At 70.6% G+C, this 54,234-nt stretch carries 54 protein-coding genes (1 of these 54 only partly in view); 25 read left to right on the plus strand and 29 right to left on the minus strand.

The window, feature by feature from the left end; all coding sequences use genetic code 11:
- Positions 1-473: 473 nt before the first annotated feature.
- Positions 474-941: a hypothetical protein gene (locus ABS772_RS02815; protein ID WP_096484048.1), complete on the plus strand. Its 468-nt coding sequence runs from the start codon at positions 474-476 to the stop codon at positions 939-941.
- Between the two features lie 112 nt (positions 942-1,053).
- Positions 1,054-1,728: a ribonuclease T2 gene (locus ABS772_RS02820; protein ID WP_350392015.1), complete on the plus strand. Its 675-nt coding sequence runs from the start codon at positions 1,054-1,056 to the stop codon at positions 1,726-1,728.
- A 10-nt stretch (positions 1,729-1,738) separates the two neighbouring features.
- Here ABS772_RS02820 and ABS772_RS02825 read toward each other — a convergent pair whose 3' ends face one another.
- Positions 1,739-2,920, minus strand: coding sequence for a glycosyltransferase family 61 protein (locus ABS772_RS02825; protein ID WP_350392016.1), 1,182 nt, complete (start codon positions 2,918-2,920; stop codon positions 1,739-1,741).
- An 83-nt stretch (positions 2,921-3,003) separates the two neighbouring features.
- Between ABS772_RS02825 and ABS772_RS02830 the strand changes: the two genes are divergently transcribed.
- A complete protein-coding gene (locus ABS772_RS02830) occupies positions 3,004-3,852 on the plus strand; it encodes a 23S rRNA (adenine(2030)-N(6))-methyltransferase RlmJ (RefSeq protein ID WP_350392017.1) in 849 nt (282 codons plus the stop codon).
- Positions 3,853-4,059: 207 nt separating this feature from the next.
- Here the strand turns inward: ABS772_RS02830 and ABS772_RS02835 are convergent, their stop codons facing one another.
- The 3 genes from ABS772_RS02835 to ABS772_RS02845 form a co-directional block, all read right to left on the minus strand.
- Complete coding sequence (locus ABS772_RS02835; RefSeq protein WP_238255941.1) at positions 4,060-4,329, minus strand: DUF6894 family protein; 270 nt, start codon at positions 4,327-4,329, stop codon at positions 4,060-4,062.
- Positions 4,330-4,373: 44 nt separating this feature from the next.
- Entirely contained in the window at positions 4,374-4,613 is a 240-nt protein-coding gene (locus tag ABS772_RS02840; RefSeq protein ID WP_350392020.1) for a hypothetical protein, read from the minus strand.
- A 104-nt stretch (positions 4,614-4,717) separates the two neighbouring features.
- Positions 4,718-6,151, minus strand: a complete 1,434-nt coding sequence (locus ABS772_RS02845; RefSeq protein WP_350392022.1) for an FAD-linked oxidase C-terminal domain-containing protein — start codon at positions 6,149-6,151, stop codon at positions 4,718-4,720.
- A gap of 386 nt (positions 6,152-6,537) precedes the next feature.
- Between ABS772_RS02845 and ABS772_RS02850 the strand changes: the two genes are divergently transcribed.
- Positions 6,538-6,900, plus strand: coding sequence for a c-type cytochrome (locus ABS772_RS02850; protein ID WP_238258184.1), 363 nt, complete (start codon positions 6,538-6,540; stop codon positions 6,898-6,900).
- Positions 6,901-6,994: 94 nt separating this feature from the next.
- Here the strand turns inward: ABS772_RS02850 and ABS772_RS02855 are convergent, their stop codons facing one another.
- The gene (locus tag ABS772_RS02855) at positions 6,995-7,480 is read right to left on the minus strand and encodes a MarR family winged helix-turn-helix transcriptional regulator (protein WP_238258182.1); all 486 of its coding nucleotides are present in this window, start codon (positions 7,478-7,480) and stop codon (positions 6,995-6,997) included.
- Between the two features lie 576 nt (positions 7,481-8,056).
- On the opposite strand from ABS772_RS02855, the gene ABS772_RS02860 reads away from it, so the two are divergent.
- On the plus strand, positions 8,057-8,668 hold the full coding sequence (locus tag ABS772_RS02860; protein ID WP_350392024.1) for an RNA polymerase sigma factor: 612 nt from the start codon (positions 8,057-8,059) through the stop codon (positions 8,666-8,668).
- Between the two features lie 475 nt (positions 8,669-9,143).
- Positions 9,144-10,700 carry a vWA domain-containing protein gene (locus ABS772_RS02865; protein WP_407942956.1) on the plus strand — a complete coding sequence of 519 codons (1,557 nt, stop codon included), beginning with the start codon at positions 9,144-9,146 and terminating at the stop codon, positions 10,698-10,700.
- 58 nt (positions 10,701-10,758) lie between these two features.
- Here ABS772_RS02865 and ABS772_RS02870 read toward each other — a convergent pair whose 3' ends face one another.
- Genes ABS772_RS02870 through ABS772_RS02880 form a run of 3 tightly spaced genes read right to left on the minus strand, consistent with a single transcriptional unit; the run spans position 10,759 to position 14,387 of the window.
- Positions 10,759-11,367 carry a DUF1254 domain-containing protein gene (locus ABS772_RS02870; RefSeq protein WP_238254946.1) on the minus strand — a complete coding sequence of 203 codons (609 nt, stop codon included), beginning with the start codon at positions 11,365-11,367 and terminating at the stop codon, positions 10,759-10,761.
- Positions 11,364-12,083: a DUF1214 domain-containing protein gene (locus tag ABS772_RS02875; protein ID WP_350392026.1), complete on the minus strand. Its 720-nt coding sequence runs from the start codon at positions 12,081-12,083 to the stop codon at positions 11,364-11,366. Before ABS772_RS02875 ends, ABS772_RS02870 begins: the two co-directional genes overlap by 4 nt.
- Positions 12,084-12,092: 9 nt before the next feature.
- Entirely contained in the window at positions 12,093-14,387 is a 2,295-nt protein-coding gene (locus tag ABS772_RS02880) for a transglycosylase domain-containing protein (RefSeq protein WP_238254944.1), read from the minus strand.
- Positions 14,388-14,710: 323 nt separating this feature from the next.
- On the opposite strand from ABS772_RS02880, the gene ABS772_RS02885 reads away from it, so the two are divergent.
- The gene (locus tag ABS772_RS02885) at positions 14,711-15,175 is read left to right on the plus strand and encodes a YcgN family cysteine cluster protein (protein ID WP_238254943.1); all 465 of its coding nucleotides are present in this window, start codon (positions 14,711-14,713) and stop codon (positions 15,173-15,175) included.
- A 10-nt stretch (positions 15,176-15,185) separates the two neighbouring features.
- On the opposite strand, the gene ABS772_RS02890 is transcribed toward ABS772_RS02885, so the two are convergent.
- Entirely contained in the window at positions 15,186-15,839 is a 654-nt protein-coding gene (locus ABS772_RS02890; RefSeq protein ID WP_407942952.1) for a GNAT family N-acetyltransferase, read from the minus strand.
- A gap of 306 nt (positions 15,840-16,145) precedes the next feature.
- On the opposite strand from ABS772_RS02890, the gene ABS772_RS02895 reads away from it, so the two are divergent.
- From ABS772_RS02895 to zapE, 4 genes are all read left to right on the plus strand, one after another.
- The gene (locus ABS772_RS02895) at positions 16,146-16,697 is read left to right on the plus strand and encodes a TadE/TadG family type IV pilus assembly protein (protein WP_350392033.1); all 552 of its coding nucleotides are present in this window, start codon (positions 16,146-16,148) and stop codon (positions 16,695-16,697) included.
- Positions 16,697-17,533, plus strand: coding sequence for a TadE/TadG family type IV pilus assembly protein (locus ABS772_RS02900; RefSeq protein WP_350392035.1), 837 nt, complete (start codon positions 16,697-16,699; stop codon positions 17,531-17,533). Before ABS772_RS02895 ends, ABS772_RS02900 begins: the two co-directional genes overlap by 1 nt.
- Positions 17,518-18,951, plus strand: coding sequence for a TadE/TadG family type IV pilus assembly protein (locus ABS772_RS02905; RefSeq protein WP_350392037.1), 1,434 nt, complete (start codon positions 17,518-17,520; stop codon positions 18,949-18,951). Before ABS772_RS02900 ends, ABS772_RS02905 begins: the two co-directional genes overlap by 16 nt.
- A 206-nt stretch (positions 18,952-19,157) precedes the next feature.
- Positions 19,158-20,384 (plus strand): cell division protein ZapE, encoded by a 1,227-nt coding sequence (zapE, locus tag ABS772_RS02910; protein WP_350392039.1) that lies wholly within the window; start codon positions 19,158-19,160, stop codon positions 20,382-20,384.
- 10 nt (positions 20,385-20,394) lie between these two features.
- On the opposite strand, the gene ABS772_RS02915 is transcribed toward zapE, so the two are convergent.
- From ABS772_RS02915 to ABS772_RS02930, 4 genes are read right to left on the minus strand one after another with little or no spacing between them, the layout of a single operon-like run.
- Positions 20,395-20,973: a DNA-3-methyladenine glycosylase gene (locus ABS772_RS02915; protein WP_350392041.1), complete on the minus strand. Its 579-nt coding sequence runs from the start codon at positions 20,971-20,973 to the stop codon at positions 20,395-20,397.
- Positions 20,974-20,996: 23 nt separating this feature from the next.
- Positions 20,997-21,653 (minus strand): ribonuclease HI, encoded by a 657-nt coding sequence (rnhA, locus tag ABS772_RS02920; RefSeq protein WP_350392141.1) that lies wholly within the window; start codon positions 21,651-21,653, stop codon positions 20,997-20,999.
- 48 nt (positions 21,654-21,701) lie between these two features.
- The gene (locus tag ABS772_RS02925; RefSeq protein ID WP_407942953.1) at positions 21,702-22,544 is read right to left on the minus strand and encodes a hypothetical protein; all 843 of its coding nucleotides are present in this window, start codon (positions 22,542-22,544) and stop codon (positions 21,702-21,704) included.
- Positions 22,541-22,765, minus strand: a complete 225-nt coding sequence (locus ABS772_RS02930) for a hypothetical protein (protein WP_350392043.1) — start codon at positions 22,763-22,765, stop codon at positions 22,541-22,543. Before ABS772_RS02930 ends, ABS772_RS02925 begins: the two co-directional genes overlap by 4 nt.
- Positions 22,766-23,229: 464 nt before the next feature.
- Here ABS772_RS02930 and ABS772_RS02935 point away from each other — a divergent pair, with 464 nt between their 5' ends.
- Positions 23,230-23,538, plus strand: a complete 309-nt coding sequence (locus ABS772_RS02935; RefSeq protein ID WP_238257560.1) for a hypothetical protein — start codon at positions 23,230-23,232, stop codon at positions 23,536-23,538.
- 107 nt (positions 23,539-23,645) lie between these two features.
- Positions 23,646-24,608: a glutathione synthase gene (gene gshB, locus ABS772_RS02940; protein ID WP_238257558.1), complete on the plus strand. Its 963-nt coding sequence runs from the start codon at positions 23,646-23,648 to the stop codon at positions 24,606-24,608.
- A 55-nt stretch (positions 24,609-24,663) separates the two neighbouring features.
- Here the strand turns inward: gshB and ABS772_RS02945 are convergent, their stop codons facing one another.
- The 5 genes from ABS772_RS02945 to ABS772_RS02965 all read right to left on the minus strand — a co-directional run bounded on the left by ABS772_RS02945 (position 24,664) and on the right by ABS772_RS02965 (position 29,155).
- Positions 24,664-24,819 (minus strand): hypothetical protein, encoded by a 156-nt coding sequence (locus ABS772_RS02945; RefSeq protein ID WP_350392046.1) that lies wholly within the window; start codon positions 24,817-24,819, stop codon positions 24,664-24,666.
- Between the two features lie 610 nt (positions 24,820-25,429).
- The gene (locus ABS772_RS02950) at positions 25,430-27,007 is read right to left on the minus strand and encodes a cation:proton antiporter (RefSeq protein ID WP_350392048.1); all 1,578 of its coding nucleotides are present in this window, start codon (positions 27,005-27,007) and stop codon (positions 25,430-25,432) included.
- A gap of 202 nt (positions 27,008-27,209) precedes the next feature.
- Entirely contained in the window at positions 27,210-27,962 is a 753-nt protein-coding gene (locus ABS772_RS02955; protein ID WP_350392050.1) for an N-acetylmuramoyl-L-alanine amidase, read from the minus strand.
- Positions 27,959-28,684, minus strand: a complete 726-nt coding sequence (locus ABS772_RS02960) for a TerB family tellurite resistance protein (protein WP_238257550.1) — start codon at positions 28,682-28,684, stop codon at positions 27,959-27,961. The genes ABS772_RS02955 and ABS772_RS02960 overlap by 4 nt, the downstream gene beginning before the upstream one ends.
- Positions 28,685-28,885: 201 nt before the next feature.
- A complete protein-coding gene (locus ABS772_RS02965) occupies positions 28,886-29,155 on the minus strand; it encodes a hypothetical protein (protein WP_012252649.1) in 270 nt (89 codons plus the stop codon).
- Positions 29,156-29,385: 230 nt separating this feature from the next.
- On the opposite strand from ABS772_RS02965, the gene ABS772_RS02970 reads away from it, so the two are divergent.
- The 3 genes from ABS772_RS02970 (at position 29,386) to dusA (ending at position 31,596) form a co-directional block, all read left to right on the plus strand.
- Positions 29,386-29,979: an urease accessory protein UreE gene (locus ABS772_RS02970; RefSeq protein WP_350392053.1), complete on the plus strand. Its 594-nt coding sequence runs from the start codon at positions 29,386-29,388 to the stop codon at positions 29,977-29,979.
- Between the two features lie 118 nt (positions 29,980-30,097).
- Positions 30,098-30,250 (plus strand): hypothetical protein, encoded by a 153-nt coding sequence (locus ABS772_RS02975; protein ID WP_350392055.1) that lies wholly within the window; start codon positions 30,098-30,100, stop codon positions 30,248-30,250.
- 323 nt (positions 30,251-30,573) lie between these two features.
- Positions 30,574-31,596, plus strand: coding sequence for a tRNA dihydrouridine(20/20a) synthase DusA (gene dusA, locus ABS772_RS02980; protein ID WP_350392056.1), 1,023 nt, complete (start codon positions 30,574-30,576; stop codon positions 31,594-31,596).
- Between the two features lie 36 nt (positions 31,597-31,632).
- Here dusA and ABS772_RS02985 read toward each other — a convergent pair whose 3' ends face one another.
- The 3 genes from ABS772_RS02985 to ABS772_RS02995 all read right to left on the minus strand — a co-directional run bounded on the left by ABS772_RS02985 (position 31,633) and on the right by ABS772_RS02995 (position 34,799).
- Positions 31,633-33,552 (minus strand): putative bifunctional diguanylate cyclase/phosphodiesterase, encoded by a 1,920-nt coding sequence (locus ABS772_RS02985; RefSeq protein WP_350392058.1) that lies wholly within the window; start codon positions 33,550-33,552, stop codon positions 31,633-31,635.
- Between the two features lie 268 nt (positions 33,553-33,820).
- Positions 33,821-34,273: a response regulator gene (locus tag ABS772_RS02990; RefSeq protein WP_238254606.1), complete on the minus strand. Its 453-nt coding sequence runs from the start codon at positions 34,271-34,273 to the stop codon at positions 33,821-33,823.
- Between the two features lie 58 nt (positions 34,274-34,331).
- Positions 34,332-34,799: a BLUF domain-containing protein gene (locus ABS772_RS02995; RefSeq protein WP_238254605.1), complete on the minus strand. Its 468-nt coding sequence runs from the start codon at positions 34,797-34,799 to the stop codon at positions 34,332-34,334.
- 227 nt (positions 34,800-35,026) lie between these two features.
- On the opposite strand from ABS772_RS02995, the gene ABS772_RS03000 reads away from it, so the two are divergent.
- From ABS772_RS03000 to ABS772_RS03010, 3 genes are read left to right on the plus strand one after another with little or no spacing between them, the layout of a single operon-like run.
- On the plus strand, positions 35,027-36,412 hold the full coding sequence (locus ABS772_RS03000; protein ID WP_350392061.1) for a flagellar hook protein FlgE: 1,386 nt from the start codon (positions 35,027-35,029) through the stop codon (positions 36,410-36,412).
- 26 nt (positions 36,413-36,438) lie between these two features.
- On the plus strand, positions 36,439-38,331 hold the full coding sequence (gene flgK / locus ABS772_RS03005) for a flagellar hook-associated protein FlgK (protein ID WP_350392063.1): 1,893 nt from the start codon (positions 36,439-36,441) through the stop codon (positions 38,329-38,331).
- 14 nt (positions 38,332-38,345) lie between these two features.
- A complete protein-coding gene (locus tag ABS772_RS03010) occupies positions 38,346-40,139 on the plus strand; it encodes a hypothetical protein (RefSeq protein WP_350392065.1) in 1,794 nt (597 codons plus the stop codon).
- A gap of 102 nt (positions 40,140-40,241) precedes the next feature.
- Here ABS772_RS03010 and ABS772_RS03015 read toward each other — a convergent pair whose 3' ends face one another.
- From ABS772_RS03015 to ABS772_RS03035, 5 genes are all read right to left on the minus strand, one after another.
- Positions 40,242-41,447, minus strand: a complete 1,206-nt coding sequence (locus ABS772_RS03015; RefSeq protein WP_350392067.1) for a DUF4167 domain-containing protein — start codon at positions 41,445-41,447, stop codon at positions 40,242-40,244.
- A gap of 546 nt (positions 41,448-41,993) precedes the next feature.
- Positions 41,994-42,884, minus strand: a complete 891-nt coding sequence (gene prmC / locus ABS772_RS03020) for a peptide chain release factor N(5)-glutamine methyltransferase (protein WP_350392145.1) — start codon at positions 42,882-42,884, stop codon at positions 41,994-41,996.
- Between the two features lie 109 nt (positions 42,885-42,993).
- Entirely contained in the window at positions 42,994-44,079 is a 1,086-nt protein-coding gene (prfA, locus tag ABS772_RS03025) for a peptide chain release factor 1 (RefSeq protein WP_350392069.1), read from the minus strand.
- 74 nt (positions 44,080-44,153) lie between these two features.
- Positions 44,154-46,415, minus strand: coding sequence for a phosphoenolpyruvate--protein phosphotransferase (gene ptsP / locus ABS772_RS03030; protein ID WP_238257011.1), 2,262 nt, complete (start codon positions 46,413-46,415; stop codon positions 44,154-44,156).
- Positions 46,416-46,486: 71 nt separating this feature from the next.
- Positions 46,487-47,722 carry an aspartate kinase gene (locus ABS772_RS03035; RefSeq protein WP_350392071.1) on the minus strand — a complete coding sequence of 412 codons (1,236 nt, stop codon included), beginning with the start codon at positions 47,720-47,722 and terminating at the stop codon, positions 46,487-46,489.
- A 174-nt stretch (positions 47,723-47,896) separates the two neighbouring features.
- Between ABS772_RS03035 and ubiG the strand changes: the two genes are divergently transcribed.
- The 3 genes from ubiG to ABS772_RS03050 all read left to right on the plus strand — a co-directional run bounded on the left by ubiG (position 47,897) and on the right by ABS772_RS03050 (position 50,462).
- Complete coding sequence (gene ubiG, locus ABS772_RS03040; RefSeq protein ID WP_350392073.1) at positions 47,897-48,643, plus strand: bifunctional 2-polyprenyl-6-hydroxyphenol methylase/3-demethylubiquinol 3-O-methyltransferase UbiG; 747 nt, start codon at positions 47,897-47,899, stop codon at positions 48,641-48,643.
- A gap of 58 nt (positions 48,644-48,701) precedes the next feature.
- Positions 48,702-49,274, plus strand: coding sequence for a YbhB/YbcL family Raf kinase inhibitor-like protein (locus ABS772_RS03045; protein WP_350392075.1), 573 nt, complete (start codon positions 48,702-48,704; stop codon positions 49,272-49,274).
- 207 nt (positions 49,275-49,481) lie between these two features.
- Positions 49,482-50,462: an NADPH:quinone oxidoreductase family protein gene (locus ABS772_RS03050; RefSeq protein ID WP_350392077.1), complete on the plus strand. Its 981-nt coding sequence runs from the start codon at positions 49,482-49,484 to the stop codon at positions 50,460-50,462.
- A gap of 86 nt (positions 50,463-50,548) precedes the next feature.
- On the opposite strand, the gene ruvC is transcribed toward ABS772_RS03050, so the two are convergent.
- Positions 50,549-51,118 (minus strand): crossover junction endodeoxyribonuclease RuvC, encoded by a 570-nt coding sequence (ruvC, locus tag ABS772_RS03055; RefSeq protein ID WP_238256077.1) that lies wholly within the window; start codon positions 51,116-51,118, stop codon positions 50,549-50,551.
- A gap of 241 nt (positions 51,119-51,359) precedes the next feature.
- Positions 51,360-51,989, minus strand: a complete 630-nt coding sequence (locus tag ABS772_RS03060) for a YceI family protein (RefSeq protein ID WP_350392079.1) — start codon at positions 51,987-51,989, stop codon at positions 51,360-51,362.
- Positions 51,990-52,076: 87 nt separating this feature from the next.
- Between ABS772_RS03060 and ruvA the strand changes: the two genes are divergently transcribed.
- Positions 52,077-52,703: a Holliday junction branch migration protein RuvA gene (ruvA, locus tag ABS772_RS03065; RefSeq protein WP_238256079.1), complete on the plus strand. Its 627-nt coding sequence runs from the start codon at positions 52,077-52,079 to the stop codon at positions 52,701-52,703.
- A gap of 67 nt (positions 52,704-52,770) precedes the next feature.
- On the opposite strand, the gene ABS772_RS03070 is transcribed toward ruvA, so the two are convergent.
- Positions 52,771-53,067: a DUF3572 domain-containing protein gene (locus ABS772_RS03070; protein WP_283206873.1), complete on the minus strand. Its 297-nt coding sequence runs from the start codon at positions 53,065-53,067 to the stop codon at positions 52,771-52,773.
- Positions 53,068-53,145: 78 nt separating this feature from the next.
- On the opposite strand from ABS772_RS03070, the gene ABS772_RS03075 reads away from it, so the two are divergent.
- The gene (locus ABS772_RS03075; protein WP_003599942.1) at positions 53,146-53,526 is read left to right on the plus strand and encodes a response regulator; all 381 of its coding nucleotides are present in this window, start codon (positions 53,146-53,148) and stop codon (positions 53,524-53,526) included.
- A 55-nt stretch (positions 53,527-53,581) separates the two neighbouring features.
- Positions 53,582-54,234, plus strand: partial view of a PleD family two-component system response regulator gene (locus ABS772_RS03080; protein WP_350392082.1) — the 5' portion only. 721 nt of this gene lie beyond the right edge of the window; only the first 653 of its 1,374 coding nucleotides appear in the window; the start codon lies at positions 53,582-53,584; the stop codon falls past the right edge of the window.

Genomic DNA, 54,234 nt, shown 5'->3' on the forward strand with positions numbered 1-54,234 from the left:
CCCCCCCCGCCCCGCCCCCCCCCCCCCCCCCCCCGCCCCCCCCCCCCCCCCCCCGCCCCCCCCCCCCCCCCCCCCCCCCCCCCCCCCCCCCCCCCCCCCCCCCCGCCCCCCCCCCCCCCCCCCCCCCCCGCCCCCCCCCCCCCCCCCGCCCCCCCCGCCCCCCGCGCCCCCCCCCCCCCCCCCCCCCCCCCCGGGCCGCGCTCCCCGGTCCCGGCGCACGACGCCGCCTACGCGCCGCTGTCGCTGGCCGCGCCCCACGCCTCCGATCCCGCTCCGGACGAGCCGATCTACTGAGCCCTCCGGGGTGTGCCCGGCGCACCCCAGGCCCGGCCAAAAGCGGCGCCCACGCCCGGTCCAAGCTTGACTTGGAGCGAGCGCGGCGCATCGTCTCTCGCCATCCGGTGCCCGCCGCGCCAGGCCCTGCTCGGGCCGAGGTCGCGCCGCGGCACCCTCAACAGGCGGATCAGAGCGGCATGCGCCCGAACCTTCCCCTCGCCGTCCTGGCGCTCGGCCTCTTCACGGCCTCCTCCGTGCTGCCGGCGCTGGCCCGCTCCGGCCGCGAGGAGATCTCGCCGGCCGAGGAGCAGACCTTCCCCTACGACGCCGACATTCCCGGCTGCCAGGACACCGACGTCCTCGAGAAGGTCTCGACCCAGTTCGCCGAGAAGGAGGCGAAGTTCTGGAACTCGTCGCTGACGATCGTCTCCTACGAGCGGATCGAGCGCACCGCCTGGCGACCCTACGGCGTCGACTTCATCCCGCGCCGCTACTGCTCGGCGCTAGCCACGACCTCGGACGGGGTGCGGCGCAAGGTCGACTACTCCGTGCGCGAGAGCCTCGGCATCATCGGCTCGACCTGGGGCGTCGATTTCTGCGTCCACGGCCTCGACCGCAACAACGCCTACGCCTACGCCACCGCCTGCCGGATGGCCCGGCCCTGATCGGGCGCGGGGAAACGCGTGGCGCATTCCCGGCACAAGCTTGCCCGGCACAAGCTTGACTTGCAGGCCGGGCGCGGCATCGTCCGGTGGTGTCCCGACCCGAGTCTCCGCGATGCCCCGTCTCCGCCGTCTCGCTGCCCTGGCCCTCGGCCTGACTCTGGCCTCCGGCGCGCAGGCGCAGGATTTCGGAGGGTTCCGACGCGGCGGCGAGCCGGGCAGCTTCGACTTCTACGTCCTGTCGCTGTCCTGGTCGCCGACCTATTGCGACGGCGAGGGCGCACGCCGGGACCGCAACGGGCAATGCGCTCCGGGCCGCGGTCTCGGCTTCGTGGTGCACGGGCTCTGGCCGCAATACGAGCGCGGCTATCCCTCGAACTGCTCGGCGGTGGAGCGCCCGCTCACCCGCAACGCGGTGGAGGCCGCGGGCGAGGTTATCCCGAGCGAGGGGCTCGCCCGCCACGAGTGGCGCACCCACGGCACCTGCTCCGGCCTCGATCCGGTCGCCTATTTCAAGGCGGTGAAGGCAGCCCGCGAGGCGGTGACGATCCCCGACGCCTTCGTGAAGCCGCAGGGCGACCTGCGGGCCGCGCCGATCGAGATCGCGCGTCAGTTCGTGATGGCCAACAAGGGCCTGCGCCCGGACATGATGTCGGTGACCTGCCGCCGCGGGCAGTTGCAGGAGGTGCGGATCTGCTTCGCGAAGGATCTGCGCGGCTTCAACCCCTGCCCCGAGGTGGCGCGCCAGAACTGCCGGGCCGGCGAGGTGTCGGTCGACGCGGCGCGGTGAGGTGAGCGGGTCAGGCTCCGGCCCGGCCCGTCCAGCGTGACATCGTCCGCTCGAGGCGTCCCCGCAGGCGGAGGAGCCGCAGCCGTGCGGCCTGGCGACGCGTCCCCATCAGCCGGTCGAAGGCGAGCCCGAGGGTGAGGTCGGCGAGTTCGCAGGCCGAGGCGTTCAGATATTGATAGTGCTGCCCGCGGCCGGCCGCGAGGAGCAGGAACCAGGGCCGGAGCGTGCCGCCGCCGTCGAGGTCGAGGTTCAGTTCCAGCACCCGCAGGCGGGGCGAGCCGAAGACGATGTTGCTCAGGCCCGCGCCGTGGGCCGCCACCACGTGCGTCGCCCCGGCGAACAGCCGGATCTGACCGGCCATGTCGAGGGCTTCCAGGCGGACCTTCTCGAAGCCGTGCCGGGCGAGAAGGCGGTCGAGGCTGCGGACGGCATGTGGATCGAGGAGGCGCGTGTCGCGCACGCGCTCGATGAAGATGCGCCGCGGACCGCCCCGGCCCGGCGCGGGGGGCACGCTCCGGGCGAGGGTGTCGAAATAAGCGAGGGCCCCGTCGATCAGGTGGAGGGCGGCGGCCTGCCGGTGGTTCGGCCAGATGAGGTGGAGGTTGCGCGGGCGATAGAGACCGTCCGCGACGGGGCGGACGCGCGCGCCATCCGGGTCCAGGGCGAGACACTGGTCGAGCATCGCCGGCCGGCCATCCGCCGCCGGGGCCGCCCGGCGGGCCGGGATGACGACCACCGCCTCCGGCAGGTGCCGGCGGGCGAAGGGAAGCTTCGGCAGCGCCAGCGTGAGCAGGTGGTAGTGGTTGTCCCAGCCGCAATCGACGACCGTGACCCAGTCCTCCTCGATGTCGATCGCCTGCCGCAGCCGCTCCGCCGGGACGGTCGCGTCGCCGCGGGCGAACATCGCGGTCTCGGCCACCGGCCGCCCCTCGGCGGTGAGCGCGATCCCGTCGACGCCGGGGCCGAACCAGACGGTGCCGCGGGGGAGCGTGATCACGTCGAGCCTGGGCGGCAGGGTTGTGCCGCGATGCGGAACCTGCTTCAGGAGGGCGGTCGGGTCCTGGCCGTCGAAGGAGGGCCGGAGGACCCGCTCCGGGTCCGGCACCGGCCCGACGGCGATGGTCCGGCGGTCGGTCAGTTCGGTGACGCAGACGGGCGGCGCGGGACTCACCGGACCCGACCGGTCGCCCATCGTCCGACCCCTCGATACACGGAAGCTGCCACCATGGTCCGATCACGCCGAGACAACGATCGGACAGCGTCCCCGGCCGTCCGGTGAACTACCGCCACGCCTTCCACGCCGGCAATTTCGCGGACGTGCTCAAGCACCTCGTGCTCGTGCGCGTGCTAGCACACCTCGCCGCCAAGCCGAAGCCGTTCCGGGCCATCGACACCCATGCCGGCCTCGGCGTCTACGATCTCGAAGCGGAAGAGGCCGGGCGCACCGGGGAATGGCACGACGGCTTCGGCCGGCTCGACGCGCCGTTCGCGCCGGAGGTCGAGGCCCTGCTCGCCCCCTACCGGGCGGCGGTCGCCGCGGTGCGGGCGCGTCACGGCGCGACCACCTATCCCGGTTCGCCCGCCATCATCCGCGAATCCCTGCGCGCGGGCGACAAGGGCGTGTTCGTCGAGCTGCATCCGGCCGACGCGCAGACGCTGGCGCACCGCTACGCCAGCGATACCCGCACCAAGGTGATGCATCTCGACGGCTGGACGGCGCTCAACGCCCTGATCCCGCCGCCGGAGCGCCGCGGCCTCGTGCTGATCGATCCGCCCTACGAGGAGCGCGGCGAGATCGACCGGCTCGGCGCGAGCCTGCTGAAAGCCGCGCGGAAATGGCCAACCGGGATCTATCTCGGCTGGTACCCGATCAAGGACGTGTCCGGAGTCGACCGCATGGCGGCCGCGCTCGATGCGGGGCTGGAGCGGCCGGCGCTGCGCCTCGACCTGATGATCGAGCGGCCCGACGATCCCGCACGCCTCACCGGCACCGGCCTGGTCGTCATCAACCCGCCCTGGACGCTGGCGGCGGAGGCGGAGCTGTTCCTGCCGGCTCTGGCCGAGCGCCTGGCGCGCAACGGCTACGGCGCCTTCCGCTGCGAGCCGCTCGGGCGGGAGGAATGATACGGCTGCCGGTTCGTCGCTTCGGTCAGGGCACGGCCTGTCCCCTCCCCCTTGTGGGGAGGGGTTCGGGGTGGGGGTGGTGCAGGAGGCACCGCCGCGCTCGATCCGGCACCACCCCCACCTCCTGCCTCCTCCCCACAAGGGGGAGGAGAGGGTGCGATGCTCGAGGTGATCAACCGGAAACGGTGCGACAGGCCGCCCACCCGCTCAATGCAGCGTCCCCTCCCCCGGCTCGGATGGACCGTCGGACTCGGCGATCGCCTCGGCGAAGGGAAATTCCAGGACCACGTCCCCGGCCTCGTCGGTGACGACGAGGATCGCCGCGACGAGGCGGGGGTCGCTGCCCTCGTCTCCCAGACTGTCCCGGATCGTCGCCCGCGCCACCCGCCACGCCTGATCGGCATCGCGCAACTCCACCCCCTCCTCGTCGGTGAGCGTGTCGGCGGCGATGCGGGTGTGGAAGAAGTAGCGCGGCACGGGATATGCGGGGCTTACCTGGGTTGGACTGACTTGGGTCGAGCCTACTTGGGCTGGGACTGGCCCTGCTGCGGATCCTGCTGTCCGCCGGCCTTGTCCTTCTTGTTGGCCTCGTGGTGGCCGACGGCGCAGCCCGCGGCGGCGCCGGCCTTGCCGTGGCCGGCCATGCTGCCCGCCGCACCGCCGACGACGGCGCCCTTGAGGCAGCCCTTGGCCTCGGCCGGACCGGCGAGGGCCGCAACGCCGAGGGCGAGGACGGCCGCAGTCAGAATCGGATGCTTCATCGCGTGAGCCTCTCGTTGACGCATCGCCGCGGTCACTGTCGCTCCGCGCGATGCGATCGGGTGAGACGCCAACCGTGCGATGACGGCATCCGTTCCGCGGAGGCTCAGGCGGCCACCCGGCCCTCGAGCGGGAACACCTTGGCCGGGTTCATCAGCCAGGCCGGATCGAACACGTTGCGCACCCGCATCTGCTGTTCGAGATCCGCTTGCGCGTACTGGAAGCGCATCAGCTCGCGCTTCTCGATGCCGACGCCGTGTTCGCCGGTGAGGCAGCCGCCGACCTCGACGCAGAGCTTGAGGATCGCGTCGCCCGCGGCCTCCGCCTTCTGCAGCTCGCCGGGCTTGTTGATGTCGAACAGGATCAGCGGGTGCAGGTTGCCGTCGCCGGCATGGAACACGTTGGCGACGCGAAGCCCCTGTTCGGCGCAGATCGCCTCGATGCGCTCCAGCACGTGGCCGAGCTGGCCGGTGGGGATCGTGCCGTCCATGCAGATATAGTCGGAGATGCGGCCCGTGGCGCCGAAGGCGGACTTGCGGCCCTTCCAGATCGCGGCGGACTCGGCCTCCGACTTCGAGACGCGGATGCTGGTGGGGTTGAAGCGCGCGGCGATGGCCTCGATGCGGGCCAGCATGTCCTCGCATTCCTCGTCCGACCCCTCGACCTCGATGATCAGCATCGCCGCGGCGTCGCGCGGGTAGCCGGCCTTGGCGAAGTCGTCGGTGATGAGGATCGCCTCGCGGTCCATGTACTCGATGGCGACGGGGATGATGCCGGCGGCGATGATCGCCGCGGTGCAGGCGCCCGCATCCTCGACCGAGGAGAAGCCGACCAAGGCCGGGCGCGCGCCCTCCGCCGCCCGCAGGATGCGCACGGTGGCCTCGGTGACGATGCCGAGCTGCCCTTCCGAGCCGCAGATCAGGCCGAGCAGGTCGTAGCCGGGGGCATCGAGGTGCGCGCCGCCGATCTCGACCACGGTGCCGTCGTTGGTGACCAGCGTCACGCCCATCAGGTTGTTGGTCGTCACCCCGTATTTCAGGCAATGCGCCCCGCCGGAATTCATGGCGATGTTGCCGGCGATGGTGCAGGCGAGCTGGCTCGACGGATCGGGGGCGTAGAAGAAGCCCTCATGCGCCACGGCGCCCGAGATCGCGAGGTTGGTGATGCCGGCCTCGACCCGGGCCGTGCGGTTGGCGAAGTCGAGATCGAGGATGCGCGTCATCTTGCCCACCCCGAGGATGATCGCGTCCTCCTGGGCGATGGCGCCGCCCGCGAGCGACGTGCCGGCGCCGCGCGCCACCACGGGCACGCCGTTGGCGTGGCAGAAGGCCATCACCGCCGAGACCTCCTGCGTCGTGGAGGGCAGCACCACGGCGAGCGGCATCTTGCGGTAGGCGGTGAGGCCGTCGGTCTCGAACGCGCGGCGCTCGTCCTCCGTCGTCACCAGGGCCTCCGGCGCCACCAGCGCGGAAAGGCCCTCGATGATCGCCTCACGGCGGGCGACGACATCCGCGTTCGGCGCGGGGAAGGCGATCGACATGGCCGGCATCTCCTCCAGAAACTGGTTCTTGCGTCGTCGTTCGGACGCCCGCTCACGAGCCGCGCTCGAGCCGCGTTGTCGGGCCGGTCGCGGCAGAGGGTGCGCCCGCCGTCCGCCCATCCACAGGCGCCGATCGCGGCCTTCAGCCCCGCTTCAGCCGCCGCGTCTCAGGTTCGTCCGGACGACGTCGAGCGCGCATCCTAGCGGAAAGATTCCCGAGACGCACGGCGGTTCCCGCCGACCTATGCAGCCACCGAAAGGAGCATGAGCGCGTTCGTGAAGCGACCTCGGCTGGACGCGTGCCCGGCTTAGTCTATATCTGTTCTAAGGCAAAAAGCTCTGCCATAAGCAAAGCGGCTCCGGCCGTTCCAAGGAGGAAAAAAACGATGCGTCATCTCATCCTCGGCGCCGCCTTCGCGCTGCTCCTGCCCGTCGCCGCCCACGCCGAGGGCGATGCCGCCGCCGGCGAAAAGGCGTTCGCCCCCTGCAAGGCCTGCCACAACTTCGAGAAGAACGGCGTCGGCCCGACGCTCAAGGGCGTCGTCGGCGCGAAGGCCGGCGAGGGCGCGGATGGCTACGCCTTCTCCGATGCGATGAAGAAGTCCGGCATCACCTGGGACGAGGCCAACCTGAAGACCTGGCTCGCCGACCCGAAGAAGATGATCCCCGGCACCAAGATGGTCTTCCCCGGCATCAAGGATCCGAAGAAGGTCGACGACATCATCGCCTACCTCAAGACCAAGTCCTGAGCCGGTGCGGCTCCTTCGAGCCGCGTCCACGACAAACGGAAAGCCGCCCCTCGGGGCGGCTTTCTCGTTTTCGGCGTCCGATCACGGAGGCCCGTCAGGCGGGCACACTCGCCGCGCTCATCTCGGTGGTGCCGGCGCGGGCGTGAAGCTCGTCGCGCATCAGGGCGAGGCTGTCGAGCAGCGCGCGCCGCTCGTCGAGGGTCATCCCGGTCATGCCGCCCACCGTGTGGGGCAGGCAGTCCATCTTGCCCTTGAGACCCCGCCCCTTCTCGGTGAGGAAGATGCTGACCTGCCGCTCGTCCGGCCGGTCGCGGGCGCGCCGGACATGGCCCGAGGCCTCCAGGCGCTTGAGGAGCGGCGTGAGGGTGCCGGAATCGAGGAACAGCCGGCTGCCGATCTCCTTGACCGAAAGGCCCTCCTCCTCCCACAGCACCAGCAGCACGAGATATTGCGGGTAGGTCAACTCGTGGTGGGCCAGCAGGCTGCGATAGGCGCGACCGAAGGCGTGCGCCGCCGCGTAGACGGCGAAGCAGAGCTGGTTGTCCAAGGATTGCGGGTCATCGCGGCCCGTTTGACTCATGACACTCTTCCTCGGTGCGCGCTCGGCGCACTGGCGCTTCGAAGCCGCGGACGGGTCCGACACCGGCAGATATGGGGACGGCGAGCCGCCCTCGCGAATCGTTGGACCGCCCCGCGATCCGCCGACGCCTTCGGACAAGACCCCTGCACGGAAGGCAGCAGCCTCTCTCGGCTCTGTCATCTCCCGCGACAAACATCGTGGCCGACGGCAGCCGCGCGGTGAAATCCCTGCGACAGACCTAAGACCCGGACCCTAAAGAAAAATCGTCGTGGGTACAATCGAACCACGCGCATGGCTTTTGCAATCCTCCGCATGAAAGGCGCGCCCGCGGAGGCGAACCGAAAAAATTTTCCGCGGCTCCTCAAAGGATGGGACGCCGAGGCGCGTCAAAGAGGCGATCGGCACCGCGTGCTCGCGCAGACATCGGCGGCCCCGTTGCCTGTGACATGACTCGGCTCGGCTCGCGGGCGCTCGACGTGCCGCCGCTCCTGGCCGAGCTTGTTTTCGAGGGCCTCACGGCATGCGGCGTGCGACGGGAATGTGGCGTGGATCGTGGCCCCACGGGAACGACCGCCGATGAGGATACGGCCATCCGCGCGGTCCCCCGGCGACGCGGTCGCGTCGGGCGAGGCGACGCTCGAGCCCTCGGACACCCATCTGGTCGCCCTGGCGCAGGCCGGCGAGCGGGCTGCCTTCGAGCTCCTGCTGCGTCGGCATTATGACGCGATGCACCGCATCGCGTGGCGGATGACGGGGTCGCGCACGGACGCCGAGGATATCGTGCAGGAGGTCTGCTGCACACTCGCGGACCGCCTCGCCGGGTTCCGCGGCGAGTGCCGCGTCACCACGTGGCTGACCGGCATCGTCGTCAACGCCTGCCGCGACCAGTATCGCCGGGGGGCGACCCTGGCGCGGCTGAAAGCGGGTCTCGCCGTCCTGATGCGTGCGGCCGCGCCGGAAGAGACGGACCCCTATCGCCGGATCTGGCTCGAAAGTGCGCTCGGCCGGCTCGACCCGCGCCTGCGCGAGACGCTGGTTCTGGTGGCGGGCGAGGGGCTGACCCATGCCGAGGCCGGGCGCGCCCTCGGCATCGCGGAAGCGACGGTGTCCTGGCGCATCCACGAGGCGCGGCGCCGTCTCGCGGGGGAATTCGAGCGGAGCTTCGAGGGAGAGCGGCGCCATGGCTGAGCCCGAAACCGACCCGATCTTCGAGGGTGGATTGCCGCGCCTGCCCGCCGCCCCGCCGCCCGAGGCGGCCGCGCGCGAGCGGGCGCTGGCGGCGGCATTCGCGCGCTTCGACGACAGCCGCCAAGGATCGGCCGAGCCCGCGCGTCCAAGGAGGCATCGCAGCCTTCCGAGGATGTTCGCCATGCCCCGCCTCCGCACCGCCCTCGCCGCGACCGCCGTCATCGCGGTGGCGAGCCCCTTCGCGTGGCAACTCGCCCGCGAACGGCGTGAGGACGTCGGCACCGCGCCGCAGGCATCGCTCGCCTTGCCGGAAGCCCCCTCGCTCCCCTCCCGGCAACAGGCCCCGGCTCGATCCGATGCGGCGGAACCGGCGCGCGTCCCGCCGCCCGCGCCTGCGCCCATAACTCCGCCCGCGCCGATGCCGCCGTCCGGTGCCGGCTCCCGGAAAGCTCCCTCCGAACAGTCCTCCATAACGCTGAGTCAGGGGTTCCGCTTCTCGGCCTCCCGGTTCGATGGGCCCGAACGTGCCCCGTCTCCACCAATCCGCTCTCGCCTGTCGCCGGATGCGGCGTCGCAATCCGCGGAACCCGCCGGCCGGAACGTCTTTCCTCAAGCCCCTCAGTCCGGTTTCCGGACGGTGCGCGAGGCGCCGGTCTCGACCTTCGCGATCGACGTCGACACGGCCTCCTACGGCTTCGTGCGCGCCTCGCTCGCCCGCAACGTCCTGCCACCGGCGGATGCGGTGCGCCCCGAGGAGCTGATCAACTACTTCCCCTACGACTACCCCGTGCCGGCAAGCGCCGCCGAACCGTTCGCGGTGAGTGCCAGCGTCTTCCCGAGCCCCTGGGCGGAGGGCCGCCGCATCCTGCGGATCGGTGTGAAGGGCTACGCCCTGACGCCGGCCGCGCGCCCGAAAGCCAACCTCGTCTTCCTCGTCGACACGTCGGGCTCGATGGCGGCGCCGAACCGCCTGCCCCTCGTCAAGCAGTCGCTGGCGATGCTGCTGACGAGCCTGTCGGCGGACGACCGTGTCGCCATCGTCGCCTATGCCGGGCAGGCGGGAACGGTGCTGGAGCCGACCCCGGCGAGCGAGGGCGGAAAGATCCTCGCAGCCATCGAGGGGCTCGAGGCCGGCGGCGCGACGGCCGGCGGCGAGGGCCTGCGCCAGGCCTACGCGCTGGCCGCCCGCAATCGCGATCCCGCGGCGATCAACCGGGTGATGATCGCGAGCGACGGCGACTTCAACGTCGGCATCACCGACCGGACGGAGTTGAAGGGATTCGTCGAGCGGGAGCGGGAGAAGGGCATCTTCCTCTCCGTCCTCGGCTTCGGCACAGGCAACCTGAACGATGCGCTGATGCAGGCGCTGGCCCAGAACGGCAACGGCACCGCGGCCCACATCGACACCCTGAACGAGGCGCGCAAGGTGCTGGTGGAGGAAGCCTCCGCCACGCTCTTCCCCATCGCCAAGGACGTGAAGATCCAGGTCGAGTTCAATCCCGCCCGCGTCGCCGAGTACCGCCTGATCGGCTACGAGACCCGGGCGCTGGAACGGGCCGATTTCGAGAATGACCGGATCGATGCCGGCGAGGTCGGCTCGGGCCAGACGGCGACCGCCCTCTACGAGATCGTGCCCGTCGGCGGCCCGGCGACGATGCCGCCGCTGCGCTACGGCGCGGCTCCGGCCAAGGGAGCCGGTTCCGCCGCGCCGTCCGGAGAACTCGCCTTCGTGAAGATCCGCTACAAGCAACCCGCCGCGACCGAGAGCCGGCTGATCGAGGTTCCGGTGTCAGACGACGCCGAGCGGTCGCGTTTCGAGGAGGCGGACGCGGATGCGCGCTTCGCCACCGCGGTCGCGGGCTTCGCCGAGATCCTGCGCGGCGGGCGCTGGACCGGGCGGTTCACCCTCGATGACGTGCTGAGGCTCGCCTCCGCGGCCCGAGGCGACGACCCCTTCGGCTACCGCGCCGACTTCCTGCAACTGGTGCGCACGGCCAAAACGGCGCAGGCGCTCGCGGCGGCGAAACCCTGATCGGCGCGAGAGCATCATCGTTTCCCGAAAGCCGGCGGCCCCCTCTCGGGATGAAGCTCTAGCTCTTGCCGTTCCCCGCCTCGTCCCCGGTCGGCTCGGCCGGGCTGTCGATGGTGCAGGAGACCGCCTGCACGGCGGCGTCGGCCACGGCGCGCTCGCTCGGAAGGGCGGCGATGACCCGGACCACCGCGAACCCGCGCCGGGCCGGGGCGACGATGCGCACGTCGCGCGTCACCTCGCCGGCCACGTCGTTGGCCAGCGCCTCGTCGTACTGGGCGCGGGTCATCACCACGAGATCGAGGCCGCCGCGCACCGCTGCCTGATCGGTGACCGCGTAGAAGGCGCCCCGGCGGCTGTGCATCGAGACCGAGAGCATCAGCGAACCGGCCTGGGCCGAGACCCGCATCGGCCCGTCGTCGAGATCGTAGGAGCAGACGCCGACCGAGACCGCCGGATCGGGATTGGGCAGCCATTCCCCGCCCGCGGCGGGCGGACCGCCGGCGAGGCCGTGGATGCGCAGGGGATGGTCGAGGGTCTCGCTCGCCCGGGCGCGGGTGAAGGCGTCGCCCTCGGAGAAGCGCGGGATCGCCAGCACCGTGGCGATGTGGACGATGCCGGCGATGACGAGGCCGCAGGCGGTGGCGAGGAGGAAGGCGCTCCGGCTCATGAACCGCACCCCATCCGCTCGATCGCCGGCAGGCTGTCGCGGTCGAGCGAGCCGACGCTGGCGGCGACCGGCGTGTCGTAGAGGCGCAGCGCCAGCCGCACCGGACCGCTCGGCCGCGGCATCGGCAGCCAGTTGCCCGCCTGAACCTCGGGACTGAGCAGGATCGCGAAGCGGCCGTCGGTCTCGCGCAGGATCTCGGTGGAGGTGAAGCCCGTGCGCACCGGCTCCTGCCCCGGTGCGGGCGCGCCGCGTCCGGTCACGGTGATCGTCCAGGCGCGGGCCGGGGGCGTGACGCCCGCGAGGCGATAGGTGCAGGTGGCGTCCAGGGTCCGCCCGCTATCGTCGCTGGCCGCCGTCAGCAGCATGCCCTCGCCGACCGCGAGCGGAATGTCGCCGCGGCGGGCGTTGACGGCGCGGGCATAGGGGTCGGAGTCGAGCGAGCCCGCCCGCGGCCACGCGGTCCAGCTTCCGATCCCCGTCCCGCCGAACGGATAGCCGCCGCTGGTGGCGTAGTCGGCGCTGGCGAGGCCCAGGAGGCCGCCGAGGGTCAGCGCGTAGACGAACAGCCCGACCCGCGAGCTGCGCGAGGCGGCGCTGCGCGCGAGGCGGCGCAGGCGCGCGGCGGGATCCTTGCGCAAGTCCTCGCGCAAGTCCTGGCGCTGATCCCCGCGCCCCGGGGTTCCGGTCGCCGGGCCGACTCCACTCGACAGGGCCATGGATCGGCCTCAGGGCGTCCCGAAGCCGCCGGAGGGGCGGGCGCCCTCGGCGACGTCGACGGGTGCGAGGCCCGGTGTCCCCATCCGGTCGGGGGCGACGGCGCCGGACCGCGCCGGACCGGGCTTGCCGGGCTCGCTCTTGCCGGGCTCGCTTCGGGCGGAGCGGCTGGTCTCGACGTTGCGGAACAGGCCGTTCAGGCTCGACAGCACCTCGAAGGAGCGGCGCGAGAGCCGGCCGCTCGAACTGGCGGCCGCCGCCGCGCCGTCGGCCTGGGCCTGGGACACCTGCGGCGCGCCCTTGCGGTCGTTCAGGCCGGGCATCGGCTTCAGCTCGATGCCCTGGTGGGCGGGGGCCATGATCTCGTGCCACGTCATCGCGGGGAGCGAACCGCCGGTCATCTTGTTGGTCGGGCTGTGGTCGTCGTTGCCGTACCAGACGGCACCGACATAGTTGCCGGTGTACCCCACGAACCACGCATCGCGGTAGCCGTTGGTGGTGCCGGTCTTGCCCGCGACCTTCACGCCCTCGATCTGGGCCTTCCGCGCGGTGCCCTCCTCGACGACCTTGTTGAGCATGTAGTTCATGTCCGCGGTCACCTGGGACGAGAGCACCTGCACCGGCTTCTCGTCGGCGTGGCGGTAGATCACCTCGCCGCTGGAATTGCGCACCTCGGTGGCGACGTAGGGCTTGGCGACCTTTCCGCCATTGGCGAAGACCGCGAAGCCCGCCGCCTGGTCCATCACCGTCACCTCGGTGGCGCCGATCGGCAGGGACGGCGTGTCGGTGAGCGGGGTCGTCACGCCCATTGCCTTGGCGAGCTGGATGATCTTGGCCCGCCCGGCCTTGGCCGCGTTCCACTCGTGGGTGATGCCCATCCCCTTGCCGATGGCCGTGGTGATCTTGATCGGGATCGTGTTGACCGACTTCGCCACGGCGAGCCACATCGGCTGGCGGCCGGAATAGGAGCGGCCGTAGTTCTGCGGGCACCAGTTGCCGACGCAGACGGGCGAATCCACCACCGGCGTGTCAGGCTTGAACAGGCCGGAGGCCAGGGCCGCCGCGTAGACATAAGGCTTGAACGAGGAGCCCGGCTGGCGCAGCGCATCGGTGGCGCGGTTGAACTGGCTCTCGCCGTAATCGCCGCCGCCAACCATGGCACGCAGGGCGCCATCGGGATCGAGGATCACCACGCCCGCCTCGTCCACGTCGTACTGGTCGCCGTAGCGCCGCAGGGTGTTCTCCACCGCCTGGTCGGCGGAGCGCTGGATCGAGAGGTCGAGCGGCGTCTTCACCGTGAGCACGCGGTCGTTGCGGAGCTTGCCCGCATCCGCCAGCCGCTTCACCTCGTTGAAGGCCCAGTCGAGATAGTAGTCCGCGGTGATGTCCTTGGTGCGGGTCACCGGCGTGGCGGGGTTGCGCAGGGCCGTCTGGATCTGGCCCTCGGTGACGAAGCCGGCCTCGACCATGTTGTGCAGGACGTCCACCGCCCGGCTGCGGGCGGCGGGCAGGTTGACGTTGGGCGAGTACTTGGTCGGCGCCTTGAACAGGCCGGCGAGCATCGCGGCCTCCGCCAGGGTGATGTCCTGCAGCCGCTTGCCGAAATAGTAGTCCGCCGCCGCCACCGCGCCGAAGGTGCCGCCGCCCATGTAGGCGCGGTCGAGATAGAGCTTGAGGATCTGGTTCTTGGTCAGGTGCGTTTCGAGCCAGAAGGACAGGAACGCCTCGTTGATCTTGCGCTCCAGCGAGCGCTCGTTCGACAGGAACAGGTTCTTGGCGAGCTGCTGCGTCAGGGTCGAGCCGCCCTGCATGCCGCCCTTGCCGGACGAGTTCGAGACCAGCGCGCGGGCGGTGCCGATCGGGTCGATGCCCCAGTGCTCGTAGAAGCGCCGGTCCTCGGTCGAGAGCAGCGCCTTGATCATCAGCTCGGGGAAGTCGTCGAACTTCAGCGAGTCGTCGTGCTTGATCCCGCGGCGCCCGACCTCGGTGCCGTAGCGGTCGAGGAAGGTGACGGCGAGATCCTGGGCCTTGAGCCAGTTGTCGCTGGTGAGGTTGAAGGCGGGCTGCGCCAGGAACAGCAGCACCAGGGCGCCGGCCGTGCCGATGGTGACGCCCTCGCTGGTGAGGTCGAGGGCGTACCGCTTCCAGCCGCGGACGGAGAAGACCTGCATCCGCGCCTGGAAGCGCTCGTAGGCTTCCGTCGTGGAATGGCCGCCCTCGTAGAGGCTCGCGTTGACCCAGGCGTCGAAGGCCAGGGCCGCGCGGCTGATCCGCGTCGTCAGCGTCTTGAGGCTGGGCAGGCGCAAGGCGGATTCCGGTTTCTCTCGACGTGGGCCGGGTCGGCGCGGAGCGGGGCTCTCGGACGACGATTTCCCGATACGTCCCGATACGTTCTGTATCAGGACACAGGCCGGCCCGCGAGCTTTCGCTTCCGTTAAGGAACGCGAAGCGCGGGCCAGCGCCCCTTCGGCGCCCCGTCAACCGTACGTTAACCTTAAGACGATCCTGCCTGCGGAATCCGGCCGTCGGATGGCGGATCGCCCGGCCATGCTTGCTCCCGGCGGCGGCATGCGGCAGGAGGGGCGCCCTGTCCCGAAACAAGACGATCAAGGCGAGCGAGGCGCCAGAGATGGCCGAGCGCAGCGATGGGCCGTTCTGGCGCGTGAAGAGCCTCGAGGCGATGAGCCCGGCGGAGTGGGAGAGCCTGTGCGACGGCTGCGGACGCTGCTGCCTGCTCAAGCTCGAGGACGACGACACCGGCGAGATCCACCACACCGATGTCGGCTGCACGCTGCTCGACACCCATGCCTGCCGCTGCCGCGACTACCGCAACCGCGCCAAGCGCGTGCCGGACTGCGTGCGCCTGACCCCGGAGGCGGTGCGCACGATCCCCTGGCTGCCGCCGACCTGCGCCTACCGCCTCGTGCGCGAGGGCCGCGACCTGCCGGCGTGGCACCCGCTGAAGACCGGCCGCCGGGCGAGCGTCCACGAAGCGGGGATCTCGGTGCGCGGACGCGTCGCCGGGAACGAGGAAGAGTTCTCCGACGACGAGCTGATCGAGCGCATCGTGGGCTGGCCGGGCGAGGCCGCCTGAGACCAGGGGCTCAGGCGGCGCGCGGCCGGGGTGGAGATCGCAGCAGGGACAGGGGCAGAGCCGCCACGGCGAGATGGAGGTCGAGGGCCGTCTCGACCCCCTCGCGCCACAGCGAGAGCGGCGTCGCCGGGGCGAGGCGGATCGTCCCCTCGCTCTCGCCCCCGTCGAGGCGCATCCCGGCGCCGAACCCCGAGACCAGCCGTCGCATCGCGACGTTGTGGGGCAGGCAGCGCAGGCAAAGCTCGGCGAGGCCGCGGTTGCGGGCGGCCTCGGCGAGGCGCCGCAGCAGCATCGAGCCGAGGCCCGCCCGCCGAAATCCCTGCTCGACCGTGAGCGCGACCTCCGCGCGCCGCGCCCCGGACGGTCCGAGGCCGAGCGGGCGCAACTCGCCGAGAGCCCGCAGGGTGTCGCCCACGAAGATGCCAACGACCATCCCGGACATCACCGTCGCCCGCTCCGCATAGGCGGCCGCCGCCCGGTCCCCGACGGCGGCCATGAACCGGCTCGCACGGGTCTCAGGGTCGAGGCGGAGGAAGAAGGCCCGTACCGCCGGCCCGTCGCTCGGCCAGAGGCGGCGCAGGCTCGTCGCGCCGTGTCGCGTGCCGACGGATCGGCGCGGAGAAGGACCGGCGGGGACGACCGGGACGGAGCTGGAGAGGGACATCGGGGAGGCGACGGATTCTCGTTCGGATACTTGCACGGACTCGTGCGGCGTGCCGGATCGGCGGTCGGCCGCGCTGCCCCCTCCCGGCGCGGTCCGGTGGGATCTGGTACGCCTTAGCTCATACCGCAATGCAACAAAGCGCCCGATTTCCGCTCGCGACCGCATGGCTGGTCTGCCGGGGCCGATCGCCTCGTCGCGCGGCCGGCGTCACCCGGTGCGGGATCGTTTCCCCTTGGCGGAACCAAAGTCCCGGATTTCTAACATCATGTTATCTTTTATTTAAATCCTGGACGATAGACTGTCCGCATGCGGCAAGAATCGAACTATATTCGGAACGATGAGGGCTCGGCAGCAGTCGAATTCGCCCTGGTCGGCAGCGCTTTCATTGCCACGTTGTTTTTCATCATGGCCACTGCATTGGTCTTGTATATCAATCAGGTGATCGACAATGCGACTGTTCGGGCGTCGCGTCAGATCCTGACGGGCGGCCTGCAGTCGCAATCCACGGCGGCGACGCTGGCGAGCTTCAAGCAGAGCGTCTGCGGGAACCTGCCTGCCGCCTTCTCCTGCAACGACATTGTCGTCAACCTCTACGTCGTACCGAAGGCGGTCCAGCCCGGCGGCTACTACTCCTTCGTCAGTTCCGACATGAACGGCGTCATCGTCTCCAACCTGGCGACCGGGACCGGCGTGCTCAATCTGGGGGCCCGGGGCGACTACCAGTACCTGCAGGTCGTCTATCCGATCACCTTCCTCCCCACCCCGATCGCCTCCTGGCTGAGCGGCGGAGCGACCTACAAGGGCAAGCCGGCCTATCTCGCGGTCTCGGCCGCAGCCTTTCGCAACGAGCAGTACTGATGGCGGCCCGGCCCATCCTCACGCCTTTGCCGGCGGCGCAGCCCGATCCGGCCGCGGAGGGCAGCCCGGCCCGTCCGGGCGCGGCGCGGCTTCAAGTTGTTCGCGCCTTTCTCGGGACGCGGGTGGAAGGCTTCCGCGCAGCGGAGGGCGCCATGGCCGCCGTCGAGTTCGCGCTGATCCTCCCCACCCTGCTGCTGATCATGTTCGCCAGCATCCAGATCGTCGCCTACATCGACGCGACCCGTAAGGTCGAACTGGTCGCCCACTCGATCAGCCAGATGGTCTCGCAGGCCGTGCCGCCGAAGAACACGACCGTCGCACTGGTCAACGCGACCGACGTGCATTTCAGCTACGACTCGACGCTGGTCCTGTTTCCCTACGCCATGAAGGATGCCAAGCGACGCGGCGTGGCATGGTGGCAGACCATCTCGATCAACTACGCCGCCATCCAGTTCACCGCGAAGAACGCGACGTGCCAGAGCAACACGAACACCAGCAGTGACCTGAGCGCCTGCTACGACGCCAATGTCGTCTGGACCAGCACGGGCACCCATCAGCCGGCCAGCGGCGACAATTACCGGCCCTGCGACACGGCGCAATTGCCCGCCAACGACAACGCACCGCCGACCCGAACCACGCTGCCACGCTCCGCCTTCGGGCCCGGATCTCTCGTGGCGATCGACGTGGTGTTCGAGTTCGAGCCGACCTTCGGCTCCGGCTTCGTTCCCCCGGTGCGGATCGCACGATCGGCCTACGTGCAGCCTCGCTACGCCTCGCTGGTGAGCTACGACACGACCAACAACGACGGGATCGCGAACAAATGTACCGGCTATTGACCCGCACGGGCCGGCTCAAAGACCGGACGAAGGCGCTGGCCGCCGATCATGGCGGCAGCATCAACGTCATGTTCGCCCTCGCGCTGCTCCCGACGCTGGGCATCGTCGGCCTCGGGGTCGATTACGGCATGGCGATCACCAGCAAGACGCGGCTCGACAACGCGGCGGATGCCGCGGCGCTCGCGGGCGTCGTGACCGCCAAGGACTACATCGCCGCCAACGCGAAGCAGAGCGACGTGGTGACGGCCGGACTCACGGCGGGCCGCAACCAAGCCACCAAGGCCTTCAACATCAATGCCGGCAGCGTCTCGTTCGCGACGGTCAATCTGTCGCCGCCGGATGTGACGCGGTCCGGGCAGACGCTCACCGCGACGATCAGCTACACGGCATCGATTCCGAGCATCTTCGGAAAGCTTTTCGGAGTCTCGACGACGTCCCTCAGCAATACGGTCACCGCCTCGGCCGACCTCGCGAGTTATCTCGACTTCTACCTGATGGTCGACGTGTCGGGTTCCATGGGCCTGCCGACGACGGATGCGGATGCGGAGAAGCTTGCGAACAAGAACATCGAAGACGAGGGGAAGTGCCAGTTCGCGTGCCACTTCCCGAACAGGAAGGGCTGGAACGCGGCGGCGGGAAAGATCCAGCTGCGGTCCGATGCGGTGAACAACGCCGTCTGCGAACTCCTCAAGCGAGCCTCGACACCGGTCGTCCCGAACCAGTACCGCATCGGCATCTACCCGTTCATCAACCGGCTGGCGACACTGGTCACCCTCAGCGACACCAGCGCATCCCTGGCCTCGCTCAAGACGGCCGCCGATTGCGACAAGACTTGGCCCTTGGCCTTCACCAACCTGCTCGATACCGGCAGCACGCAGCTCTACTCCAACAACGATCCGACCACCGGCACGGGTAGCGGCGGCACCCATTTTGAGACGGCCATGCCGCAGATGAAATCGACCATCAAGACCTTTGGCAACGGTTCCAGCACGACGAACTCGAGACCGTTCGTGTTCCTCATCACCGACGGCATGCAGAACAGCCAGACCTACTCCTCGTGGAAGGACAAGAAGACGTACCCCGGCAATCCGTCGAAGTTCTCGGGCTACCGCTACGCCGATTGGGATGGTTCGCAGCCCGCCCAGATCGATCCGGCCAAGTGCACAGAGCTGAAGAATGCCGGAGCGACCATCTCGATCCTCTATATCCCGTACAAGACCGTGAAGAGCTACACCAACACCAGCTACATCGTCTGGGAGAACGATCGCGTCAACGGATTCAGCCCGACGCTCGCCGACCCCCTCCGGCAATGCGCGACCTCCGGATTCTTCTACACGGCCAACACGCAGGCCGACATCACCGCCTCGCTCGGCGCGATGTTCGATCAGGCGCTGAGAGTGGCGCGCATCACCCGGTAAGTCGTCTCGATCATCGAAGCGACGATCGCGCTGCGGAGCATCACACCGGCCGCGGCGGAGCTTCGGATCGGTGCGGATGTTTGCGGGGTTGACCCGTGCCGGCTTGATCGCCGTGCCGCGGCGCGGCAGAGCGGGCGGGCCACACCCCCGTCTCCGCCGGCTCGCTCGGCGAACGAGGCGCCTCCTCACGCGAACGATCGGCCGGGATGCCCGAGAGTCACGCCCCCTCCCACGCCTCTCACGACCATGCCCGCGCCGGCGCGCCCCCGCCCGGACGCGTCCGCGAGCGCTACGACGCCCTGGTCGCCTCGGGCGCGATCGAGCGCGACCCGTCGCAGATCCGCCTCGTCCAGGCCCTCGACCGGCTGGTGCAGAACCTCGAGCGCCGCCGCCGGGCGAAGAAGGGCAGCGCGCTGGGCTGGCTGTTCGGGCGCAAGGACGACGATGCCGGGCCGCCCAAGGGGCTCTACATCTGGGGCTCGGTCGGCCGCGGCAAGACCATGCTGATGGACCTGTTCCACGAGGTCGCGCCGGGTCCGAAGCGCCGGGTCCACTTCCACGGCTTCCTTGCCGACGCGCATGAGCGCATCCACGCCCACCGGCAGGCGCTCAAGCGCGGCGAGGTGAAGGGGGACGACCCGATCCCGCCGGTGGCCGACGCGCTCGCGGCGGAGGCGACGCTGCTCTGCTTCGACGAGTTCACGGTGACCGACATCGCCGACGCGATGATCCTCGGCCGCCTGTTCGGGGCGCTGTTCAAGCGCGGCGTGACGGTGGTGGCGACCTCGAACGTCGAGCCCGACCGTCTCTACGAGGGCGGCCTCAACCGCGCCCTGTTCCTGCCCTTCGTGGCGGAGCTGAAGGAACGGGTCGAGGTGCTGCGCCTCGATTCCCGCACCGATTTCCGGCTGGAGAAGCTCGGCGGCAGCTCGGTCTACCACGTCCCGGCCGACGCCGCGGCCGGGGCCGCGCTCGACGCCGCCTTCAAGGCGCTCTCGGGTCGGGCGCGGGGACTGCCGGGCACGGTCAAGGTGAAGGGCCGCGCGGTACCGGTGCCGGAGGAGGCCGGCGGCGTCGCCCGCTTCGGCTTCGACGACCTGTGCCGCCAGCCGCTCGGCGCCTCCGACTACATGGCGCTCGCCGACAGCTTCCACACCCTGATCGTCTCCGGGATCCCGGTGATGGGCGAAGCGGACCGCAACGAGGCCAAGCGCTTCATCACCCTCATCGACACGCTCTACGACGCACATGTGAAGCTCGTCGCCTCGGCGGAGGCCGAGCCGACCGGGCTCTACACCGCCGCGGAGGGCCGCGAAGCCTTCGAGTTCGAGCGCACCGCCTCGCGCCTCATCGAGATGCGCTCGGAGGAATATCTCGGCACGCCGCACGGGCGGGCGCCCTCACAGTCGAGCGCGGGCCTGGCCGAGACCTGAACCCCCTCCCCTACCCCGCTACCGGCCCCGCGCCGGGCTTCGGCCGCGGCAGCGGCCGGCTGAGATAGGGCGAACCGGGCACGAGGAAGCGCCAGGGCGCCTCGACCCCGCGGCTGATGCCGATGCGGGTCGTCGCGGCGACGGTCACCGGCCCCAGTGGCGGCGCCCAGGCGAAGGGCGCCCGGTCGAGGGGCAGGCCGTCATGCGTCAGATCGATGCCGAGCGCCTGGGCGAGGCGGCCCGGTCCGGCGCAGAGGAGGCGCGGCGTGTCGAGGCCGCGGCGGGCGCGCATCGTTTCCAGACCCGCACTCGGTTCGAGCGCGCGCAGCAGCACGGCGCTGCCGGTCTCGCAGACGAGGTTGAGGCACCAGTGCAGGCCGTAGGAGCGGTAGACGTAGGCGCGGCCCGGCGGCCCGAACATGCTGGCATTGCGCCGCGTCGGTCCGGCGAAGCTGTGGGAGGCCGGATCGGACCGGTCATAGGCCTCGGTCTCGACGATGGCGCCGCCGACGCCGTCCACGAACAGGTGATGGCCGATCAGCGCGGCGGCGACGGTCGCGGCGGGGCGATCGAAGAAGGACGGGTCCATCGCGCCCGGATCTCGCGGGCCGATCAGGACGCCTTCTGCAACTCGGCCCGGACGCGGGCGACGCCGGGCGGTTTGAGCTCCAGCGCCAGCCGCACGGCGTCCTCAAGATAGGCCTGAGGGGTGATGCCGGCCCGACCTGCCGCCCGCGACAGAGCGTTGGCCAGATCCGCGCTCAGCGCCACCTGCACCGTCTTGGTGTGCACAGGCTGCGCCGGCGCGGGCGCGCCGTCGGCGGGCGGCAGAACCGCCTCGCCCAGGGCTTCGCGGCGGCCGAGGGCGGCGAGACGGTCGGCGCGCTCGTTGCCGGCCTCGCCGGCATGGCCGCGCACCCAGGTCCAGCGCACGTCGCGGGCGGAGGCCAGCGCGTCGAGGCGCTGCATCAGGTCGATGTTCTTCACCGGCCCCGTGGCGGTGCGCCAGCCCCGCGCCTTCCAGCCGCGCATCCACTCGGTGACGGATTTGACCACGTACTGGCTGTCGCAGCGCATCTCGATCTGCGCGCCCTCGGGGAAATGCTCGAGGGCGCGGATCGCGGCGGTCAGCTCCATGCGGTTGTTGGTGGTGGCGCGCTCGCCGCCGTGGAGCTCGATGGTGCCGGCAGGGTCCTGGATCACCGCGCCCCAGCCGCCGGGGCCGGGATTGGGGTCGCAGCCGCCATCCGCGTAGACGATGGTTCGCATCAATCCCGTTCGCTCCGAACCTGTGGGCCTGCCGAGTTGGAAGCGACGCTAATACTTGGTGACGACCGGCTTGGCCACGATCGGCGCGGCCAGCACCTCCGGCGCCTCGACGAGGCCGCAGCGGGCGGCGGCGTCCGGCGGCAGCAGGGGATCGAGAAGCCCCCTTCGCCCTTCGAGGAATGCGACCGCCTGCTCCGCGGGGGCCGCCTCGCGGCCGGGCATCTCGATGAGGAAATGTTCGAGCGCGTAGCGGTAGCGGGCGATCCGCAGGGACGTCTCCAGTCTCACCCAGGCCACGAGACAGCGGTTCTCGGCGACCCGCATCGCCGCCTGCCGCACGTCCCAGTCGTCGAGGCTCTTGGAGAACGGCAGGGCGCGCAGCCGCACTCCGTCCGCCTCCAAGACGCGTCCGGCGACGGCCGCGAAGGGCGGGACCAGCCGGCCGTCGGCGACGGCGTCGTCCGACAGCCTGCGGTAGCGGGAATAGGGAGAGCGGAACGCCTCGGAGATCAAATCGCCGTGATAGGCGGGGATGGCGTCGCGCCGCCAGCGCGGAGGCAGGACGCGGGCGCGGGTCAGGTTGGCGAGGGCATCCTCGAAGGCGGCCCGGCTGTCGGCGGGCATCAGGAACCGCCAGGCGCGGTCACGCAGGACGGCCTCGTCGTCGGTGAGCGGGTAGACCGAGGCCGGCGTGCCGCGCTCGCGGGCCGCCAGCGTCCCCGTGGTGTCGATCAACCGGTTCCAGGCGCTGGGCGCCGGCCGGCCGAAATCCCCCTCCTGCGAACAGGCGCCCAGAAGCAGCGGCGCCAGAAGCAGCGGCGCCAGGAGCAGCGGCGTCTGAAGCAGGCCGACGAGGAGTCGGCCGGCGGATCGCGGGCCGGTGCGCGTCACGAGCGGCGGCGGCGCCGAACCGGCAGGGCCTCGGCGTCCGGCATTCTCTCGTAGCGCACGCCCGTGAACAGCAGGATCTGGCCGCGCGGCGCGTCGTCCGCCTCGCGGCGAAACCGGCGGGTCGTTGCCGGAACGAAGGGCACGATGGCGGCTGTCGCGCCGCGCTCCCGGTGGGCCGGCGGCGCGGACAGAGCGGGGGAGGACGTCTTGGAGGAGGGCATGAACCTGTCCCGTCGATGTGTGTGGCGGCCGGCTCCCGCCCGTCGCCTCCCGGAAAGGGTCGGCGGGGTCGGGCGGGCGCTCCTCGTGAGCGGGACGGGCCCGCCCCGGCCGGGCGATCTCGGGCAAAGCTCAGCACGACGTGGTTAACGGAGTGTTTCAGCGCACGCGGCATTCGGGCCCCTACGCGGTCCGGCGGGCGGTCTCCGCACCCACCTGTCGCGCGGACGGCACAGTCCTTGCGAAGTTGGCTTTGCCCATGGCGGGCGTTTCCTCCCTCGACTTGGGCCCCGCGCGACTCCGCAGCGGGGCCTCTTCTTTTCGGAGCCGCTTTTCCGGGGCTTTCGGGAGCCCGGACGGCGCGTGCCGGTGCGGCCGCAGCGGCGCCGTGCTGCGCTTGCTAACGAGGGGCGATGCCCGATATGCGGTGCCAACTCATTTTGGATCGAGCGAAGGACAAGGCAGGATGCGTCCGGACTTCTCACGATTTGGCAGCCCGGTGCGCGGCGCGTCCGCGGCTCTGAGGCTGGCCCCTCTCGCGCTCCTGGCCCTGGTCGCGGCAAGCCCGGCCCAGGCCCAGCGCGAGGATCAGGGGCTGCAGCTCGGCTGCGCCAACGACTATTTCCGGCTCTGCGCGGGCGTCGATCCGAACAGCCCGGATGCCGATGCCTGCATGACCCGCAACCGGTCCCGCCTCTCGCCCGAGTGCAAGTCCGCGATCAGCGACTACGACCGGCGCACCGGGGGGGCCTCGCAGCCCCGCGGCCAGCGTTAAGGCAGAAGACGATCTGAGGATCCTGGCAGAGGATCCTCGATCGGAACGAAGCGGGCTCGCCGTGAGCCCGCTGTTCCGGCGGAACGCGCAGCAATCCGGGGACGAGCATGGCGTTGACCGTCGCGGTCCAGATGGACCCGATCCAGTCGATCCGCATCGCGGGCGACACCACCTTCGGCCTGATGCTGGAGGCGCAGGCGCGGGGCCACACCCTCTACACCTACACGCCGGACCGCCTCTCGATGCAGGGCCGGCTGGTGACGGCCTACGCCCAGCCGGTGAACGTGCAGGATGTCGAGGGCGCGCACGCGCGCCTCGGGAGCCCGGAGCGCATCGACCTCGCGCAGGTCGACGTGGTGCTGATGCGCCAGGATCCGCCCTTCGACATGGCCTATGTCACGGCCACCCACATGCTGGAAAAGGTCGCCGCGCGCACCCTGGTGGTGAACGACCCGGCCGAGGTGCGGAACGCGCCGGAGAAGCTGTTCGTCCTCGACTTCCCCGAACTCATGCCGCCGACCCTGATCTCCCGCGACCGCGCCGAGATCGAGGCGTTCCGCAAGGAACACGGCACCGTCGCCATGAAGCCGCTGCACGGGCATGGCGGCGCGGCGGTGTTCCGGGTCTCGGAGGAGGACCCGAATTTCGGTTCGATGTTCGACCTGTTCTCCGCCACCTTCCGCGAGCAGTGGGTGGTGCAGCGCTTCTTGGAGAAGATCACCGAGGGCGACAAGCGCATCATCCTCGTGGACGGCGAGGCGATGGGCGCGATCAACCGCGTGCCGGCCAAGGGCGACATCCGCTCCAACATGGTCCGCGGCGGTGCGGCCGGCGCCTCCGAACTGACCGAGCGGGAGCGCGAGATCTGCGCCACCATCGGCCCGGAATTGAGACGCCGCGGCCTGATCCTCGTCGGCATCGACGTGATCGACGGGCATCTCACCGAGATCAACGTTACCTCTCCCACCGGCATCCGGACGATCAAGCGGCTCGGCGGCCCGGATCTCGCGGTCTCGGTCTGGGACGCGATCGAGGCGCGGCTCGCGGCCCGCGGCGTCGGCGGATCGTGACGCTCGCCTGAAGGGCCGTCGCGTCTCCGACGGGCTGTCCCCTCACGGCGACGTCCTATCGAAAGACCGGCAACCCGACGCCGATCAGGGCGAGACCGAGGATCAGCAGGGCGCCGGCCATGGATTCGGCGAAGGCCGAGCGCGCGCCGAAGCGGTGCGCCTGGGCCGCCAGTCCGACACCGGCGAAGAGGCAGACGGCACTGGCAACCATCAGCACGGCCGCTCCCGGAAGGGACGCCCGGCCACGCAGGATATGACGGCATCGGGCCGCCTCGGCGATTGCGGATGTCGGGTGAGCGGCTTGGACATGGGTTTCGGCATCGGATCTGACCCCGGCCCGGCCGCGCGAGCGGAGGGCGGGACGACATGAGGGATCGCGGACGCGCCGCAGGGCACACGCCACGGTGTGTTTTGTGAGCGAAAGACGTTCCCGGCTCGCGTCCGACAGCCGTTCCCTGTCATCGCCGATCCGAGTTCGCGACCTTTAACGCGTTCGCTCGGAATTCGTTCGGAATTTACGGTTGAATCTGACAATCTTGCACAGTTCTTTTCAGACGTTCACATTGAATCCTGCGGACACGGCACCGGAACTCAATCTCGCGGACCGATCGAACGGCCCGTCCGCGCCTGGAAGATTATATTCACCGGCAGCACGCGACATCATCAAGTATCACAATCCGCAATGTTCGAGGGACAACTTACAATATACCGCAGCATACAGCGGAAACGCGGGCGAGAGATTCCGATCGGCACCTCCGATCGATCCTTAGAGTGGCATACCCCAGGAACGAAAACCCCACCCCCCGGCCGTCGCCGACCCGTCACGCCTCACCGCGCGGGGTCGCATTGAGTTCCGCCCAATCGAGTTCCTCCTCCAGGACGAAGTAGGCGTCATCGCCGATCCGGCCGTTCCGGCGCAGCGTGAAAAGCCGGTCGCGGGCGGCGCGGATCGCGCAGCGGCGGGGCTCGTCGGTCGGCAGCCCTTCGGGGGCGAGACCCTCCTCATGCGCCTCGGCCTCGGCCAGGGCGGCGTGGAACTCCCGGCGCAGGGCATCCGCCGCCTCCGACCGGTCGCTGCTCAGGGCCTCGACCGCGGCCCCGTAGGCCTCGGCCCGGGCTCGGCCGACCTCGCGGCCGACCGGGTCGGAATCCTCCAGGCCGAGACGGGCCAGGATCGGGCGCAGGGTCAGGCCCTGGACCACCAGCGTGCCGATCACCACGCAGAAGGCGGTGAGCACGATCAGGTCGCGGTAGGGAAACCCGGCCCCGCCGGGACCGCCCTCGGGCAGGGCCAGGGCCGTGGCGACGGTGACGAGCCCGCGCATCCCCGACCACGATACGGCGAAGCCGGCGCCGAGGCCGAGATCGCGGTTCTGGCGCAGGTCGTCCGGATGCACGGGGCTGGTGCCGAAGCCGACGCGGCGGATGGCGCTCGCCGGAAGCACCCAGGCGATGCGTACGAGGATGACGGTGACGACCACCGCCCCCGCGACGGAGATGTAGGCGATTTCCTGCTCGGGCGTCATCCGCGCGAGGATCGGCCCGATCTGCTCGCCGATCAGCACGAAGGCGAGGACGTTGAGCACGAAGATCGCCGTGTCCCAGACCGCGTTCGAGATCACCCGCAGGCGCGGCGAGGTCTGGCCGGGGGCGTGGCGGGCCACGGTGATCGCGAAGCTCACCACGGTCAGGACGCCGGACAGTTCCAGCGCCTCGGCGGCGATCCAGAGGCCGAAGGCGGCCGAGAACTGCAGCACGATGACGCTCATCGGCTCCTCGACGCGGCGCAGGATCCGCAGGTAGACGAGCGCGGCGAGCGGCCCCGCCACGAGGCTGCCGACGACGCCGATCGCGAAGGCCGGCGCCACCTCCGCGAGGGAGAAATGGCCGGTGACCGCCGCGGCGACGCCGAGCCGGTAGATCATCAGGGAGGCGGCGTCGTTCAGGAGGCTCTCGCCCCGCAGGATCGTGGCGAGGCGGTGCGGCAGCGAGACGTGGCCGAGCACCGAGAGCGCCGCCACCGCGTCGGGCGGAGCCACCACCGCGCCGAGCACGATGGCGGCGGCGAGCGGCATGTCCGGGACGAGCCACATCGCGACCGCCGCGACCGCCGCCGTCGTCGCCGCGACCGCCCCCACGGCGAGCCCGGCGATGGGGCGGGCATTGCGCACGAGGTCGCGCAGCGAGGTGCTGTAGCCCGCATCCATCAGCACCGGCGCGAGGAACAGGGCGAGCGCCAGTTCGGGGTCGAGGCTGAGACTCGGCACGCCGGGGATGAAGGCGAGGCCCACGCCGCCGAGCGCCAGGAAGGCGGGATAGGGTGCGCGAAGGCGCCGAGCCAGGCCGGCGAGCAGCACCGCGCCGACCAAGACGCCGACGATCCAGTGAAACACGAACATGAAGAGAAACGGGCCCGACGCCCACCCGTGCCGATGTGACGGTGGCGACGAAACGTCGGGCGGCCGAAAATCTTTCCGAATTTTTCCCGGCCGGAGCATCGCCCCGAAAGGTGGTTGCCGGCTTTCGGAGAAAGACGATACAATATCAGTGGCTTAGCGCATCATCTTGGATCCGGTATCCAAGGCGATGCGCTCGCCGAGTTCAGGCCGGCTGCGCGGCGATCAGATCGCGCAGGGTCGTGATGGTGGAGGAATCCGCGACGCCGTCGATGCGGGCCGGCCGGAAATGGCGCTGGAAGGCGGTCACGACCGCGCGCATCGCCGCGTCGAACCCGCCGGTGACCGGCTGCTCGTAACCGTAGAGGGCGAGCATCGCCTGCAGCGCCTCGACCGGCTGGCCCGTATCCCCCATGGCGAGGAAGCGCCCGTCGCGTACGGGCGCGGGCGGCACCCAGTGCCCGACCCCCTCCTGCGCCAGCCGCTCCCAGGGGAAGGTCTCGCCCGGATCCTCCTTGCGGGCGGGCGCCACGTCCGAGTGGGCGAGGACGCGGGGAGCGGGGATCGCGCGCCGGACGACGATGTCGCGGGCGAGCCGGGCCACCGCCGCGATCTGCGCCTCCGGATAGGGCGGCAGGCCGCCGGCATGGCCGGGATGGGCGATCTCGATGCCGATGGAGCAGGAATTGATGTCGCGCACCCCCGCCCAGGCTCCGGCCCCCGCGTGCCAGGCCCGTTCGGCCTCCGGCACCATCTGCACGACGCGCCCGTCCTCGAACACGAAGTAATGGGCCGAGACTTCCGCCGCCGGGTCGCGGAGCCGCTCCAGCGCGCCCTCCGCCGTCGGCATCCCGGTGTAGTGCAGGATCAGCATGTCGAGGGCGTCGCCGGCCCGCGCCCCGCGGTTGGGCGAGGCGACGACCGCCTGCACGAGCGGAGTGTCGGGGGCGAAGCTCACGTCAGCCCCCGCTCGGCCGCGATCCGGTCCCAGGCGGCGTTGATGGCGGCGAGCCGGTGGGTGGCGATCGCCACCGCCTCCGGCGGCAGGCCGCGGGCCAGCGCCCGGTCGGGGTGGTTCTCGGCCACCAGCCGCCGATACTGCGCCTTGAGGGCGGCGGCGTCGGCCGACGGTTCGAGGCCGAGCACGAGGTAGGGGTCGTCGGCGAGCCGGACGTGCCGGGCGGCGATCCGGCGGAAGGCGGTCTCGTCGAGGCCGAAGATGCCGGCCACCGCGCGCAGGTAGCTCTCCTCGCCCTCGTGGATCGCCCCGTCGGCGGTGGCGATGTGGAACAGGCCGTCGAGCACGTCCTCGAGCAGGGCCGGCTCCTCGCCGAAGGTCGAGGCGAGCTGGCCGGCATAGGCCTCGAAGCCGTCGGTCGTCGCCTTGGCGAGGTCGAACAGGCGCTGGACGCCCGCATGCGCCTCGGGCTCGACCTGCACCACCCGCTCGAACGCCTGGACCTCGGATTGGGTGACGACGCCGTCGGACTTCGCCATCTTCGCCGCGAGCGCCACGAGTCCCGTCGTGAACACCACGTCCCGGGGCGTCGGCCCGAAGGGCGCACCCTCGCGATCGACGAGGAAGTGGCCGGCGACGCTCCCCACCAGCGCCCCGATCGGCCCGCCGACCAGCACGCCGATCCCGGCCCCGCCGATCTTGCCCCACAGGCCGGTGCTCATCGGGAGCCGTCCGCCGGGAGACAGCACAGACTTGAGGTTTCCAAGACGGCCAAGGACGGTTCCGAGATCATTCGGCGGGAGCGCTCGTGACGGCTTAACGCCGCAAACCGGACCGCAGCGCAAGCCCCGTGCTTCAACCGACCGCAAAGGAAAAGGGCCGGAGCGATCGCCCCGGCCCTTCCCGCGAGAACCGGCTCGCGATCAGCGGCAGTAGACGTTGCCGTACTCGTCACGGAAGGTGCCGTAGGGGCAGCGCGGCGCCGTGGCGGCACCGGCAATGGCGCCGCCCGCGCCGCCGATCGCGGCACCGGCCAGCGCACCGCCCGCGCGGCCCGTGGCGAGGCCGCCGACCGCGGCGCCGAGGCCCGCACCGAGGGCCGCACCGCCCAGCGCACGATCCTGAGGCGTGTTGCAGGCACCGAGCGAGAGCGCGAGGCTGCCCGCGAGGGCGGCGGCGATGAGTCTCTTCATGGTGGTCCGAACTCCCTTGTGCATCGGCGATCGGGCCTTTTGCCGGCGCGGGGCACCGTTTGGCCTTGGTTTGTCACCGGCTGTCATCGACGGCACATGAAACGGCCAAGATTGGGGCAGGTTGCATCGGAGCATGACTTTTCGCCCGCTGCCTGCCATCTGAGGGCACGCCTGTTGCAAAATCGCCCGCCTCCGGCCTGTCGCCGACGGGCTCATGACCGAGGACCACCATGCCCAAAGCCAGCCTGATCGTCCGCAAGGCCGCCGTCCGGCCCGATCTCGTCGTCGACACGGTGACCCTCGACCACGCCGCCCGCGGGCAGGCGCATGCGCACCTCACCACGGCGGGCGGGCTCGCCATCGATCTCGCCCTGGACCGCGCCGCGGGCCTCGAGGACGGCGACGCGTTGAAGCTCGAGGATGGGCGCCTCGTCGGCGTGCGCGCCGCCGAGGAAGCGCTGCTGGAAGTCCGCGCCGGCAACCCGGCCCGTCTGCTGCGCCTCGCCTGGCAGCTCGGCGGCGAGCACGTTCCCGCCGAGGTCGGCGCGGACGTGCTCTACGTGCCGGCCCGCGCCGCCGAACTGGTCCGCGGTGCGGGCTGCACGGCCGAGCCGGTGAGCCGCCCGTTCAAGCCGGAGAAGGCCGCCCACGACCACAGCCAGTGCGGCCACGACCACCACGGCCACGACGCCCACGCGCATCAGGACCATGGGCATGATCACGGCCATGATCACGGGCACGACCACGGTCACGGCGGCTGCGGGCACGATCACAGCCACGACCATGGACACAGCCACGGCCACGGGCATCACCACGACCATTGAGGGCCGTCGAGGGACCCGCGAACCGGAGAGCGGCGCGGGTCCCGAGCCCCGCCGTGCCGATGCGGAACACGCGGCGGCGCGGGATCGTTGGTCCGGGGATCCCATTCGGAGGCGGCCCTTGACGGCGATCAGCGTCTTCCAGAACGACGACGGCTTCTGGGCCGTCACCGCGCAAGGTCTCGTCGTCACCGGCTTGACCCGAGAGGGCGCCGAGGCCTTCGCGGAGGCTTTTCTCCGTCTTCACGACGAGCAGCCGCCCGCGGCGTCGTAGCCGGTCGAAACCATTTCAAGTCTCCCCGGCGCCGCCCGGACCGGCGTGGGTTCTCGTCCTTGATTGCTCGCGCTGAGCCAGCGCGCGCCGGTCCTGCGACGACAGCCCCTTCCCTTTCAGGGCCTCGCGAGGCGTGATATCCGGGCGCGCGTCGCGGACATCGTCTCGACCGACGGCTTCCGACTCGCGGATCGATGCGAGGCGGAAACCGGATGCGCCGGCCTCTCCGGCCCGGGCGTGTGCGTTTCCGATCAAGCCGCCTCGCGCAACGGACCCCGCGGATGGTCCGGCGCGGGCCGAACTCGAGACAGAACAGGGCGCAGGTGTCGACGCCGGCTGATAAATTGGACGCTCTCAGCGGGTGGCGCTTCAGCGTCGCGCCGATGATGGACTGGACCGACCGGCAGTGCCGCGCGTTCCACCGGACGCTCTCGCGCCGCGCCCGGCTCTACACCGAGATGGTGACGACCGGCGCCGTGCTGCACGGGGACCGGGAGCGGCTGCTCGGCTTCGATGCCGGCGAGCATCCGGTCGCCGTGCAGCTCGGCGGCTCCAATCCCGGCGACCTCGCGGCGGCGGCGCGGATCGCCGCCGATTTCGGCTATGCCGAGGTCAACCTCAATGTCGGCTGCCCGTCCGACCGGGTGCAGGAAGGGCGCTTCGGCGCCTGCCTGATGCGCGAACCGGACCTCGTCGGCGCCTGCGTGGCGGCGATGAAGGCGGCGGTGTCGGTGCCCGTCACCGTGAAGTGCCGCCTGGGCGTCGATGACCAGGACATCGAGGAGGCCCTCGACGCGGTGGCCGGCGCCGTCGTCGCGGCGGGCGTCGACGGGCTCATCGTGCATGCCCGCAAGGCGTGGCTGAAGGGCCTGTCGCCGCGGGAGAACCGGGACGTGCCGCCCCTCGATTACGGCCGCGTCGCGCGGCTGAAGCGGGCGCATCCGGACCTGCCGATCGCGATCAACGGCGGCATCGCCGGCATCGCCGATGCCAAGGCCCGGCTCGCCGAGGTCGACGGCGTCATGATCGGTCGAGCCGCCTATACCGAGCCGTCGCTGCTGCTCGACGTCGATCCCGAGCTGTTCGGCGAGCCGGCGCCCGTGGCCGACGCCTTCGCGGCGATCGCGGCGCTGGAGCCGATCATCGCCGACGGGCTGCAGCGGGGCCTGCGGCTTCATGCCTATACCCGGCACATGCTCGGCCTGTTCAACGGGCGGCCCGGCGCGCGGGCCTATCGCCGCCATCTCGCCACCGCCGGCATGGCGGCCGAGGCCGGCCTCGTCACCCTGCGCGAGGCGGCGGCCAAGGTCTCGCGGGAATGCCCGCCGGCCTCCGAGGCGGCCTGACGCCGGTCCGATCGGGAAGGCGGCCGGCCCGTCGCCTCAGGCGGCGCGGCGCGCCCGGCCGTTCCAGGTGTCGAGCAGGGCCGGCAACGCGCTCGCCGGCACCGGCGGGCTGAACAGGTAGCCCTGCACCTCGTCGCAGCCCTCCTCGCGCAGCCACGCGAGCTGCTCCGGCGTCTCGACACCCTCCGCGGTCGTCGTCATGCCGAGGCTGGAGGCGAGGCTGACCACCGCCCGCACGATGAAGCCCGAGCCCTGCTCCACCGTCAGGTCGCGGGTGAAGGATTGATCGACCTTCATCTTGTCGAAGGGGAAGCTGCGCAGGTAGCTCAGGCTGGAATAGCCGGTGCCGAAATCGTCCATGGCGATGCGGACCCCGAGATCGCGCAGCCCGTGCAGGATCGCGACGGTGGCGCCGCCGTTCACGAGCAGGACGCTCTCGGTGATCTCCAGTTCGAGGCGGCAGGCGGGCAGGCCGCTCTCGGCCAGCGCCGCCTTCACCGTCGCGATCAGCGCGGTCGAGGTGAATTGCGCCGCCGAGACGTTGACCGCCACCTTGAGCCCCTCGGGCCAGCCCGCGGCCTCGCGGCAGGCGCGCCGCAGGACCCATTCGCCTAACGGCACGATCAGGCCGATCTCCTCGGCGAGCGGCACGAACTCGGCGGGCGAGACGCGGCCCCGCACCGGGTGCGTCCAGCGCAGCAGCGCCTCGAAGCCGCAGATGCGCTCCTGGGCGAGGTCGTAGATCGGCTGGTAGTGCAGGTCGAACGCCTCCGCCTCGAAGGCGGCGCGCAGGTCGAGTTCGAGGGAACGGCGGGCCTGAAGGCGGGCATCCATCTCCGCCTCGAAGAACCGGAACACGCCGCGCCCGTCGCCCTTGGCGCGGTAGAGGGCGACGTCGGCGCATTGCATCAGCCGCTCGGGCTCCAGGCCGTCTCCGGGCGCGAGCGCGATGCCGATGCTGACACCCACGGTGACGGAATGATGGGTAAGCGCGTAGGGCGCGCTGACCACGTCGAGGATGCGCTGGGCCAGGGTGGCGGCATCCGCCGGTGCCTCGACCGCCGTCTGGATGATCGCGAACTCGTCGCCGCCGAGCCGGGCGACGGTGTCGACCTCGCGCAGGCAGGCCTTGAGGCGGTGGGCCACCGCCTGCAGCAGCTCGTCGCCGACCGCGTGGCCGAGGGTGTCGTTGACCTGCTTGAAGTTGTCGAGGTCGAGGCAGAGCACGGCGAAGCCGGTGTCGCGCCGGGCCTGGGTGATCGCCCCCTCGATGCGCTCGCGCAGGAGCACGCGGTTGGGCAGGTCGGTCACGGCATCGTGCCGGGCCATGTGGGCGATGCGGGCCTCGGCGTTCCAGCGCTCGGTCGCCTCCTCGTAGATCGCCACGAAGCCGCCGCCGTCGATCGGCTGGATCTCGATGGCGACGACGCGTCCGTCGGCGAGGTGCTGGATCTGGGTCGGCACGGCGTCCGCCCCCATCAGCGCGCCGATCTCGGCGACCTGTTCGGCCTCGCTCGCGTCCGACAGGTTTTCGGCAATGACGTTCCTGCGCAGAACCTCCAGGGCCGGCATGCCCGGCGTCACGGCGCCGGGGGGCAGGCGGTAGATCTCGTGATAGCGGCGGTTGACCACGAGCAGCCGGTGATCGCGATCGTAGAGCAGGAAGCCGAGAGACAGGGTGTCGAGCGCCGCGTGCAGCCGGGCGACGCGGTCGCTCAATTCCTCCTCGCGGCGGCGCAGGATCGTGATGTCGGTCGGCCGCATCGCGACGGTGAGATCGTGGACGAGACGGCGCAGCGTGAGGAGCGCGAGGGCGAGTGCCGCGGCGCCGGCACCCGCGACGAGCAGGGCCCGCGAGACCGGTTCCGCGGAAAAGGAGGCGGCGAGCGCGGTGACGGCCGATCCGGCCACGATCAGGCACAGCCGCAGGCCGGCGCGCCGCACGGATCCGCGCATGGTCACCGCCCCGCTCGGCGGATCCGATTGTCGATCCGCGGCTGCATCACATTCGGCCTGCGCGTGCATCGCTCGCCCGACTTCGTCTCAGTTCCCGGCGAGAATGGCCGGATCCGGTTAAGAGTGCCTACCCGGACTCCAACCACAGATCGTTTTTCTGATGGTCTGCCGATCATTCGGCAATGCAGCCGTGCGGCGCCCGAGCGATCCCGCGCGTCTAAAAAACCTTTCCCCGGGACGCGTGCGCGCCGGGTCCGAAGCGGCCGGTTCAGAACTTACCGAGCAGCGGGAATTCCTGGCTCAGCGTCGACTCGGCGGGCAGCGGCGCCTCGCGGCGGCGCGGCTTGCGGTTGAGCACCTGTTTCAGCTTCGTCTTCAGGAGGTTGATGTCGAACGGCTTGAGGATGAAGGCGTCGGCGCCCGCGACGTGGGCGTGGTTGATGTCCTCGAAGTCGAACGAGGTCTCGGTGAGGATGAAGGGCGTGTTCATCAGGCTGTCGTCGGCCCGGATCTCCCGCAGGAGCTGGAGTCCGTCCATCGGCTCCATGGCGAGATCGGAGATGACGAGGGCGTAGCGGCGCTCCCGCATGCGCACGAGCGCCTCGGTGGCGTCCGACACGCCCTCGACGTCCGGGAATCCGAGGCGGGTCATCAACTCGATGATCAGCCGCAGGAGCTTGGGCTGGTCATCGACGATGAGGATGGGAAGCGTGTCGCTCATGGCGTCCGGGATGGTATCTCAACAGGATCTCTGAAGGGCGGGCGGGCAGCCCGCCCGCTCAAACGAACAGATGGTCGATGCCCTGCTTGGCCATCGATTCGGCTTGGAGCGTGACGGCCAGCCCGTGGATCGCGCTGCCCTTCGGCGTGCCCCGCTGCAGCATCGGCAGAAGGCCGGATTTGGCGAAGTGCGGCTCGTTGGCGGGCGTCCGGCTCACCGTGGTGAACGAGCTGACGAAATCCCGCTTGGCGATCTCGCGCCACTCGACGATCTGCACGTCGCGGTGACGCGAATCGGCGGCGATCCGCTGGAAGGTCTCGTTGACCGATTGACGCTCGCCCTCGACGACCTGGATCGCGAAATTCTGGTCGATGATGAGAAAGCTCGTGATCACCGCGAACTCGTTCTTCTTCTGAGCCTGACGTGTGATGTCGCCGATCTGCTTCGCGCGCAGGGCCGGCTCGTTCGAGATGGTCAGGCGCGAGAAGTAGATCAGGTGGACGAGGCTCGTCCTCTTGTTCTTCATGGGTGCCGTCCGACGCGAAAGCTCAGCATCCACCCTACGGCCGTAGCGATAACGGGCCGTAAACACGGCCCCAACCGGCAGAAACTGCCGCATGTTCGGGACGCATCGTCCATTTTTGCCGAGTTCGGGGAGAGGCCACCTCAACAATCTCAGTGGCTTAGCTCTGGCATGCCGATTGCGCTCCGGCATCCAACACCTCGTGCGGCCTTGTGGAGCGAGTGAACGCCATGGACGTCTTTTCCGCGCTTCAGACCGCGGTCTCGGGCCTGAAGGCGCAATCCTTCTCGTTGAGCAACATCTCCGGCAACATCGCGAACTCGCAGACGACCGGCTACAAGCGCATCGATACGGGCTTCGTCGACATGCTCGTCGACAGCAGCAACCCCAAGACCCAGACCGCGGGTTCGGTCGCGGCCTTCTCGGAGCTCACCAACTCGGTCCAGGGCAACAAGGTCTCGACCGGCGTCTCCACCAACATGGCGCTCGACGGTCAGGGCTTCTTCGTGGTGCGCAAGAAGACCACCGACACGGGCGGCGGCGAGAGCTTCTCCACCGCCAACCTCTACACCCGCCGCGGCGATTTCGCCCCGGACAAGGACGGCTACCTCGTCAACGGCGCGGGCTCCTACCTCGTCGGCGCGAGCCTCGATCCGGTGACCGGCCAGACCACCGGCACGGGGCCGATCAAGATCTCCAACGCGATCATCCCGGCCAAGCCGACGACGACGATCACCTACTCGGCCAACCTGCCGAAATCGCCGGCCACCACCAACGCCGCCTCGACCAAGGGCCTGCTCTCCGCCTTCAGCGACGGCACCGACGCGCGGGTGACGCCGACCAACGGCGCGACCGGCGGCACCGTGTCCCAGGCCAACGCACAGACCTTCATCGACAACAGCATCGCCGGCCCGGCGCTGACCGTCTACACCGCCTCCGGCTCCCCCGTGAGCGTCCAGAGCCGCTGGGCGAAGGTGGCGGCCGCCGACACGGCGACCGGCACGAGCGACACCTGGAACCTGTTCACCGCCGACAAGACCAGCGTCACCGGCAACCAGACGAGCTGGACCAATATCGGCCAGGCCTTCACCTTCAGCGCCAGCGGGCAGATGACGGCGCCGACGGGGAGCACGGTCGCGATCAACAACCTGACCATCGACGACGTCAACGTTGGGACGGTGGCCCTCGATCTCGGCGGCGGCCTGACGCAGTACGCCGCCGCCTCCGGCACGGTGACGACCAACGACCTCAAGCAGAACGGCTACGCCTCGGGCTCGCTGAACTCCGTCGAGGTCGGCGAGAACGGCATCATCAGCGGCAAGTACTCGAACGGCTCGGTGATCGGGCTGGCCCGGGTCGAGGTGGCCCAGTTCGTCAACCCCGACGGGCTGAAGCCGGACTCGCTCGGCAACTACCAGCAGACCGTCGCCTCGGGCGAGGCGATCAGCGGGCTCAAGGACTCGACCCTGGTCGGCTCGAACCTCGAGCAGTCGAATACCGACATTGCGGCGGAATTTTCGAAGATGATCGTTACCCAACAGGCCTACTCTGCCAACACCCGGGTGATGTCGACGGCGCAGACGATGATCTCCGACCTCCTGAACGTCATCCGCTGACCGGTCCCTGAGCGAGGAGAAGCGCCTTGGCCCTCGACGCGTTCAGCACGGCCACCGCCGGCCTGCGGGTCACGCAGGCCCAGATCGGGGTCGTCTCGCAGAACATCGCCAATGTCGGCACGGCGGGCTATGTCCGGCGCACGCTCTCGCCGATCACCTCGGGCTCGGGGAATGCCGGCGTGGCGACCGGCACGGTCGCCCGGGCGCTCGACGCGGCGGCGCTCAAGCAGCTCCGCTCCGAGACGTCGGGCGCGGCCTACACCTCGCTGATGTCCAAGACGCGCACGCAGCTCGACACGCTCTACGGGCGGCCCGGCGACAGCTCGGCGCTGGACGGCGTGTTCAACAACTTCACGCTCTCGCTCCAGACCCTCGCCGCCAACCCGACCTCGACGGCGGCGCGGGCGACGGTCCTCAGCGCGGCCAACGACATCGCCACGCGCATCGGCAGCGCCGCCAACGGCGTCCAGGCCCTGCGCTCGGGACTCGAGACGCAGCTCTCCATCGACACGAGCAAGGCCAGCGACCTGCTCGCGCAATTGGCCAAGCTCAACACCCGCATCGTCGCGACCTCGGCCGGCGATCCGAGCCGGCCCGATCTGGAGGATCAGCGCGACCAGGCGCTCACCAGCCTGTCGGGCCTGATCGACATCAACGCCGTGACCCAGAGCGACGGCAGCGTGAGCGTGCTGACGAGTTCGGGCGTCACCCTACTCGATCGTTCGGACGCCGCCTCGCTCAGCTTCGACGGCCGCGGCACCCTCTCGGCCAACGCCCTCTACGATTCCGACCCGGCGCATAGCGGCGTCGGCACCATCGTCGCGACGACGCCCGGCGGCGGCAAGATCGACCTGCTCGCCTCCGGAGCGATCCGGTCCGGCTCGATCGCCGCGGCGATCGAGCTGCGCGACACGGTGCTGCCGCAGGCTCAGCGCCAGCTCGACGACCTCGCGGCGGGCCTGTCGCGGGCGATGTCCGACCGCGTCGCCACCGGCACGCCCCCCACCGACGGCACCACGGGCGGCTTCGACATCGACCTGACCGGCCTCTCGGCCGGCAACGCGATCACCCTGACGGTCCAGGACGGCAGCGGCACGCAGCGCAACATCATCCTGATGCCCTCGTACCAGGCGCCGCCGCCCGCGGTTCCGGCCGGGAGCACCGACGACGCCAACGCCACGGTCATCCCCTTCACGATCCCGCAGCCCGGCGCGAGCCGTTCCCCCGCCTCGGTCCGTGACGCGATCTCCGCCGCGCTCGGCGGGGGCTACAGCGTCTCGAGCACGCCGGGCGGCGCGGCGGGGGCGCTGCGGATCCTCTCGACCGGCGGCGCCACCCTGGTGGCGGCGAGCGCCAGCGTGACGCAGGTCACCTCGGCGAGCGACATCAAGGGGTCCGCCACGCAGCTTCCGCTCTTCGTCGATGGTGCGTCCGCCGCGCTCTATACCGGCTCCTTCGACGGCGGCTCGCAGCTCACCGGCTTCGCGCAGCGCATCGCCGTGAACCCGACCGTGGTCGGCAGCGCCGGCAGCCTCGTCGGGGTCACCGGAACCGGCGCCGGATCCAGCGTCGGCGACGGGACCCGGCCCCAGGCCCTCTACGACGCGCTGACGAGCACGCAGCGCCTGTTCTCCTCGTCGAGCGGCATCAGCGGCATCGACGCCCCGACGCGGTCGAGCGTCGCGGACTTCGTCCAGGGCGTCATCTCGGTGCAGGGCGCGGCGGCGGCGGCGGCGCAGGATCTCGACGAGGGGCAGAGCATCGCCCTCTCGACGGCGCAGGGCCGCTTCGCCTCCGCCTCGGGCGTCAACATCGACGAGGAGATGTCGAACCTGATCGCGCTCCAGCAGGCCTACGCGGCCAATGCCCGCGTGCTCACCGCCGCCCGCGACATGATCGACACCCTGCTCAGAATCTAGCTGCGGAGCCGCCGATGACCATCTCTGCCTTCGCCGCCGGCACCTATCGCTTCGATCGCCAGTCGGCGAGCCTCGTCAGCATGAAGAACCAGCTCGACGGGCTGGCCCAGCAGCTCTCGACGGGGCGCACCGCCGAGACCTATGGCGGCCTCGGCGTGGCGCGCACGACCAGCCTGAGCGCCCACGCGGCGATCAGCGCGCAGGACGGCTATCTCGCGGCGATCTCCTCGGCCGAGACCCGGGTGAAGCTCACGAGCGCCAGCCTGACCCAGCTCAAGTCGCTCTCCGACAGCACCCGCTCCAACCTCAGCGGCAACATCGCCTCGCGCAACGAGATGCTGCCCGCGACCACGGTCCAGCTCGCCGCCAACAACCTTGCGGCGGCCGTCGATGCCCTGAACCAGCAGGCGGGCGGGGTCTACGTCTTCTCCGGGCGGGCCACCGAGACGGAACCGGTCGTCTCCCAGGACGCCATCATGAACGGCGTTCCGGCAGCGGGCCTGGATGGGCTCAAGGCGCTGATCGCCGAACAGAAGAAGGCCGATCTCGGCCCCGCGGGCAACGGACGCCTGATCCAGGGCACCGGCACCCTGACGGTCAGCCTGTCGGAGGATCCCAATCCGGAGGCGCGGGCGAATTTCGGCTTCACCCTGATGGGCGCGTCGAGTTCGAACAGCGCGGCGCTCGGCGCCAACTTCGTCGCGGGGGCGAAGCCCGACGTCACCTTGAACTTCGCGCAGCAGCCCGCCGACGGCGCGCAGGTGCGGGTCGTGGTGCAGCTCGCCGACGGCAGCCAGAAGACCCTCGACCTGACGGCCCGCGCGGGCGAAGCCGGGAACGCCGCGGGCGCCTTCGCCATCGGCAGCACCCCGGCGGAGAGCGCCGCGAACCTGAAGCGGGCCCTCGGCGGCGCCGACATCGCCAGCGTGCAGAGCGCGAACCCGCCCGGCGTCACGGCGGCCTTCGCCAACGGGCAGGCCGCCTCGACCTCGTTCACGGTCGGCACCGGCGTCACGGCCGGCGACGCGATCACGCTCAAGCTCGGCCTGCATGACGGCACGACCAGGACGATCACCCTGACCGCCGCCCAGGCGGCGGATCCGACCTCCGCGACGACCTTCGCCATCGGCGCGACGCCGGAGGAGACCACCGCGAATCTCTCGCGCACGCTCCAGAACGCCCTCACGACGGCGGCCGGCACGGAGCTCTCGGCGAGTTCGACCGCCCGCGCCTCGCTCAACTTCTTCGAGGGATCCCCCGTGGCGGGCCTGAGCCCGCGGCGCGTCGCGGCGGACGGCAACGGCTACGCCGAGACCGCGAGCGCCAAGACGGTGATCTGGTACAAGGGCGACACCGCCGCCGACCCGCGGGCGACGGCGACCGTGCAGGCCGGCACCAGCCGGACGGTGGAGATCGGCGCCCAGGCCAACGAGGAGGCGATCCGCCGGACGCTGGCGGGCATCGCTGCGATCGCGGCCGAGAGCTTCACCACCGGGACCGGAACCGTCGACACGGCGCGGTTCGAGGCGGTCTCGACCCGGGCGGCGGGCCTGCTCACCGCGGGCGAGGACCAGCAGAGCCTGGAGCAGCTCGGCACCGATTTCGGCCTCGCGGCCAGCAGCATGGCCAACGCGAAGTCGGTGGCGAACACCACCAAGGCGACCCTGGAGGCCTCCCTCGACGGCGTCGATACGGTCTCGACGGAGGAGGTCGCGGCCAAGCTCCTGAGCCTGCAGACGCAGTTGCAGGCGAGCTACAAGGTCACCTCGATCCTCTCCGAGATGAGCCTCGTCAACTATCTGCGCTGAGCCGGTCGTCTCGGCCGGCAGCCGCCGTTCGGGACGCCGCCCGAAACGAGAGCGGCCCGAGGTTTCCCTCGGGCCGCCCGTGTCATGCCTTGCTCGCTCGTCTTACTCAGCGGCGTCCGGCGTATCGGCCTTCTCCGGAGCGGCCTCGTCCTCGGTGCCCTTGTAGCGGGTCCGGCGACGCCGGGGCTTGGGGGCAGGCGCGTCCTCGGTCGAGGGCACCTCGGCGACGGGGGCTGCCTCGCGCGGCTCCGGCGCGGAGCGCGGGGCCGGAGCCTCGGCCGCAGCCGGCAGCGGAGCGGGATTGCGGGTCGCGGTCATCAGGAAGGCGGGCAGCGCCGAAGGGTCGGCGGCCTCGGCCGCGGCGGCACGGTCACTTGCACGGCCACGCCCGCGCCGCGGCGCCGGGCTATCGGGACGCACCGGCCCCTCGGACCGCGGGGCGGCCTCGGCGCGGCTGTCCTGACGCGGTTCGGCCTGACGCGGCTCTTGCCGCGGCTCGACCTGACGCGAATCTTGGCGCGGCTCACCCTGGCGCGCGTCCTGACGCGGCATCTCGGATGGTTCGCCGCGGCCGTTCTCGAAGCGCGCGGCGTCGCGGCGGTTCTCACGCGGGTTCTCGCGGCCTTCCTGAGGCTGCTGCCCGAAATCCTGCCGGTAATCCTGGCGCCGGTCCTGCCGGTAATCCTGCCGATCCTGGCGGGGATAATCCTGGCGGTCCTGGCGTTCAGGCCGATCCTGGCGCTCGGGCCGGTCCTGGCGGTCCTGGCGGAAGTCCTGCCGCGGCTCGCCGCGGTTGTAGTCCGGCCGGTTGCCCTCGAACCGCTGGCCCCGGTCACCGCGGTCGTTGCGCTCGTTGCGGTTCTGGAAGCGCTGGTTCCGATCGTTGCGGTCGCGGCCCTGGTTCCGGCCGTCGAAGTCGTGGCGCTCGAACGGCTGCGGCTGCTGCGCCGGGTCGCCGTACTCGTCGCTGCCGTAGCCGAAGCCCTGGCGACCGCCCTCATTGGTCTGGCCCTGGACGGTCTCGTCCTCGCCGTCCTCGTCCTCGTCGAAGCCGTTGCGGGCATAGCCCTGGCTCGCCTGCGGACGGCCCGGCTCCTGGGCACCGGTGATGATGCGGAAATAATGCTCGCCGTGCTGGAAGTAGTTCTCCGCGGCGATCGGATCGCCGCTCGCCAGGGCGTCGCGGGCGAGCTGCGCGTACTTGTCGGCGATGTGCTGGGCGGTACCGCGGATTTTAACGTCGGGACCGTTCGACTCGTAGGAGCGCGTCAGCGGGTTCGGACCCTTGGGCCGATTGCGACCCCGCATCCGTCGATTCTGGTTTGGTCTCATCGGCCTCGATTGACCCTCGTTACCTGTCGCTCAGTGTGACTGACAGCGCCGGAGCCGTGCTCGCGGACGAGGCGGGCCGGGCGCAGGGCGCCCGAGCGCGCACATCCCGCGATGTTTGCCGCTCGTCCGGTGGCTGCGCTCTGTTCCGGCGCGCCGCGAGACATCCCTCGACTGTCAGGTTCGATCCCACCGAGCCTGGCCGCGACTGCCGGAGCGCGTCCGCTCGATGGTGGGAAGACCGTCCGAAGCCGGAGGACACGGTCAAAACCGATCCTGCCGATACCGTCTTAAAGAGTGCCTCACAAAACTCCCGGAACTCGGAAGCGCCCTTTGGCCGTGGCGGCGCAGCGGGCGTTTTGTGAGAGACGCTCAACGGGCCGTTGGCGGTCTGCATATCTAAGCTAGTGACTGACGCCCTCGACAACAAGCATTTTTTCGTTGCCAGGGCGGCTTATGCCGGATTTCTGCGGGTGTCGCGGCCTTCGCGCCACGCACCGTCCCCGAATCCGCCCCTTCGATCCGTCACCTGCCCGCCAAGGATGGCCGAACCGTGACGACCCGCTCGTTGCCGGCGAGATCCCGGCCGACGCTCGCATCCGAAAATCCCATTTCCCGCGCGAGGTGCGTCAGCGCACCTCCCTGGTCGTAGCCGATCTCCAGGACGAGGGCGCCGCCCGCGGAGAGCAGGCCGGGCCGCCGCGCGATCGCGAGGAGAATCGCCCGGTAGGCGTCGAGACCGTCGGCGCCGCCGTCGAGGGCGGCGAGCGGATCGTGCAGGCGCACCTCCGGTTCGAGGGTCGCGATGACGGGGGCGGCGATGTAGGGCGGGTTCGAGACGATCAGGTCGAACGGTCCCGCCAGCGCATCGAGCCAGGAGCCGCGCAGAAACGCCGCTCGGCCCCCGACGCCGTTCTCCGCCGCGTTCCGGCGGGCGACCGCCAGCGCGCCCTCCGCCCGGTCGAGACCGATGCCGAGGGCGTTCGGGCGCTCGTGCAGCAGCGCCACGAGGATGCAGCCGGTGCCGGTGCCGAGGTCGATCAGGCGCAACGGCCGGTTCCGGTCGGGAAACAGGCGGAGTGCGGCCTCGACCACGCTCTCGGTGTCGGGCCGCGGCACCAGCGTCTCCGGCCCGAGGGCGAAGGGCAGCCCCCAGAACTCCCAGGCGCCGACGATCCGCGCGACGGGCTCGCCCGCGAGCCGCCGCGCCGCCGCCCGCTCCAGCGCCTCGGCCCCGGCCTCGCCGATGGCCTCGCGCCCGCGCAGGGTCAGGTCGAGGGGGGTGAGCGCGAGGGCGTGCAGGGCGAGGAAGCGGGCATCCGAGCGGGCGTCCGGCAGTTGGGCCGCTTCGAAGACCCGGACAAGATGGCGCAGGGCGACTTCGCGGGGGAGGGTCGGCGCGAAATCGGGAGTCATGCCGGACCAAGCACGACGCATCCGCATCCCGTCCCTCTCCCCCACGGATCTCGGGCTTGCCCCAGATCCGCGGGGGAGAGGGATCGTACCGGTCGCAGCCGTCTCAGCCTCACGCCATCCCCTCGGCCGCCAGCAGCTCGGCCTGATGCTCGGTCACCAGCGCGTCGATCACCTCGTCGAGCGCCGGCCCGGCCATGACCTCCTCCAGCTTGTAGAGGGTCAGGTTGATGCGGTGGTCGGTGACGCGCCCCTGCGGGAAATTGTAGGTGCGGATGCGTTCCGAGCGGTCGCCGGAGCCGACCTGCGCCTTGCGGTCGGCCGCCCGCGCCGAATCCTTGGCGGTGCGCTCGGCGTCGAACAGTTTCGCCCGCAGGAGGGCCATGGCGCGGGCGCGGTTCTTGTGCTGCGAGCGCTCCTCCTGGACGAACACCACCACGCCGGTCGGAAGGTGGGTGATGCGGATCGCCGATTCTGTCTTGTTGACGTGCTGGCCGCCCGCGCCCTGCGCCCGCATGGTGTCGATCTTCAGGTCGGCCTCGTTGACGACGACGTCGACCTCCTCCGCCTCCGGCAGTACGGCGACGGTGGCGGCGGAGGTGTGGATGCGCCCCTGCGTCTCGGTATCGGGCACGCGCTGGACGCGGTGGGCCCCGCTCTCGAACTTGAGCCGCGAGAATACGGAGCGGCCCTTCACCTCGGCGACGACCTCGCGATAGCCGCCGACGGTGCCCTCGCTCTCCGAGATCACCTCGACGCGCCAGCCCTTCGACTCGGCGTATTTCGCGTACATGCGAAAGAGGTCGCCCGCGAACAGGGCTGCCTCGTCGCCGCCGGTGCCGGCGCGGATTTCGAGGATCGCGCTCTTCTCGTCGGCCGCGTCCTTGGGCAGCAGCATCAGCTGCAGGGCGCGGTGGGCCTCCTCCAGCGCAGCTTCCGCCTCGGGCTTCTCTTCCGCCGCCAGCGCGCGCATCTCGGGATCCCCGCCGGGCTCGTCGATCAGCGCCCGGATGCCGGCGAGGTTCGCCTCCGCCGCGCGATAGTGGCGGATCGCGGCGACGACGCCGTCGAGCTCCGACAATTCGCGGGAGAGCTGCACGATGCTCTCGGCATCGGCCGAGCCGTCGGCGAGCTGCGCCGTGACGAACTCGTGCCGCGCCAGGATGGCGTCGAGGCGATCGGGAGGAATGGGGGTCATCGCCCTGAATATACTCGCGACGGAACTGATAGTTGAGGAAAGAGTGCGAAGATCCGGACCGGCCGGACGGCGCGTCAGATGGGCACGCCGTTGGCCTTCGCGTAAGCCGCCAGCGCGGGCCGGACCGAGGCGCCGTCGGTCACCCTGGCCAGCTCGGTCTCGATCAGCTGCGCGACCTCGCCGGCATGGGCGGAGAGGACCATCGCCTTGACCGGGCCGATGGCGGCCGGAGACATCGAGAACTCGCGAAACCCGAGGCCGATCAGCGCCAGCGCCTCCAGCGGCCGCCCGCCGATCTCGCCGCAGACCGTGGCGGGGCAGCCCTGCGCGGCGGCGCGCTCGGCGATCAGGCGGAAGGCGCGCATCGCCGCCCCGCAGAGGGGATCGAAGCGGTTGGCCACGCGCCGGTTCTCGCGATCGACCGCGAACAGGAACTGCATCAGGTCGTTGGAGCCGACCGACAGGAAGTCCGCCTCGCGGGCGATCTCGTCGATCTGGAACAGGAGCGAGGGCACCTCGACCATCGCGCCGAGGCGGCAATCGCTCGGCAGAACGTAGCCGTGGCGACGCAGATGCGCCTTCTCGCGCTCGACGATGGCGCGGGCGCGGACGAATTCCTCGACGGTGGCGACCATCGGGAACATGATCTTGATCGGCCGCCCGGCCGCCGCCTTGAGGAGCGCGCGCAGCTGCACCCGCAGCAGCGCCGGCCGGTCGAGGCCGATGCGGATCGCCCGCCAGCCCAGCGCCGGGTTCTCCTCCTCCAGGGCCGGCATGTAGGGGAGGATCTTGTCGCCGCCGATATCGAGGGTGCGGATCGTGACCGGCAGGTCGCCGGTCGCCGCGTAGACCGCCTCGTAGAGCGTCTGCTGCTCGGCCGCCGAGGGCATCCGCTCGGCGATCATGAATTGCAGCTCGGTGCGGAACAGGCCGACGCCTTCCGCCCCGGTCTCGTTCAGATGGGTGAGATCGACCAGCAGGCCGGCATTGAGGTGCAGGCCGATCTTCACGCCGTCCTTCGTGACGGCGGGCACCTCGCGTAGCGCCCGGTACTGCTCCTGACGCCGGGCGCGCAGGCGCACCATCTCGGCGTAGGAGGCCTCGACCTCGGGGGTCGGCCGGATCTGGACCTCGCCGGAGAGACCGTCGACGATGATCGCGTCGCCCGAGTCGCACAGACCCGTCGCATTGGCGATCTCGCCGACCGCCGGGATGCCGAGGGCGCGGGCGACGATGGCGATGTGGCTCGTCGGCCCGCCCTCCTCCAGCACCACGCCGCGCAGCCGCGCCCGGTCGTAGTCGAGGAGCGCCGCCGGCCCCATGGAGCGCGCCACCAGGATCGCGTTCTCCGGCAGGCCGTCGCCCCCGCGTCCTTCCTGGCCGACGAGGCGGCGCAGCAGGCGGTTGGCGAGGTCGTCGAGATCGTGCAGGCGGTCGCGGAGATACGGATCGCTCTGGCGCAGCATCCGGGCGCGGTTGTCGGACTGCACCCGCTCGACCGCGGCCTCCGCCGTCAGGCCCGACTGGACCGCCTCGCGCATCCGCCGCAGCCAGCCCTTGTCGTGGGCGAACATCCGGACCGTCTCGAGGATCTCGCGGGATTCGCCCGAGCCGATCCCGTCGCCGCGCTCGACCAGCTCGTCGATCGCCGAGCGCACGTCCTCGATCGCCTCTTCTAGGCGCTCGACCTCGCGCTCGACGTTCTCGGCGATCAGCGTCTTCACGACGATGCGCGGCTCGTGCAGCACCACGTGGCCGAGGCCGATCCCGTCGGCCAGCGCCACGCCGCGCTGGCTCACCGGGCGCCGCGCCGCGGTGCCGGCGCCGGGCGACAGTGCCTGGAGCTCGCCCGAGGCGATCAGCTCGGCCAGCACCATGGCGGTGGTCTGGAGCGCCTCGATCTCCTCCTCGGAATAGACCCGGTAGGTCTTGTTCTGGACCACCAGCACGCCGAGCGTATTTCCGGCGCGCAGCAGCGGCACGCCGAGGAAGGCGTGGTAGATCTCCTCGCCCGTCTCCGGGCGATACGAGAACGAGGGGTGCGACTGCGCGTCGGAGAGCGCCAGCGGCTCGGCGGTCTTGGCGATCAGGCCGACGAGGCCCTCGTCGGCGCGCATGCGGGTGATGTGGACCGCGTCGCGGTTCAGACCTTCGGTTGCAAACAGTTCGAGGGTGTTGTCATCGCGCACCACGTAGACCGAGCACACCTCGGCGATCACGTTCGCCGCGATGAGGACGACGATCCGGTCGAGGCGCTGCTGCGGACTGACCGGCTCCGCCATGGCTTCGCGGAGCCGGCGCAGCAGCAGGCGCGGGCCTCCGGGCGCAGCGGGCATCGTGTCGTCAATCCGGGTCGGCCGGCGCAACCCTGGCTTGTGAGCCGAAGGGCCGGCGCCGACGGGAACGGTCAGGCCTGGTCGAGGCCGTATAGCGAGTGGAGCGTGCGAACGGCAAGCTCCGTGTAGGCGGCGTCGATCAACACCGAGAACTTGATCTCGGAGGTCGTGATCGCGCGAATGTTGATACCCTTCTGCGCCAGCGCCCGGAAGGCTTTGGCTGCAACGCCCGCATGCGAGCGCATGCCGACGCCGATCGCCGAGACCTTGACCACGTCGGTGGCACCCTCGATCTGGCCGAACTGGATCGTGTCGCGCTGCGCGTCGAGGATGGCGCGGGAGCGCTCGTACTCGGCCGCCGGCACGGTGAAGGTCATGTCGGTGGTCGATTGATCACCCGACACGGTCTGGATGATCATGTCGACGTTGATGTTGGCATCCGCCAGCGGGCCGAAGATCGCCGCGGCGATGCCGGGGCTGTCCTTCACGGCGCGCAGGGTGATCTGCGCCTCGTCCTTCGAGAAGGCGATGCCGGTGATGATCTGCTGTTCCACGATTTGGTCCTCGTCGCAGATGAGGGTGCCCGGCCGCGCGGCATCGGGGGGATCGAAGGAGGAACGCACCGTGGTCGGCACCCGGTGCACCATGGCGAGCTCGACGGAGCGCACCTGCAGCACCTTGGCGCCGAGGGACGCCATCTCCAGCATCTCCTCGAAGGTCACGCGCTCCATGCGCTTGGCCTTGGGCACCACGCGGGGATCGGTGGTGTAGACCCCGTCCACGTCGGTGTAGATGTCGCAGCGCTCCGCGCCGATGGCGGCGGCGATGGCCACCGCCGAGGTGTCCGAGCCGCCCCGCCCCAGGGTCGCGATCCGTCCGGTGCCGGCGTTCACGCCCTGGAAGCCGGAGATCACCGCGACTTCGCCGCGGGCGAACCCCTCGTCGAGGTTCTTCGGGTCGATGCCCTCGATCCGGGCCGACCCGTGCGCGTCGGATGTGTGGATCGGGATCTGCCAGCCCTGCCAGGAGCGGGCCTTGATGCCGTCCTTGTTGAGGGCGATGGCGAGGAGCCCCGAGGTGACCTGCTCGCCCGAGGCGACGACCGTGTCGTACTCCGCCGCGCCGTAGAGCGGGTCGGCATCCTTGACCCAGCCGACGAGCTCGTTGGTCTTGCCCGACATCGCCGAGACCACGACCGCGACCTCGTAGCCGGCCGCGACCTCGCGGGCGACGTGGCGCGCCACGTTGCGGATGCGGTCGACGTTGGCGACGGAGGTGCCGCCGAATTTCATCACCAAACGGGGCATGTCGCGTCCGGTCTGCTCGTCTCTCACCACGGGGCCGGCCGCGCGGGCCACGCCGCCGGCCAGCAACCGGCACGGAAAACAACACGGCGCGGCTGTACCGGGGATGCGCCCGGCGGGTACAAGGGCCCCCCGGCCGTGTCAATCGGACGGACCGCAGGTTCAAACGATGCGAAAGTGAGCCGGATGACGGGTGCCTCGATCGACCGGGACGAAGTGGCGCGCTTCGACGCCCTGGCGGCGCGCTGGTGGGACGAGCGCGGGCCGATGGCGGTTCTGCACAAGTTCAATCCCGTCCGGGTCGGCTACATCCGCGACGAAGCCTGCCGCATCTTCGACCGCGACCCAACCGCGCCCTTCCCCCTCGACGGCTTGCGCGTGATCGATATCGGCTGCGGCGGCGGCGTGCTGTCGGAGCCGCTCGCCCGCCTCGGTGCGACGGTGACCGGGCTCGATCCGGCACCGGGCAACGTCGCGGCGGCCCGCGCCCACGCGGAGGCCGAGGGGCTGGCCATCGACTACCGCGACGAGACCATCGAGGCGGTGGCCGCGCGCGGCGAGCGCTACGACATCGTGCTCGCCATGGAGGTCGTCGAGCACGTCGCCGACCGCGCCGGGTTCCTGCGCGCCTGCTGCACGACGGTGAAGCCGGGCGGGCTCCTGTTCGCCGCCACCATCAACCGGACGATGCGCTCCTTCGCGCTGGCCATCGTCGGCGCCGAGTACATCCTGCGCTGGCTGCCGCGGGGGACCCACGACTGGGAAAAGTTCGTGACGCCGGGAGAATTGTCCGCCGACATCGCGGCGGGCGGCCTCACCGTCACCGACACGACCGGGGTGGTCTACAATCCGCTCACTGATTCCTGGCGGGCGAGCCGCGACACGGGGGTGAACTACATGGTCGCGGCGCACCGCCCCGCCTGAAACGAAGCCGGGCGGCCTTCGTTGAGGAATCTCCACCAGGAACGGAGAGACTCAACCGATGCTCGAGAAGCTGCCGCACGCCGTCGGTGAGGCCCTGGCCGGCCTGCGGGCCGGCGCGGAGAACGCCGCGTTCCACACGGTCGCGGCGGACGCCCCCGCAACGATCCGCGTGACGAGCGAGGCCTTCGCCGACACCGCGCCGATTCCGGCCCGCCACACGGCCGACGGCGAAGGCGTGTCGCCGCCGCTCGCCCTCGCTGGCGTGCCGGAGCATGCGGCGGCACTGGTCCTGTTCGTGGAGGACCCGGACGCGCCCTCTCCTCATCCCCTCGTCCACCTCATCGCCTGGAATCTGCGCCCGGAAGACCAGCGCCTTCCGGAAGGGGCGTTCGCGGGCCCGGCGGGCGAGGGTGCGCGGCACGACCTCGGCCGCAACTCGTTCCTGAAGGACGGCTGGCTGCCGCCGGACCCGCCGACGGGGCACGGACCGCACCACTACCTGTTCCAGGCCTTCGCCCTCGCCCGCCCGGCGGAGCTGCCCGCCTCGCCGGGTCGAAGCGCGCTCCTCGACGCGCTTCGAGGCAACGTGATCGCCAAGGGCCTGCTGACCGGGACCTACGAGCGGGCGTGAGCGTGCCTCACGAAACTCGGGGTCACCGACCGCCTCCCGTCCGACCGCGACGGCGCAACGGGCGTTTCGTGAGAGACGCCGAGCATCTTGCGCTCACCGCGCGCGAGCGGGCATGAGCGCGGGCATCGGCGCCGTCGATCGCGGCGTTGTCTCCCGCGGGCGGGGGAGCCGACGGCGGATTGGACGGCGGGACGGAGGCGGCGCGGAATGAAGGCCCTGATGTGCAGCCGGCTCGGCGGGCCGGAGGATCTCAGCATCGAGGATCTGCCCGATCCGGTGCCGGGCCCCGGCGAGGCGCTGGTGCGGGTGCGGTTCGCGGCGCTGAACTTCTTCGACACCCTCATCATCGCCGGCCGCTATCAGGTGAAGCCCGAACTGCCGTTCTCCCCCGGCGGCGAAGCCTGCGGCGTGATCGAGGCCCTGGGTCCCGGCGCGGAGGGATTGTCCGTCGGCGACCGGGTGATGGTGCATCTCAGCCACGGCACCGCCCGCGAGCGGATCGCGGTGCCGGTCAAGCGCCTCGCGCGGGTGCCGGAGGCCGTCTCCGACGAGGTCGCCGCCGGGCTCTCGATCACCTACGGCACCACGCTCCACGCCCTGTGCGACCGCGCCGCCATCCGGCCGGGCGAGACGCTGGTCGTCCTCGGCGCCTCGGGGGGCGTCGGGCTCGCCGCGGTGGAACTCGGCAAGCTGCTGGGCGCGCGGGTCATCGCCTGCGCCTCCTCGCCCGAGAAGCTCGAAACCGCCCGCGCCCACGGCGCCGACGACCTGATCGACTACAAGGCGGACAACCTGCGCGAGGCGCTGCGGCGCCTCACCGGCGAGCGGGGCGTCGACGTGGTCTACGACGCGGTCGGCGGGGAGCTCGCCGAACCGGCGATGCGCGCGCTGGGCTGGAAGGGCCGCTTCCTCGTGATCGGCTTCGCCGCGGGCGAGATCCCGAAATTCCCCCTCAACGTCATCATGCTCAAGGGCATCGACGTGCAGGGCGTCCACTGGGGCGCCTTCGTCGAGCGCGAGCCGGAGGCGCACGCGGCGAACCAGGCCCGGCTGCTCGCCTGGGCGGCGGAGGGCCGGCTCACCGTGAAGGTGCACGGCACCTATCCGCTCGAAGCCTACGCCGACGCGCTCGGCGTGCTCGTGCGCCGCGAGGCCGTCGGCAAGGTCCTGCTCGACCTGAGAGGCTAGTGCATCGTCCCGAAAGGCGGCCACCGGCTTTCGGACAAAGACGATGCAACATCAAGGATCGAGCGCACCAGCCGATCGGATCGGGTCTATCGGTCGAGGCGCGCCAGCGCGGCGGCGATCCGCGCCGCGCCCGGGCCGTTGCCGGCGGCCACGGCGTGGCGGCGGTCGAGGGCGATGGCGCCGCGGTGGCTCGCATGGGTGATGGCGATGGCGAGCGCGTCGGCCGCGTCGGCGAGCTTGAACTCCGCTTTCGGCAGCAGGAACTTCACCATCGCCTGGATCTGGGTCTTCTCCGCGTGGCCGTTGCCGGCCACCGTCTTCTTCACGAGGTTGGCGGCGTATTCCGCCACCGGCAGCCCGGCGAGGGCGGGCACCAGCAGCGCCACGGCGCGGGCATGGCCGAGCTTGAGCGTGGCCTGCGCGTCCTTGTTGACGAAGGTCTCCTCCACCGAGACCTCGTCGGGCGCGTAGGTCGTGATGATGCGGGTGAGGCCCTCGTGCAGCTCGCGCAGGCGCAGAGCCAGCGGCAGGTCGCCGTCGGAGGTGACGACGCCGCAGGCGAGATAGGACAGCTTGGTGCCCCGCGCCGTGATCAGACCCCAGCCGGTGCGGCGCAGGCCGGGATCGATGCCGAGAATGCGGACGTCCGTGGTCATGGCCTCGGCCTCCTTCAGAGCATCGATCCGCTACGGCACGTAGCGTGAACAAAGCCTTGCCGCAAACCCGCGGCCCGTCTCATCAGGGCGATCGCTTGGCAGCGATCACCCTGGTTCTACGCCGGCCTCAGTCGCCGGCGCCCGCCTCCGCGGGCTCAGGCTTCCGCTCCGCGCGGCGCTCTTCGCGCCGCGAAGCCGCTCGAGCGGCTTCGAGCGATGGCCCCGCCCGTCTCGCCGACGCCTATTGCAGCTTGAACTCGCCCTCCAGCCGGAGCGCCACCTCGTCGCCGAGGAGCGGCAGGAAGGCGTTCACGCCGAACTCGGAGCGCTTGATCACCGTCCAGCCGTCGAAGCCCACGGAGTAGATCTTGTCGACAGGGTTGACGCCCGCCTGGTTGAAGGTGGCGTCGAACGAGACCGGCTTCGACACGCCGCGCAGGGTCAGCGTCCCGTTGACGCGGGCGGTGGTCGGACCCGTCGGCTCGATCGACTGGCTCACGAAGGTCGCCTCGGGAAACTTCTCCACGTCGAGGAAGTCCGGCGTCTTGAGATGCGCGTTGAGCCGGTCGTTCAGCCCGTTGGCGCTGCCGGTGCCGATCTTGACGGACAGCGTGCTCTTGCCCGGCTCGGCGGGATCGAGGACGAGGTCGCCCGAGACCTCCGTGAACTGGCCGTAATAGGTCGAGAAACCGAGATGGCTGATCGACCACGTGATCTTGCCGTGGGCGGGATCGAGCCGATAGCGCCCGGCCTTCACCTGTTTCGGGTCCTTGGTCAGGGCCGGGGCGGCCTCCTGGGCCTGGGGCGCGCCGGGCATGGCGAGGGCGAAACCCGCCAGCAGGAGGGCGGCGAGGGCGAGCGTGCGCTTCATGCGGTGACCTTGTCGGTTGTGCCGCCAAGACGGATATGGCCTTAGGCCAAGCGCGGCAACGGACCCTTCGAGGATCGACGGTTTCATATGATCGGCAAGCTCAAGGGGATCGTCGATTCCTACGGCGAGGATTTCGTGATCCTCGACGTGAACGGCGTCGGCTACGTCGTCCACTGCTCCGCCCGCACCCTGCAGCGCCTGCCGAAGCCCGGCGAGGCCACGGATCTCGCCATCGAGACGCATGTGCGCGAGGACATGATCCGTCTCTACGGATTCCGCTCCGATGCCGAGCGGGAGTGGTTCCGCCTGCTCCAGACGGTGCAGGGGGTCGGCACCCGCGTGGCGCTCGGTGTTCTTTCAGTGCTGGAGCCGGCCGACCTCGCGACCGCCATCGCCACCGGCGACAAGGGCGCCGTCGCCCGCGCCCCCGGCGTTGGGCCGCGGCTCGCCGCCCGCCTCGTCGCGGAACTGAAGGACAAGGCGCCCGCCTTCGCCCCCGTCGATCCGGCGCTGATCGCTCTCACCGGCGCCGTCGAGGACAGGACGGCGCCGCAGCCGGTCGCGGACGCGATCTCGGCGCTGGTCAATCTCGGTTATCCCCAGGTTCAGGCCTCGGCCGCCATCGCCACCGCCCTGAAGGGCTTGGGCGAGGAGGCCGACACCGTGGAGGCCAAGACCCTGATCCGGCTCGGGCTGCGGGAGCTCGCGCGGTAGGGCATCCTCCCGAAAGGTGACTGGCCTTCCGAGAAAGACGATGCTCAAGGTCGTCGCACGGCCCTGCTCAGGCGCCCTCGTCGAAGGGCGGCGGCTGCAGGCGCTGCCAGGCGGAGGCGATCCGCTCCGGCTTCACCTGAAGCGCCTCGGCGCAGGCGAGCAGCGACGATTCGTCGCCCATCACATGGTCGAGAACGGCGCCGAGAAAGCCGGGATCGTGCAGGCTCTCGCGCAGCGTTCCGGGCTCCAGGCCGCTCGCGGCGACGAACCGGAACAACCGGTCCTCGTCGGCGGCGAGCCACCCCAGCACTTCGATGGCGAGACGTTCGCTCCCGCCATCACTATGATCAAGTTTGCGTTTCATCAACGAGTGGCAGTTTAAGAGAGTACGAGGGGCCGGGCCACGGGGTGGAACGCCATCGCGACCGCGCCGGAGCAGGTCATGAAGAAAACCGTTCTCATCGTTGAAGACAACGAGCTGAACATGAAGCTCTTCAACGATCTGCTGGAGGCGCACGGCTACGCGACCCTCAAGACCGCCAACGGTATCGAGGCGATTGAACTCGCGCGCGCCCACCACCCAGACTTGATTCTGATGGACATCCAGCTTCCCGAAGTGTCGGGCCTGGAAGTGACCAAATGGCTCAAGGACGACGACGACCTCCGTAACATTCCCGTGATCGCCATCACCGCCTTTGCAATGAAAGGCGACGAGGAACGCATTCGTGAAGGCGGCTGCGAGGCATATTTGTCCAAGCCGATCTCGGTTGCCAAGTTTTTGGCAACGGTCCGCAGGTACATTGGCGATGACGGCGCTCCCTGAGATCTCCTCGGACTGAACGCCGTCGCGGTCGTCAAGGCCGCGCATCGGAGGAACGATGTCCGCTCGCGTCCTGATCGTGGATGATCTCTACCCCAACGTACGGCTGCTCGAGACAAAACTGTCGCTCGAATATTTCGACGTTGTCGTGGCGATGAACGGGCCCGATGCCCTGACGATCTGCGAGAACGGAGCGTGCGACATCGTGCTCCTCGACGTGATGATGCCGGGCATGGACGGGTTCGAGGTCTGCCGCCGCCTCAAGTCCAATCCCGCCACCGCCCACCTGCCGGTGGTGATCGTGACCGCCCTCGACCAGCCCGCCGACCGTCTGCGGGGCCTGGATGCCGGGGCCGACGACTTCCTGACCAAACCCATCGACGACACCGCGCTGATGACGCGGGTGCGCAGCCTCGTGCGGCTGAAGGCAGTGACGGACGAGCTGCGCTCCCGCGCCCTCGCGACGCGCGAGATCGGCGGCCCCGATCCCCTGGTTCTCGCCGCCGCCGACACCGGCGAGGGCGCGCGCATCCTCCTCGTGGAGGATCGTCCGAGCGCCATCGACCGCATCGGCACCGCCCTGTCCCAGCACCATCACGTCACCGTCGAGACCGATCCCCACCGTGCCCTGGTGCGGGCGCCCGAGGAAGGGTTCGACCTCGCCCTGGTGAGCCTGGACCTCGAAGGGTTCGACGGCCTGCGCTTGTGCAG

Source organism: Methylorubrum podarium (assembly GCF_040270385.1).
Classification (GTDB): Bacteria; Pseudomonadota; Alphaproteobacteria; order Rhizobiales; family Beijerinckiaceae; genus Methylobacterium; species Methylobacterium podarium.

What these genes read in the sequence shown, in the direction of transcription:
- ABS772_RS02815 (WP_096484048.1), top strand. Translation starts at nt 474, where the DNA reads ATGCGCCCGAACCTTCCCCTCGCCGTCCTGGCGCTCGGCCTCTTCACG.
- ABS772_RS02820 (WP_350392015.1), top strand. Translation starts at nt 1,054, where the DNA reads ATGCCCCGTCTCCGCCGTCTCGCTGCCCTGGCCCTCGGCCTGACTCTG.
- ABS772_RS02825 (WP_350392016.1), bottom strand. Translation starts at nt 2,920, where the DNA reads ATGGGCGACCGGTCGGGTCCGGTGAGTCCCGCGCCGCCCGTCTGCGTC.
- ABS772_RS02840 (WP_350392020.1), bottom strand. Translation starts at nt 4,613, where the DNA reads ATGAAGCATCCGATTCTGACTGCGGCCGTCCTCGCCCTCGGCGTTGCG.
- ABS772_RS02845 (WP_350392022.1), bottom strand. Translation starts at nt 6,151, where the DNA reads ATGTCGATCGCCTTCCCCGCGCCGAACGCGGATGTCGTCGCCCGCCGT.
- ABS772_RS02850 (WP_238258184.1), top strand. Translation starts at nt 6,538, where the DNA reads ATGCGTCATCTCATCCTCGGCGCCGCCTTCGCGCTGCTCCTGCCCGTC.
- ABS772_RS02855 (WP_238258182.1), bottom strand. Translation starts at nt 7,480, where the DNA reads ATGAGTCAAACGGGCCGCGATGACCCGCAATCCTTGGACAACCAGCTC.
- ABS772_RS02860 (WP_350392024.1), top strand. Translation starts at nt 8,057, where the DNA reads ATGAGGATACGGCCATCCGCGCGGTCCCCCGGCGACGCGGTCGCGTCG.
- ABS772_RS02870 (WP_238254946.1), bottom strand. Translation starts at nt 11,367, where the DNA reads ATGAGCCGGAGCGCCTTCCTCCTCGCCACCGCCTGCGGCCTCGTCATC.
- ABS772_RS02875 (WP_350392026.1), bottom strand. Translation starts at nt 12,083, where the DNA reads ATGGCCCTGTCGAGTGGAGTCGGCCCGGCGACCGGAACCCCGGGGCGC.
- ABS772_RS02885 (WP_238254943.1), top strand. Translation starts at nt 14,711, where the DNA reads ATGGCCGAGCGCAGCGATGGGCCGTTCTGGCGCGTGAAGAGCCTCGAG.
- ABS772_RS02890 (WP_407942952.1), bottom strand. Translation starts at nt 15,839, where the DNA reads ATGTCCCTCTCCAGCTCCGTCCCGGTCGTCCCCGCCGGTCCTTCTCCG.
- ABS772_RS02895 (WP_350392033.1), top strand. Translation starts at nt 16,146, where the DNA reads ATGCGGCAAGAATCGAACTATATTCGGAACGATGAGGGCTCGGCAGCA.
- ABS772_RS02900 (WP_350392035.1), top strand. Translation starts at nt 16,697, where the DNA reads ATGGCGGCCCGGCCCATCCTCACGCCTTTGCCGGCGGCGCAGCCCGAT.
- ABS772_RS02905 (WP_350392037.1), top strand. Translation starts at nt 17,518, where the DNA reads ATGTACCGGCTATTGACCCGCACGGGCCGGCTCAAAGACCGGACGAAG.
- zapE (WP_350392039.1), top strand. Translation starts at nt 19,158, where the DNA reads ATGCCCGAGAGTCACGCCCCCTCCCACGCCTCTCACGACCATGCCCGC.
- ABS772_RS02915 (WP_350392041.1), bottom strand. Translation starts at nt 20,973, where the DNA reads ATGGACCCGTCCTTCTTCGATCGCCCCGCCGCGACCGTCGCCGCCGCG.
- rnhA (WP_350392141.1), bottom strand. Translation starts at nt 21,653, where the DNA reads ATGCGAACCATCGTCTACGCGGATGGCGGCTGCGACCCCAATCCCGGC.
- ABS772_RS02930 (WP_350392043.1), bottom strand. Translation starts at nt 22,765, where the DNA reads ATGCCCTCCTCCAAGACGTCCTCCCCCGCTCTGTCCGCGCCGCCGGCC.
- ABS772_RS02935 (WP_238257560.1), top strand. Translation starts at nt 23,230, where the DNA reads ATGCGTCCGGACTTCTCACGATTTGGCAGCCCGGTGCGCGGCGCGTCC.
- gshB (WP_238257558.1), top strand. Translation starts at nt 23,646, where the DNA reads ATGGCGTTGACCGTCGCGGTCCAGATGGACCCGATCCAGTCGATCCGC.
- ABS772_RS02945 (WP_350392046.1), bottom strand. Translation starts at nt 24,819, where the DNA reads ATGGTTGCCAGTGCCGTCTGCCTCTTCGCCGGTGTCGGACTGGCGGCC.
- ABS772_RS02950 (WP_350392048.1), bottom strand. Translation starts at nt 27,007, where the DNA reads ATGTTCGTGTTTCACTGGATCGTCGGCGTCTTGGTCGGCGCGGTGCTG.
- ABS772_RS02960 (WP_238257550.1), bottom strand. Translation starts at nt 28,684, where the DNA reads ATGAGCACCGGCCTGTGGGGCAAGATCGGCGGGGCCGGGATCGGCGTG.
- ABS772_RS02965 (WP_012252649.1), bottom strand. Translation starts at nt 29,155, where the DNA reads ATGAAGAGACTCATCGCCGCCGCCCTCGCGGGCAGCCTCGCGCTCTCG.
- ABS772_RS02970 (WP_350392053.1), top strand. Translation starts at nt 29,386, where the DNA reads ATGCCCAAAGCCAGCCTGATCGTCCGCAAGGCCGCCGTCCGGCCCGAT.
- ABS772_RS02985 (WP_350392058.1), bottom strand. Translation starts at nt 33,552, where the DNA reads ATGCGCGGATCCGTGCGGCGCGCCGGCCTGCGGCTGTGCCTGATCGTG.
- ABS772_RS02990 (WP_238254606.1), bottom strand. Translation starts at nt 34,273, where the DNA reads ATGAGCGACACGCTTCCCATCCTCATCGTCGATGACCAGCCCAAGCTC.
- ABS772_RS02995 (WP_238254605.1), bottom strand. Translation starts at nt 34,799, where the DNA reads ATGAAGAACAAGAGGACGAGCCTCGTCCACCTGATCTACTTCTCGCGC.
- ABS772_RS03000 (WP_350392061.1), top strand. Translation starts at nt 35,027, where the DNA reads ATGGACGTCTTTTCCGCGCTTCAGACCGCGGTCTCGGGCCTGAAGGCG.
- ABS772_RS03010 (WP_350392065.1), top strand. Translation starts at nt 38,346, where the DNA reads ATGACCATCTCTGCCTTCGCCGCCGGCACCTATCGCTTCGATCGCCAG.
- ABS772_RS03015 (WP_350392067.1), bottom strand. Translation starts at nt 41,447, where the DNA reads ATGCGGGGTCGCAATCGGCCCAAGGGTCCGAACCCGCTGACGCGCTCC.
- prmC (WP_350392145.1), bottom strand. Translation starts at nt 42,884, where the DNA reads ATGACTCCCGATTTCGCGCCGACCCTCCCCCGCGAAGTCGCCCTGCGC.
- prfA (WP_350392069.1), bottom strand. Translation starts at nt 44,079, where the DNA reads ATGACCCCCATTCCTCCCGATCGCCTCGACGCCATCCTGGCGCGGCAC.
- ptsP (WP_238257011.1), bottom strand. Translation starts at nt 46,415, where the DNA reads ATGCCCGCTGCGCCCGGAGGCCCGCGCCTGCTGCTGCGCCGGCTCCGC.
- ABS772_RS03035 (WP_350392071.1), bottom strand. Translation starts at nt 47,722, where the DNA reads ATGCCCCGTTTGGTGATGAAATTCGGCGGCACCTCCGTCGCCAACGTC.
- ABS772_RS03045 (WP_350392075.1), top strand. Translation starts at nt 48,702, where the DNA reads ATGCTCGAGAAGCTGCCGCACGCCGTCGGTGAGGCCCTGGCCGGCCTG.
- ABS772_RS03050 (WP_350392077.1), top strand. Translation starts at nt 49,482, where the DNA reads ATGAAGGCCCTGATGTGCAGCCGGCTCGGCGGGCCGGAGGATCTCAGC.
- ruvC (WP_238256077.1), bottom strand. Translation starts at nt 51,118, where the DNA reads ATGACCACGGACGTCCGCATTCTCGGCATCGATCCCGGCCTGCGCCGC.
- ABS772_RS03060 (WP_350392079.1), bottom strand. Translation starts at nt 51,989, where the DNA reads ATGAAGCGCACGCTCGCCCTCGCCGCCCTCCTGCTGGCGGGTTTCGCC.
- ruvA (WP_238256079.1), top strand. Translation starts at nt 52,077, where the DNA reads ATGATCGGCAAGCTCAAGGGGATCGTCGATTCCTACGGCGAGGATTTC.
- ABS772_RS03070 (WP_283206873.1), bottom strand. Translation starts at nt 53,067, where the DNA reads ATGAAACGCAAACTTGATCATAGTGATGGCGGGAGCGAACGTCTCGCC.
- ABS772_RS03075 (WP_003599942.1), top strand. Translation starts at nt 53,146, where the DNA reads ATGAAGAAAACCGTTCTCATCGTTGAAGACAACGAGCTGAACATGAAG.